37 protein-coding genes (1 of these 37 cut by a window edge) are annotated in these 45357 nt (G+C 72.3%); 18 read left to right on the top strand and 19 right to left on the bottom strand.

Annotated elements, in window-relative coordinates:
- Positions 1-302 precede the first annotated feature (302 nt).
- The 3 genes from KUM38_RS15110 to KUM38_RS15100 all read right to left on the bottom strand — a co-directional run bounded on the left by KUM38_RS15110 (position 303) and on the right by KUM38_RS15100 (position 3952).
- Entirely contained in the window at positions 303-1673 is a 1371-nt protein-coding gene (locus tag KUM38_RS15110) for a phosphomannomutase/phosphoglucomutase (protein ID WP_217129877.1), read from the bottom strand.
- Between the two features lie 100 nt (positions 1674-1773).
- Positions 1774-3390: an L-lactate permease gene (locus KUM38_RS15105; RefSeq protein ID WP_217129876.1), complete on the bottom strand. Its 1617-nt coding sequence runs from the start codon at positions 3388-3390 to the stop codon at positions 1774-1776.
- A 139-nt stretch (positions 3391-3529) separates the two neighbouring features.
- Complete coding sequence (locus tag KUM38_RS15100) at positions 3530-3952, bottom strand: DUF3499 domain-containing protein (protein ID WP_040907000.1); 423 nt, start codon at positions 3950-3952, stop codon at positions 3530-3532.
- Between the two features lie 282 nt (positions 3953-4234).
- Between KUM38_RS15100 and KUM38_RS15095 the strand changes: the two genes are divergently transcribed.
- Positions 4235-4684 carry a metallopeptidase family protein gene (locus KUM38_RS15095; RefSeq protein WP_217129875.1) on the top strand — a complete coding sequence of 150 codons (450 nt, stop codon included), beginning with the start codon at positions 4235-4237 and terminating at the stop codon, positions 4682-4684.
- Between the two features lie 167 nt (positions 4685-4851).
- Here KUM38_RS15095 and KUM38_RS15090 read toward each other — a convergent pair whose 3' ends face one another.
- The 3 genes from KUM38_RS15090 to KUM38_RS15080 form a co-directional block, all read right to left on the bottom strand.
- Complete coding sequence (locus tag KUM38_RS15090; RefSeq protein WP_217129874.1) at positions 4852-6354, bottom strand: DUF5719 family protein; 1503 nt, start codon at positions 6352-6354, stop codon at positions 4852-4854.
- Complete coding sequence (locus tag KUM38_RS15085; RefSeq protein WP_217129873.1) at positions 6351-10010, bottom strand: glycosyltransferase; 3660 nt, start codon at positions 10008-10010, stop codon at positions 6351-6353. Before KUM38_RS15085 ends, KUM38_RS15090 begins: the two co-directional genes overlap by 4 nt.
- Positions 10011-10403: 393 nt before the next feature.
- Entirely contained in the window at positions 10404-10667 is a 264-nt protein-coding gene (locus tag KUM38_RS15080) for a WhiB family transcriptional regulator (RefSeq protein ID WP_003975777.1), read from the bottom strand.
- A gap of 714 nt (positions 10668-11381) precedes the next feature.
- Between KUM38_RS15080 and KUM38_RS15075 the strand changes: the two genes are divergently transcribed.
- The 4 genes from KUM38_RS15075 to KUM38_RS15060 all read left to right on the top strand — a co-directional run bounded on the left by KUM38_RS15075 (position 11382) and on the right by KUM38_RS15060 (position 15259).
- Positions 11382-11888, top strand: coding sequence for a cysteine dioxygenase family protein (locus tag KUM38_RS15075; protein WP_217129872.1), 507 nt, complete (start codon positions 11382-11384; stop codon positions 11886-11888).
- 33 nt (positions 11889-11921) lie between these two features.
- Positions 11922-12881, top strand: a complete 960-nt coding sequence (gene cofD, locus KUM38_RS15070) for a 2-phospho-L-lactate transferase (RefSeq protein WP_217129871.1) — start codon at positions 11922-11924, stop codon at positions 12879-12881.
- Complete coding sequence (locus KUM38_RS15065; RefSeq protein ID WP_217129870.1) at positions 12878-14179, top strand: coenzyme F420-0:L-glutamate ligase; 1302 nt, start codon at positions 12878-12880, stop codon at positions 14177-14179. Before cofD ends, KUM38_RS15065 begins: the two co-directional genes overlap by 4 nt.
- A gap of 78 nt (positions 14180-14257) precedes the next feature.
- Positions 14258-15259, top strand: a complete 1002-nt coding sequence (locus tag KUM38_RS15060; protein ID WP_217129869.1) for a DNA-3-methyladenine glycosylase — start codon at positions 14258-14260, stop codon at positions 15257-15259.
- A 236-nt stretch (positions 15260-15495) separates the two neighbouring features.
- On the opposite strand, the gene KUM38_RS15055 is transcribed toward KUM38_RS15060, so the two are convergent.
- On the bottom strand, positions 15496-16578 hold the full coding sequence (locus tag KUM38_RS15055; protein ID WP_217129868.1) for a sugar phosphate nucleotidyltransferase: 1083 nt from the start codon (positions 16576-16578) through the stop codon (positions 15496-15498).
- A 96-nt stretch (positions 16579-16674) separates the two neighbouring features.
- On the bottom strand, positions 16675-18144 hold the full coding sequence (locus KUM38_RS15050; protein ID WP_217129867.1) for a peptidoglycan recognition protein: 1470 nt from the start codon (positions 18142-18144) through the stop codon (positions 16675-16677).
- A gap of 129 nt (positions 18145-18273) precedes the next feature.
- On the opposite strand from KUM38_RS15050, the gene KUM38_RS15045 reads away from it, so the two are divergent.
- The 5 genes from KUM38_RS15045 to KUM38_RS15025 all read left to right on the top strand — a co-directional run bounded on the left by KUM38_RS15045 (position 18274) and on the right by KUM38_RS15025 (position 25948).
- Positions 18274-19035, top strand: coding sequence for a TIGR03089 family protein (locus KUM38_RS15045; RefSeq protein ID WP_217129866.1), 762 nt, complete (start codon positions 18274-18276; stop codon positions 19033-19035).
- A 224-nt stretch (positions 19036-19259) separates the two neighbouring features.
- On the top strand, positions 19260-20462 hold the full coding sequence (locus tag KUM38_RS15040; protein WP_217129865.1) for an LCP family protein: 1203 nt from the start codon (positions 19260-19262) through the stop codon (positions 20460-20462).
- A 232-nt stretch (positions 20463-20694) separates the two neighbouring features.
- Complete coding sequence (locus KUM38_RS15035) at positions 20695-22476, top strand: LCP family protein (RefSeq protein WP_217129864.1); 1782 nt, start codon at positions 20695-20697, stop codon at positions 22474-22476.
- Positions 22477-22553: 77 nt separating this feature from the next.
- The gene (locus KUM38_RS15030) at positions 22554-24209 is read left to right on the top strand and encodes an LCP family protein (protein ID WP_217129863.1); all 1656 of its coding nucleotides are present in this window, start codon (positions 22554-22556) and stop codon (positions 24207-24209) included.
- A gap of 161 nt (positions 24210-24370) precedes the next feature.
- A complete protein-coding gene (locus KUM38_RS15025; protein WP_217129862.1) occupies positions 24371-25948 on the top strand; it encodes an LCP family protein in 1578 nt (525 codons plus the stop codon).
- Positions 25949-26000: 52 nt separating this feature from the next.
- Here KUM38_RS15025 and KUM38_RS15020 read toward each other — a convergent pair whose 3' ends face one another.
- Complete coding sequence (locus KUM38_RS15020; RefSeq protein WP_217129861.1) at positions 26001-27038, bottom strand: glycosyltransferase family 2 protein; 1038 nt, start codon at positions 27036-27038, stop codon at positions 26001-26003.
- Positions 27039-27260: 222 nt separating this feature from the next.
- On the opposite strand from KUM38_RS15020, the gene KUM38_RS15015 reads away from it, so the two are divergent.
- Entirely contained in the window at positions 27261-28622 is a 1362-nt protein-coding gene (locus KUM38_RS15015; protein ID WP_308408971.1) for an LCP family protein, read from the top strand.
- 19 nt (positions 28623-28641) lie between these two features.
- On the opposite strand, the gene KUM38_RS15010 is transcribed toward KUM38_RS15015, so the two are convergent.
- On the bottom strand, positions 28642-29199 hold the full coding sequence (locus tag KUM38_RS15010; RefSeq protein ID WP_217129859.1) for an acyl-CoA thioesterase: 558 nt from the start codon (positions 29197-29199) through the stop codon (positions 28642-28644).
- A gap of 118 nt (positions 29200-29317) precedes the next feature.
- Here KUM38_RS15010 and KUM38_RS15005 point away from each other — a divergent pair, with 118 nt between their 5' ends.
- Positions 29318-30592, top strand: a complete 1275-nt coding sequence (locus KUM38_RS15005; protein ID WP_217129858.1) for an LCP family protein — start codon at positions 29318-29320, stop codon at positions 30590-30592.
- A gap of 48 nt (positions 30593-30640) precedes the next feature.
- Here the strand turns inward: KUM38_RS15005 and KUM38_RS15000 are convergent, their stop codons facing one another.
- Complete coding sequence (locus tag KUM38_RS15000; RefSeq protein WP_217129857.1) at positions 30641-31009, bottom strand: four-helix bundle copper-binding protein; 369 nt, start codon at positions 31007-31009, stop codon at positions 30641-30643.
- Positions 31010-31218: 209 nt separating this feature from the next.
- Here KUM38_RS15000 and KUM38_RS14995 point away from each other — a divergent pair, with 209 nt between their 5' ends.
- On the top strand, positions 31219-32382 hold the full coding sequence (locus tag KUM38_RS14995) for a phospholipase D-like domain-containing protein (protein WP_217129856.1): 1164 nt from the start codon (positions 31219-31221) through the stop codon (positions 32380-32382).
- A 74-nt stretch (positions 32383-32456) separates the two neighbouring features.
- Here the strand turns inward: KUM38_RS14995 and KUM38_RS14990 are convergent, their stop codons facing one another.
- Positions 32457-33614 carry an acyl-CoA dehydrogenase gene (locus tag KUM38_RS14990; RefSeq protein ID WP_302181218.1) on the bottom strand — a complete coding sequence of 386 codons (1158 nt, stop codon included), beginning with the start codon at positions 33612-33614 and terminating at the stop codon, positions 32457-32459.
- A 181-nt stretch (positions 33615-33795) separates the two neighbouring features.
- Here KUM38_RS14990 and KUM38_RS14985 point away from each other — a divergent pair, with 181 nt between their 5' ends.
- Positions 33796-35139: a UDP-glucose/GDP-mannose dehydrogenase family protein gene (locus KUM38_RS14985; RefSeq protein ID WP_217129855.1), complete on the top strand. Its 1344-nt coding sequence runs from the start codon at positions 33796-33798 to the stop codon at positions 35137-35139.
- Between the two features lie 253 nt (positions 35140-35392).
- Here the strand turns inward: KUM38_RS14985 and KUM38_RS14980 are convergent, their stop codons facing one another.
- On the bottom strand, positions 35393-35899 hold the full coding sequence (locus KUM38_RS14980) for a CGNR zinc finger domain-containing protein (RefSeq protein WP_217129854.1): 507 nt from the start codon (positions 35897-35899) through the stop codon (positions 35393-35395).
- A gap of 127 nt (positions 35900-36026) precedes the next feature.
- Between KUM38_RS14980 and KUM38_RS14975 the strand changes: the two genes are divergently transcribed.
- Together KUM38_RS14975 and KUM38_RS14970 are read left to right on the top strand one after the other, a co-directional pair.
- Positions 36027-36386 (top strand): VOC family protein, encoded by a 360-nt coding sequence (locus tag KUM38_RS14975; protein ID WP_217129853.1) that lies wholly within the window; start codon positions 36027-36029, stop codon positions 36384-36386.
- A 22-nt stretch (positions 36387-36408) separates the two neighbouring features.
- Positions 36409-36801 carry a VOC family protein gene (locus tag KUM38_RS14970; RefSeq protein WP_217129852.1) on the top strand — a complete coding sequence of 131 codons (393 nt, stop codon included), beginning with the start codon at positions 36409-36411 and terminating at the stop codon, positions 36799-36801.
- Between the two features lie 12 nt (positions 36802-36813).
- Here KUM38_RS14970 and KUM38_RS14965 read toward each other — a convergent pair whose 3' ends face one another.
- From KUM38_RS14965 to KUM38_RS14950, 4 genes are all read right to left on the bottom strand, one after another.
- Positions 36814-37941: a dipeptidase gene (locus KUM38_RS14965; RefSeq protein WP_217129851.1), complete on the bottom strand. Its 1128-nt coding sequence runs from the start codon at positions 37939-37941 to the stop codon at positions 36814-36816.
- A gap of 205 nt (positions 37942-38146) precedes the next feature.
- The gene (locus KUM38_RS14960) at positions 38147-39337 is read right to left on the bottom strand and encodes a dipeptidase (protein WP_217129850.1); all 1191 of its coding nucleotides are present in this window, start codon (positions 39335-39337) and stop codon (positions 38147-38149) included.
- Between the two features lie 5 nt (positions 39338-39342).
- Positions 39343-39867 (bottom strand): 5-(carboxyamino)imidazole ribonucleotide mutase, encoded by a 525-nt coding sequence (gene purE, locus KUM38_RS14955; protein ID WP_217129849.1) that lies wholly within the window; start codon positions 39865-39867, stop codon positions 39343-39345.
- Positions 39864-41003 carry a 5-(carboxyamino)imidazole ribonucleotide synthase gene (locus tag KUM38_RS14950; RefSeq protein WP_217129848.1) on the bottom strand — a complete coding sequence of 380 codons (1140 nt, stop codon included), beginning with the start codon at positions 41001-41003 and terminating at the stop codon, positions 39864-39866. Before KUM38_RS14950 ends, purE begins: the two co-directional genes overlap by 4 nt.
- 152 nt (positions 41004-41155) lie before the next feature.
- Between KUM38_RS14950 and KUM38_RS14945 the strand changes: the two genes are divergently transcribed.
- Entirely contained in the window at positions 41156-41695 is a 540-nt protein-coding gene (locus tag KUM38_RS14945) for a GtrA family protein (RefSeq protein ID WP_217129847.1), read from the top strand.
- Positions 41696-41749: 54 nt separating this feature from the next.
- Here KUM38_RS14945 and KUM38_RS14940 read toward each other — a convergent pair whose 3' ends face one another.
- On the bottom strand, positions 41750-43024 hold the full coding sequence (locus KUM38_RS14940; RefSeq protein WP_217129846.1) for an ATP-binding protein: 1275 nt from the start codon (positions 43022-43024) through the stop codon (positions 41750-41752).
- A gap of 39 nt (positions 43025-43063) precedes the next feature.
- Positions 43064-43741: a response regulator transcription factor gene (locus KUM38_RS14935; RefSeq protein ID WP_217129845.1), complete on the bottom strand. Its 678-nt coding sequence runs from the start codon at positions 43739-43741 to the stop codon at positions 43064-43066.
- Between the two features lie 512 nt (positions 43742-44253).
- Here KUM38_RS14935 and KUM38_RS14930 point away from each other — a divergent pair.
- On the top strand, positions 44254-45357 hold the 5' portion of the coding sequence (locus tag KUM38_RS14930) for an oligopeptide:H+ symporter (protein WP_217129844.1). The gene runs 393 nt beyond the window's last position; 1104 of the gene's 1497 nt are visible here — the first part of the coding sequence; it begins with the start codon at positions 44254-44256; the stop codon falls past the right edge of the window.

Below are 45357 nucleotides of genomic sequence, written 5' to 3'. Positions count from 1 at the left end.
GCATGGGGGTCCCTTCGCTGGGTGGATGTGCTGGTCAGGGTACCGCCGGTGGGGGGTGGGTGGCGGGGTGGGCGAGGTTGTGCGGTGCCTTGTGCTGGGGGCGGGGCGGGGGTGGGCCTGCGCTGGTCGGCGCTTGCGGGGTGCTCCGCGTTGGTGTGGGCCGGGGGTGTTCGCGCAGCCCGGCGCTTGCGGGGTGCCGTCGCGCCCACCCGTGCCGCCCCAGCTGCACGACTGCCCACGGAGGCCGGAGGCAGGCGACTGCCCGCGAGGGGGGAGGCAGCGGTCGGCCGTGGGTGGTGTGGTTAGGACGATCTGATGATGGCCAAGGCTTCGTCGCGGATTTTGGTCATCGTTGCCTCGTCCCGGGCCTCCGCGTTCAGGCGGAGGAGGGGTTCCGTGTTGGAGGGGCGGACGTTGAACCACCAGTCGGTGGAGGTGACGGTGAGGCCGTCCAGTTCGTCGAGGGTGATGCCGTCGCGGCCCTCGTACGCGGCCCTGATCGCGGCGAGGCGGGCGGTCTGGTCGTCGACCGTGGAGTTGATCTCGCCGGAGCCCGCGTAGCGGTCGTACTGGGCGACCAGGGCCGACAGCGTGCCCTGCTGGCCGCCGAGGGCGGCGAGGACGTGCAGGGCGGCCAGCATGCCCGTGTCGGCGTTCCAGAAGTCGCGGAAGTAGTAGTGCGCGGAGTGCTCGCCGCCGAAGATCGCTCCGGTCCTGGCCATCTCGGCCTTGATGAAGGAGTGGCCGACGCGGGTGCGTTCGGGGGTGCCGCCGTTCTCCCGTACGACCTCGGGGACCGACCAGGAGGTGATCAGGTTGTGGATGACCGTGCCCCTGCCGCCGTTGCGGGCCAGCTCGCGGGAGGCGACCAGGGCGGTGATCGCGGACGGGGAGACCGGTTCGCCCCGCTCGTCGACGACGAAGCAGCGGTCGGCGTCGCCGTCGAAGGCGAGGCCGAGGTCGGCGCCCTCCTCACGGACCCGCCTCCGCAGGTCGACGAGGTTGGCCGGGTCGAGGGGGTTGGCCTCGTGGTTGGGGAAGGTGCCGTCGAGTTCGAAGTACATCGGGACGAGGGTGAGCGGCAGTCCGGCGAAGACCGTCGGGACCGTGTGCCCGCCCATGCCGTTGCCCGCGTCGACGACGACCTTCAGGGGGCGGAGGGAGGCCAGGTCGACGAGCGAGCGCAGGTGTGCCGCGTAGTCGTCCAACGTGTCGCGCCGGGTGATCGTTCCCCGGGTGCCGGTCATCGGTTCCGGGGCGCCCGACTCGCTCCACCGCTCGACGAGTTCCCGGATCTCCGTCAGGCCCGTGTCCTGGCCGACCGGCGCCGCGCCCGCGCGGCACAGCTTGATGCCGTTGTACCGCGCCGGGTTGTGGGACGCGGTGAACATCGCGCCGGGGAGGTCCAGGGCGCCCGAGGCGTAGTAGAGCTGGTCCGTGGAGCACAGGCCGATCTCGGTGACGTCGGCGCCCTGGGCGGCGGCCCCGCGCGCGAAGGCGCCCGACAGCCCGGGGGACGACGGCCGCATGTCGTGGCCGGTGACGACGGCGGTCGCGCCGGTCACCCGGACGAAGGCGGCGCCGAAGAGTTCGGCCAGGGACTCGTCCCACTGGTCGGGGACGACTCCGCGCACGTCGTACGCCTTGACGATCTGCGACAGATCAGCAGCCACGGCCAACCCTTCCGGAAGTCCTGTCGGTCACCACAAACTACCCGTAGAGGGTGACACTCCGGTCGGGGCCACCGGACGGACTTCCGCACGTCGCGGACGCTCAGGGCAGCATCCAGTCGAGCGCCGCCGTGCTCTGGCCCACCACGAGCAGGCACATCACGAGCAGCAGGCCGAGGCTCCAGGGCAGCACCTTGCGCAGCAGGTCGCCCTCGCGGCCCGCCAGTCCGACGGCCGCGCAGGCGATGGTGAGGTTCTGCGGCGAGATCATCTTGCCGAGGACGCCGCCGGAGCTGTTGGCGGCGGCGAGCAGGTCGGGGGAGAGACCGGACTGCTGGGCGGCGGTCACCTGGAGGGCGCCGAAGAGGGCGTTGGAGGAGGTGTCCGAGCCGGAGACGGCGACCCCGAACCAGCCGAGGACCGGGGACAGGAAGGCGAGGCCGGCCCCGGCCGCGGCCACGGAGTGGCCGATGGTCGCCGCCTGACCCGAGAGGTTCATGACGTAGGCCAGGGCCAGGACGGACGTCACCGTGAGGATCGCGAACCGCAGTTCGTGGACCGTCGCCAGCCACTCCTTGACCGCCACGCGCGCGTGCACCCCGATCACCGCCGTCGTGAGCACCCCCGCGAACAGGACGAGGGTGCCGCCGGTGGAGACGATCGGCCAGGTGAACACGTTGCCGCCGACGGGCTCACCGCCCGGGCCCGCCACGTCCAGGAAGGGCCAGTCGTAGGTCTGGGTGGCACCGGCGAGCCAGTCCTTCACCGCCGGGATCTGGGCGACGGAGAAGACCGCGACGATCAGCGCGTACGGGGCGTAGGCCCGTACCACCTCGCCGCGCGGGTCCTCCTCGTCCAGTTCCTCGCTGCGCGCGCCGGTCAGCACGGAGGCCCGTACGGACTCGGTGGCGGGCACGCGCGCGTGCGGTACGGCGACCAGGGCGCCCGCGCCGGCCAGGGCGGCGCCGATGTCGGCGAGTTGCGCGGAGACGTAGTTGGAGGCGGCGAACTGCGCCACGGCGAAGGCGGCTCCGCAGACCAGTGCGGGGATCCAGGTCTCGCGCAGGCCGCGGCGTCCGTCCACCAGCCAGACCAGCACGAGAGGCACCACCAGGGCCAGCAGCGGGGTCTGGCGGCCGACGACGGACGCCACGGAGTCCAGTGGCAGGCCGGTGACCTGGGCGAGCGTGACGACCGGTGTGCCCATGGCGCCGAACGCCACCGGCGCGGTGTTGGCGACCAGCGCGACCACGGCGGCGCGTACGGGGTCGAAGCCGAGGGCCACCAGCATCACGGCGGAGATCGCGACGGGGGCGCCGAACCCGGCGAGGGCCTCCAGCAGGGCGCCGAAGCAGAACGCGATGACGAGTGCCTGGATGCGGGGGTCGTCGGAGAGGCGGCCGAAGGAACGGCGGAGGATGTCGAAGTGGCGGGTGCGGACGGTCATCCGGTAGACCCACAGGGCGTTGATGACGATCCACATGATGGGGAAGACGCCGAAGACGGCGCCCTGGACGCCGCCGGAGAGCGTCTGGCCCAGCGGCATGCCGTACGCCAGACAGGCCACCAGGACGGCCGCCAGCAGGCCGATCAGGCCCGCGAGGTGCGCCTTCATCCGGACGCCGCCGAGCAGGACCAGGACGATCACGAGTGGCAGGGCCGCCACCAGGGCGGAGAGGCCGAGCGAGCCGGCGACGGGTTCCAGTTCCTGGACGTACACGGGCGCCTCCCGGATTCCGCCATGCGAAAGCGATTTCTCGCCGCGTTCCAGGGAATGGTCGTGTCCGCGACAAGTGGGCGTCAATGGGCGTGCGGGGGTTTATGGGGTGCTCGAGGTGCGGGAAGGGAGGCTCGCCCGGTCAGTTGTCCGGGGAACGGAGTACGCGCAGGTGGCCGCGGCGCGCGACCTCCATGGGGTCCGCGGTGCGGGACCCGCCGCCCGCTCCCGCCGCTCGCTCCTGGGGACGGGCCGCCTCTCGCACCGCGTTCGCAAGCGCTTCCAGGTCGTCCCCGCTGGGCTGGGCCGGGGCCGAACCGTCGAGCAGACGGACGACCTCCCAGCCGCGCGGCGCGGTGAGGCGCTCGGAGTGTTCGGCGCACAGGTCGTAGCAGTGGGGTTCGGCGTAGGTGGCGAGCGGGCCGAGGACCGCGGTCGAGTCGGCGTAGACGTACGTCAGCGTCGCGACGGCGGGACGGCCGCAGGCGGTGCGCGAACAGCGACGTACAGGGCTCACGATGTTGGACGGTACCGCACTCTTGAGCGGGCCGCGACGACTCTCCACCAGGTCACTCCACCGTGTCGCGGTATGAAATGCCTCACATGCCCCTTTGGGGGTACCTTGCTGACCTGGTTCGACGCGGAGGCCCGGGGGTTCGCCGGTACTGATTTCGGTCACCAGTTGGTACAAACACCGTCAATTGCCTTGAGGCTGTCGGTCTCGGAGAGATACGGAATCGATCCCAACCTTGGCTGGAATGGTCATGTTGTGACATGCCGTGCGGGTCGGCCGGAAGGCGTGCGGGGATCGGGCGGGGTGGCGACGTGGCGACTACGCTTCGCAGTGATGGACAGCTCTGTGACGCCCCGTGCCGCCGGACCCGGCCCCGGGCCCCGACGTCGTGATCGCCACGGCCGGGGCATGCGCGGCCCGATCGCACCTCCCCAGGTGCCGCTCGCCGCGAGCCGTGCGGAGACGTTCGCGGATCTCGTGCAGGACTCCGTGGAGCGGCTGGAGCGACGGTGGCCGCAGTTGGCCGACATCGATTTCCTGGTGCTGGACGTGCCGCGGCTGGACGGGAGTGCCTGGAGCGACGAGCCGGTGCCGCTGGGTGGGACCGTGGCTGCTCGTGAGGGGCGGTCGGCGCGGGTGGTGGTGTACCGGCGGCCGGTGGAGATCCGCACCAAGGGGCGGGACGAGCGGGCGGCTCTCGTGCACGAGGTCGTGGTCGAGCAGGTGGCGGAGTTGCTGGGGCTGACGCCGGAGACGGTGGATCCGCGGTACGGGGAGGACTGACCGGGGGTTGTGCGCGGGCGCGGGCGTGCGGGGGGGTCACGCACCCGGTGCCTGCACCGTGCCGCGCGTCGGGGTGGGCCGGGGGGTGACACGCAGCCCGGCGTCCGCGGGAGCGGTGGGAGCGGAAGCGCCGGGAGCGGCGCGTTCGCGCCGCTCCCGGTGTGCGGTCACTTCTGCAGGATCGACAGGTCCTCGGTCGACGTCGGTACCGCGACCGTGCCCCGGTCGTCCGGGAGGGGCTGGACCGTGAAGAACGGGACGTCGTTCTCCGTCGCCGTCAGCGTCCGGGACGCGTAGACCGGTGCGCCCGACTGGGGTTCCACCGTGAGGGCGTACGTGCCCTTCACCCCGGCCGGCACCGGCGCCTCGATGTCCTGCGTCGTGCCCGACTTGATCGTGTACGTCTTCGAGGCCTCCGTACCGCCCTCGGTGCCCGCCGAGGCCGTGACCTTGATCTTCGCCGTGCCCCCGGGAGCCGTCACCGAGAGCGTCGTGCCCTTGGCCGTGTTGTCCACGGACGTGGCACGCGTGCCGACCGGTCGTGCGGCCGGGACGAAGGCCGACTCCTGGTCGTCGCCCTCGCCGCGCAGCACCCGTGCCGCCGCCACGATTGGGACGGAGTCGTCCGCCGCCGTCAGGACCAGGGAGCCCGCCTCACCGCGCATGATGTCGTCCAGGTCGACGGCCGTCGTCATGCCGCCCTTCACGTGGAGGGTTTCGTGGCCGGCCGGGGTGATCAGGCCGGAGGGGGAGGCGAGGCGCACCTTCAGGTCGACGTCGGCGTCACCGGGGGTGAAGGCGACCAGGCGTACGGCGGTGGCGTCCTTCGGGATGCCGGGCAGGACCAGGCTGCCGGACGGGTCGGTCGACGCGGGCAGCCAGTCGCCGCCCCGCTTGGCGTCCAGGGCCTGCACGGCGGCACCGACCCGGCCGCTGCGGACCACCACGTGCACGGTCACATCGGTCTGCTTCTCGTCGGTGAGCGTCGAGAGCAGGACCGGCTCGGCGGAGTGCGGCTGGACCGTGATGTCCTCCCCCACCGTCGTCTTGAGCGCACCGTCCTTGCCGTAGAGCTCGATGTCCACGACCGCCGCCGAGTCGTCGGGGTTGGTCAGATGGACGTAGTCGGTGCGGTCGGCGTCGGTGCTCGCGCCGGGGAACCAGAACTCCGTGTCCGGAGCCGTGCAGGTGACGCCGTGCATGCCCCGGCCCGTGCCCGCGGTGACCGTTGTCGTCTCCTGCACGGTCCAGCCCGGCGCGAAGCGGCCCTCGGCGGTGCCGAGGAGGGCGGGGGACTCGCCGCCGGTCGTCTCCCCGGTGACCGGTTTGCCGGGGTCCTCGGGCTCCAGGAGGGGCTTCTCGGACTTGGCGTCCTTGTCGTCCTCGGTTTTCGACTCGTCCGGCTTCTGCTCCGTGGCGGGCTGGAGTCCGGCCCTGCCTTCGGCCTCCGCGCCCTTCGTGACCGGTGTGAAGGACGTGTACGTCGTCTCGGCCAGGTCGGAGGTGCTGGGCGCGGGGCACACCAGGCTCGTGCGTTCCACGGGGAGGTGGGCCGCCGCCTCCGCCGTCCCGTCCGTGGCCTTGGCGTCCGGTGAGGACACCGCGGCGAAGCCGGTGACGGCGGCGAGCGCGGTCACGCCCGCGATCAGGGACAGGGTGGTGCGGTTCACTGCTGGCTCCCGTCGGGACGCTCACTGCCCGTGCCGTGGGGGTCGTACGACGTGTCGTAGCCCTGGGTGTAGTTCTGGTCGTAGCCCTGTGCGTAGGTCTGGTCGTACGGCGTCTGCTGGGTGCCGTAGGCGTACGGGTCGTACTCGCCGCCCTGGGGGTAGGCCTCCGCCGGGTAGGGCCGGCCGTAGGCGTCCGCCGGGTACTGCTGGTACTGCTCGTCCGGGTAGGCGTTCGGGTACTGCGCCGCCGCGTCCCAGTCGCTGTGGTCGGGCTGTTGCGGGACGGGGGCGGGCGGCTGCTCGGGCGGGGTGGGGAAGTCCTCGTCGGCGCCCGGTCCTCCGGCGGCGGACTCCGCTTCGGCGGCGGACTCCGCCTCGGCCTGGGCGCGCAGGCGGCGGGCGCGGCGGCCCTCGCCGGCCATGGCCTCGGCGGGGACGGCCGGCTCCTCGGGCAGGTCGTCGTCGATGTCGCGGCGGCGGCCCGGCAGGGCCATGACGACGAGGACGACGGCGAGCAGGCCCTGGGCCCACAGCCAGGCGGTGCGGGTGACCGGGTCGTCGTAGGTGACGTTCAGCGTGCCGCCGGAGGCGGGGAGCTGGAAGCCCTGGGCCCAGCCGTCGACCGTGACGCGGGTCAGCGGCTTGCCGTCGAGGGTGGCGGTCCAGCCGTCGGCGGCGGTGTCGGCGAGGCGGAGGACCCGGCCCTCCGCGCCGTTCGGGATCTTGGTGTGGATGTCGACCGGTCCGGCGGCGACGGGCACGGGCTCGGCGTCGCCGTCCTCGGCGGGGACGATGCTCGCGCGGGAGACCTGCCGGTCCACCCGCCACAGCGCGCCGCCCGCCTGCTGGCTGAGCCGGGACAGACCCGGGGTGGCGTCCAGGACACGGGTGACCTCGCGCGGTGCGCCCGGGTGGACGAGGACGTAGCGGACGGCGAAGCCGCCGAGCTGGTCGGCCTGGTCGGCGCCGGAGCCGGCGACGAGGTTGGCGACGACCTTGTCGAGCCCGGTGTTCTCGCCGTCCACCGCGGCGATCTCCGCGTCGCCCATGCGGGCGCCGGAGCCGCGGACCAGGACGTAGCCGACCTGTGCGGTGGAGTCGCTGTCGAGGACGAGGGTGCGCGCCTGGTCCCGGGTGCCGCTCTCCTCGGCGACGAACGCGGGCACCTGGACGGGGTCGCGCCGCTCCACGGGTCCGTCGGCGCCACGGATCATCCAGCCGGCGACGGCGACCAGCGGGCCGACCGCGCAGGCGAGGGCGATCAGCGCGGCGACCGGCTGGCGCCAGCCGAAGCTCTGCTCGGCGACACGCGCGCGTGCCCCGTCGGCGCCGAGCGTGGCGGCGGCCAGGACGGCGAGGCCGTAGACGAGGGTCGCGGGGCCCGCCCAGGTGGAGCTGTTGGACAGGACCGCGAAGACGAGGCCCACCAGGGCGGCCACCCACGCGGTGAGGATCGCCGTCCGGCGTTCGGAGCGGAGCAGGGCCGCGAGTGCGGCGAGCACCAGACCGATGAGCACCAGGCCGCCGACGGTGCCCGGGCCGCCCGGGCTCGCGCCGAGCAGGTCGAGGGCGGAGGCGGCGGAGGGGCCGTACTCCAGGCCCGCTTCCCGGAAGAAGCCGAACGGGAGGAGGGAGAGCGACCACGGGGCGAGGACCAGCAGGGGGGTGCCCAGCTGGGCCAGGAAGCGCAGTCCGTAGGCCGGGATGTCACTCCTGCGCAGGGCCAGTACGCCGACGCCGAGGACGACGGCGATGGGCCACACGATCGGGGTGAACGCCGTGGTGACCGTCAGCAGCAGGGCGTACGCCCAGGTGGCGCGCCAACTGCCGCGGGTGCCCCCGGGTTTCGTGAGGCCGCTCGCGGCGATGCCCGCGCGGGCGATCAGCGGCAGCAGCACGGCGAGTACGGCGGTGCCGATGCGGCCGCCGGCCAGGGCGCCGGTCGCGGCGGGCAGGAAGGCGTAGGCGACGGCCGCCCACGCGCGCAGCAGCCGGGACTCGACGAGCGGGCGGGAGGCGAAGTACGCGGTGAGGCCGGCCAGCGGTACCGAGCAGACCAGGAGGATCGTGACGGCGAGGCCGGTGGAGCCGAGCAGGAGGGAGGCGAAGGCCGCGACGATCGCCAGGTAGGGCGGTGCGGATCCGGTGCCGCCGGCGCCCACGGTGTGCCAGGCGTCGGTGTAGCGGGCCCACAGCTCACCGGCGTCGGCGGGTGCGGGGAGCAGAGCGCCGCCCGCGAGCGCGCCGCCGTCGAAGAGCTGGCGGCAGGCCGCGAGGGAGACGAGCAGCAGCGCCAGGAAGAGCACCGGGCCGGGCTTGCGGGCGATGCGCTTGAGGCGGGCGAACTGCTCGACCTCCAGGAAGTCGGCGTCGTCGCCGCCGGGTCCCGACTCGGCGGTGCCGCCGTGGCGTCCCGCGCCGGAGGCGGCTTCGGGGTCGGAGCGGCCGACGAGGCTGCTCGCGACCTGTTCCACGGTGACGCGGACGGTCGCGCCGGGCGGCGGGAACAGCGGCCGCATCTCGCCCTTGTCGGCCCCCGGGCTGCCGCGGTGACGCCGTCCGGCGAGGATCCGTTCGGGCCTCAGCAGGGTGCCCATGAGGCCGCGGATCTCGTCGACGGCCTGTCCGGGGACCTTGCCGACGAGGTAGGCGAGGGTGCGGAGCAGGGTGCCGAGGACGACGCGCAGCAGCACCCAGGGCAGGGCGGCCGTGCGGACGTTGACGAGCAGGGTGTAGACGGCGCCCGCCTTGTCCACCTTGTGCGGGGAGGCGGCGGTGCGGCCCACGCAGTCGACGGTGCGGCGCTCGCGGGAGGCGGCCTCGGCGTGCCGGACGACCGCGTCGGGGGCGATCAGGACCCGGTGTCCCGCGGAGTGGGCGCGCCAGCACAGGTCGACGTCGTCGCGCATGAGGGGCAGATGCCGGTCGAACCCGCCGAGCCGGTCGAAGACGTCGCGGCGGACGAGCATGCCGGCGGTGGACACCGACAGCACGGGCCGTACGTGGTCGTGCTGGCCCTGGTCCTGTTCGCGGCGGTCCAGGCCGGTCCAGCGGCGCCCGGAGTTGGCGATGGAGACGCCGACCTCGAGGAGCTGCCTGCGGTCGTACCAGCCGCGGAGCTTGGGGCCGACGACGGCGACGTCGTCACGGCCGAGCTCGTACTCGTTCTCCACGACGCGCAGCATCTGGGCCAGCGCGTCGGGTTCGGGCGCGCAGTCGTCGTGCAGCAGCCACAGCCACTGCACCGGCTCCCCGTGCGGGAGGTCCGGCAGGTCGTAGGCGTCGTCGCGCCAGCTGCGGGTGACCGGGTCCCAGCCGCTCGGCCGCTTCAAATACGGCAGGTCGTCCGGCGTGAGGTGCGGGGCGTTGCGGTTGCACTCCTCGACCGCCTGGCCGAAGCCGGTGCGCCGGGCGAGGTGCAGCACGTGTTCGTCACCGAGGGCCTCGGTGACCAGCCGGGCGGAGTCGTCCGCGCTGCCGGTGTCGGCACCCATGGCGAACTGGACGGGGCGCTCCTGGCCGAGCAGCCCGGCGAGCGCGTCGGGCAGCCAGCGGGCGCCGTCGTGGGAGACGAGGACCGCGGTCACCACGTGACGCGGGAACTCAGGTGTGGCAGCGAGGTCTTGCCGGGCTGCCGTGTGGCTGTGCACGGACATCGAGGTACGGGCCCCGGTTCGGTGGTCTGGGGGGAACGCCTGTGCCCGATGGGGGCAGCGGGGCGTCTCGGACGAGCGACCACACTATCGGCTGGGCAACACAACGGCCCGCCCCCTGTGGACAACCCACCTGCGACGGGCCTGGGAAGTGACGTATGTACGCATTGGATCCTCCCCCGGCCGGAACAGGGGGATTCATGGCTCACACCGCCTGCGGATCAGCGCCCCGGCAGGACTTCCGCGGCCGACGACCGACGACCGGCACCGGTCGGATCGGCCCCGGCCCGGTTCGATCCGGCCGGGCACGGAGGCTCGTGCGCCGTCCCGGCCCTCGATCAGCACGGTGTACGCGCACGACGAGAGAAAGCGCGTACAGCGGTGAAGCGCCGTTCGTCAGACGGCGGCCTTCTTGAGCCGGCGGCGTTCGCGCTCGGACAGTCCCCCCCAGATGCCGAAGCGCTCGTCGTTGGCGAGGGCGTACTCGAGGCACTCGGAGCGGACCTCGCACGCGAGGCAGACCTTCTTCGCCTCCCGGGTCGAGCCGCCCTTCTCGGGGAAGAAGGACTCGGGGTCGGTCTGGGCGCACAGCGCGCGCTCCTGCCAGCCGAGCTCCTCGTCCGCGTCGTCGACCAGCAGTTGCTGCACCAGCTCGGTCATGTGCGCCCCTCGTCCGTCCTTCGCGTCCCCGTGATCCAGCCGTTACCGATCCCGGCTGAACGACACGAGTGAAATTACAAGTGTGCTGCTCCGGGCGAGTCAAGCCGAGATCTGCTATTGGGCCCCTTATTCACTCTGCGGAACCAAGGCCGAGCGGAAAGTGTTCAAATCGTCCTAAACCTTGACACGCGTGTGGGTCCCGTGAGGGCTTCCGTCCCCACACGGAGCCTCCATGGGGAGGACGCCCGGGGGATCGATCTCGTTCCGACACCCGCACCGGAGCGAACCGGATCACAGTCGGATCACGGGATCGCAACGGCGTGCGGGCGCCCGGTCGTGGGCACCTTGTGTCCCGGGAAACGATTGAGCAAACCTTTCACCTGCGAGATGAACCGGATGAGGTGAACCATGTCCCACATATCGGGCGTCGAGTTGACAGTGGAGGAGTGAACCGCTGTCCTAGTGGGCATGCTCGCGAATTCGGCACTCACCTCGACCCGCTCCGCCGGGTTCCTCGGTGCTGCCCGCGCTCGCTGTAGCTGTCGCTGTTCCGGCTGTTGAGCCCCCTCCCGTAGCTCCAGCCCCGCCGGGCCACAGATCCGGCTCTGTTTCCTTCGCTCCCACCAGGGCCCCCTCGCCGCCGCCCGCGACCCGGGCGCACGCGACGCGACACCCTCACCCCCACCGCTTCTCCGCCAAGGAACCTCCGCATCCATGAACAGCGACAGCGACCTCCAGATCGCCGGTGACATCCTCGAAGTCCCGCACCTGCTCCAGCCCCCGCGCGAGCACCCGGCCACCGTCGCCGAGTTCGCCGGCCTGGCCCGCTCCATCGCCGCCGACCGCTCCCAGTGGGAGCACCTCGTCGAGTACGACGCCACCAGCCGCTGGTACCACCGGCTGCGCACCGGCCCCGGCTACGAGGTGTGGCTGCTGTCCTGGGTGCCCGGCCAGGGCAGCGGACCGCACGACCACGGCCGCTCCTCCGGCGTGCTCACCGTCCTGGACGGCACCCTGACCGAGCGCACCGAGCGCGGCACGCGCGCGTTGACGGCCGGCGCGCAGCGCGTGTTCGCGCCGGGCTACGTGCACGAGGTCGTCAACGACACGCTGGAACCCGCGGTCAGCCTGCACATCTACTACCCGGGCCTGACCGAGATGCCCATGCACACCACCCCCCACTGCGAGGCGCGCACGGCACCCGGCCCGGTGACTGCCTGACGCGATGTCGTAGCCGCCTGCAAGGATGGCCCCATGCGCATTGTGGTTCTGGCAGGCGGCATCGGCGGTGCCCGTTTCCTGCGCGGTCTGAAGCGGGCCGTGCCGGACGCGGACATCACGGTCATCGGCAACACCGGGGACGACATCCACCTCTTCGGGCTGAAGGTCTGCCCGGACCTCGACACGGTGATGTACACGCTCGGCGGCGGCATCGACGAGGAGCAGGGCTGGGGGCGGGCCGACGAGACCTTCCACCTCAAGGAGGAGCTCGCGGCGTACGGCGTCGGCCCGGAGTGGTTCGGGCTCGGCGACCGGGACTTCGCCACACACATCGTGCGGACGCAGATGCTCGGCGCCGGATTCCCGCTCAGCGCGGTGACCGAGGCGCTCTGCGACCGCTGGAAGCCCGGCGTGCGCCTCATCCCGATGACCGACGACCGCGTGGAGACGCACGTGGCCGTGGAGCTGGACGGCGAGCGCAAGGCGGTCCACTTCCAGGAGTACTGGGTGCGGCTGCGGGCCTCGGTGCCGGCCGAGGCGGTCGTGCCGGTCGGTGCGGAGCAGGCGAAGCCGGCGCCGGGCGTCCTGGAGGCGATCGCCGGGGCCGACGTGATCCTCTTCCCGCCGTCCAACCCCGTGGTCTCCGTCGGCACCATCCTCGCCGTCCCCGGCATCCGGGAGGCGATCGCCGACGCGGGCGTGCCGGTGATCGGCCTGTCGCCGATCGTCGGGGACGCGCCCGTGCGCGGCATGGCCGACAAGGTGCTGGCGGCCGTCGGCGTGGAGTCCACGGCCCCGGCGGTGGCCGAGCACTACGGCTCGGGCCTGCTGGACGGCTGGCTGGTCGACACGGTCGACGCGGCCTGCGTGGAGCGCGTCGAGGCGGCCGGGATCCGCTGCCGGGCCGTGCCGCTGATGATGACCGACGTCGACGCGGCCGCGCGGATGGCGCGGGAGGCGCTGACGCTGGCGGAGGAGGTCCGGGCGGTATGAGCGGCACGGGCTACCGGGTCTGGCCCGTGGCGGGCCTGCCCGAGATCCGCGAGGGCGACGACCTGGCCAAGCTGATCGCGGCCGCCGCACCGGACCTGTCCGACGGCGACGTCCTCCTCGTCACCTCGAAGATCGTCTCCAAGGCGGAGGGCCGGATCGTCGAGGCGGCGGACCGGGAGGCCGCGATCGACGCGGAGACGGTGCGCGTGGTGGCCCGGCGCGGCTCCCTGCGCATCGTCGAGAACCGGCAGGGCCTGGTCATGGCCGCGGCCGGAGTCGACGCCTCCAACACCCCCGCCGGCACGGTCCTGCTGCTGCCCGAGGATCCGGACGCCTCCGCGCGGGCGATCCGCGAGGGTCTGCGCGACGCCCTCGGCGTCGAGGTCGGCGTGATCGTCACCGACACCTTCGGCCGGCCCTGGCGCGCGGGGCTGACCGATGTCGCGATCGGCGCGGCGGGCGTCCGGGTGCTGGACGACCTGCGCGGCGGCACCGACGCGTACGGCAATCCGCTCAGCGCCACGGTCGTCGCCACGGCCGACGAGCTCGCCGCGGCGGGCGATCTGGTCAAGGGCAAGGCGTCCGGCCTGCCGGTGGCCGTGGTCCGCGGGCTGCCGCACGTGGTGGCGGCCGACGACGGCGAGGGCGCGCGGGCGATGGTCCGCGGCGCGCGCGACGACATGTTCCGCCTCGGCACGTCCGAGGCGGTGCGCCAGGCGGTGACCCAGCGCCGTACGGTGCGGGCCTTCACGGACGAGCCGGTCGACCCCGGAGCCGTACGCCGCGCGGTGGCCGCCGCGGTCACGGCACCGGCCCCGCACCACACCACACCGTGGCGTTTCGTGCTGCTGGAGTCCCCCGGATCCCGCACCCGCCTCCTGGACGCCATGCGCGAGGCGTGGATCGCGGACCTGCGCCGCGACGGCAGGACGGAGGAGTCGATCGCCAAGCGCGTCCGCCGCGGCGACGTCCTGCGCAACGCGCCGTACCTGGTCGTCCCCTGCCTGGTCATGGACGGCTCGCACACCTACGGGGACGCGCGGCGGGACGGCGCGGAGCGGGAGATGTTCGTGGTCGCCACGGGCGCCGGCGTGCAGAACTTCCTGGTCGCGCTGGCCGGGGAGCGGCTGGGCTCGGCATGGGTGTCGTCGACGATGTTCTGCCGCGAGGTGGTCCGCGAGGTCCTGGACCTGCCGGCGGACTGGGACCCGATGGGCGCGGTGGCGATCGGCCACCCGGCGGAGGACCCGCGCCCGCGGCCGGAGCGGGACGCGGGCGGTTTCATCGAGGTGCGGTGAGCCTGTTCATCGAGGTGCGGTGAGCCTGCGCCTACCCTCGTAGCGGCCCTCGCTTCACTTCCACCCCCGGGAGCTCTCGTGGCAGGACGTTTCGCTCCCCGCCCGACTCGTACGACCGTGCGCGGCGGGCATGTCGCCGTGCCCGAGGGAACCCCCCGCCGGGCACCGGCTCCGGCCCGCGTACGGACGTGGGTGCCGGAGGGGCCCCTGGACCTCGGGCTGGTCCTCGGGCCGCTGCGGCGGGGACCGGGTGATCCGACGTTCCGGGCGCTGCCGGACGGTTCCGTGTGGCGGGCCAGCCTGACGCCGGCGGGTCCGGGGACGCTCCGGGTGACGGGGCGTTCCGGCGAGATCAGGGGCGAGGCATGGGGGCCGGGCGCCGACTGGCTCCTGGACAAGCTGCCGGAGATGCTCGGTGCCGCCGACGACCCGTCCGCCTTCGTGCCCCGGCACAGGCTGCTGGCGCTGACCCGGCACCGGCGTCCGGGACTGCGGCTGACGCGGACCGGGCTGGTGCTGGAGTCGCTGATTCCGTCGATTCTGGAGCAGAAGGTCACGACGGGGGAGGCGTACCGGGCGTGGCGACTGCTGGTACGGAAGTACGGGGAGCCGGCGCCCGGGCCCGCGCCGGAGCGGATGTCGGTGATGCCGGCGCCGCGGACGTGGGCGCTGATCCCCTCCTGGGAGTGGCACCGGGCCGGGGTCGACGACAAGCGGGCGTCGACGGTCCTGCGGGCCGTGCGGGTCGCTGCGCGGCTGGAGGAGGCGGTGGGGATGGATCCGGAGGCGGCGCAGGCGCGGTTGGAGCTGGTGTCGGGGATCGGGCCGTGGACGTCGGCGGAGACGGTGCAGCGGAGTCACGGGGCGGTGGATGCGGTGACCGTGGGGGATCTGCATCTGCCGGGGATCGTGGGGTGGGCGCTCGCGGGGGACCGGTATGCGGATGACGCGGTGATGTTGTCGCTGCTGGAGCCGTATGCGGGGCAGCGGCACCGGGCCGCGCGGTTGATCCTGTTGAGCGGGAAGGTGCCGGGGCGGCGGGCGCCGCGGATGCCGTACGGGGATATCGGGCGGCTTTGAGGTTCGGCTGGGCCGGTGCCGTACGGGGTGCCCCGCGTCGGGGTGGGCCGGGGGTGGGTCGCGCGGCCCGGCGCTAGCGGGGTGCCTCCCCCAGAGGGGGTACCCCCAGCGCCCACCCGTGCCGCCCTGGGGGCACCTCCCAGGCCCTTGAGGCACTGGGGGAGGCACGACTGCCCACGGAGACGCGGCCCCGACCCACCGCAAGCCCTCACCGGACCGAAAGCCGCCCCGGGCGTCTACTGGTCGGACGAGAAGCGGACCGCGCCCGCCGGGATCGTCGCGTCGCACCAGACGCGGGCGCCCTCGCGGAGTTCGTTGCGGGGGCCGATGATCGCTCCGTCGCCTATGACCGTGCCGGTGAGGACCGACCGTTCGCCCACCCGTGCCCGCGTACCGATCAGCGAGTCCGTGATGACCGCGCCCGGTTCGATCACCGCCCCCGGCAGGATCGTGCTGCCGAAGACGCGCGCGCCCTCCGCCACGAACGCGCCCTCGCCCACCACCGTCCCGCCCGCCAGCTTCGCGTCCGGTGCCACGGTCGCCGTGGGCAGCACCAGCCGGTCCCCGCAGCGCCCGGGCACCGCCGGCGACGGCGCACGGCCCAGCACCAGATCCGCCGAGCCCCGTACGAAGGCCGCCGGGGTCCCCAGGTCCAGCCAGTACGTGGAGTCGACCATCCCCTGCAGATGCGCCCCCGCCGCCAGCAGCCCCGGGAACGTCTCCCGTTCCACCGACACCACCCGCCCCGCCGGGATCGTGTCGATCACCGACCGGCGGAAGACGTACGCCCCCGCGTTGATCTGGTCGGTGACGATCTCCTCCGGCGTCTGCGGCTTCTCCAGGAACGCCCGCACCCGCCCCGACTCGTCCGTCGGCACCAGCCCGTACGCCCGCGGGTCCGTCACCTTCGTCAGGTGCAGCGAGACGTCCGCGCCGGTCGTCTCGTGCGTCCGCACCAGCGCCCGGATGTCCAGCCCCGTCAGGATGTCCCCGTTGAAGATCAGCACCGGCTCGTCCGGCCCCGAGTGCAGCCGGGACGCGGCGTTCCGGATGGCGCCGCCCGTACCGAGCGGCTCCTCCTCCGTCATGTACTCGATGTGCAGCCCGAGGGCCGCCCCGTCGCCGAAGTACGGCTCGAAGACCTCGGCCAGATAGGACGTGGCCAGGACGATGTGCTCGACGCCCGCCGCTCTCGCTCTCGCCAGCTGGTGCGTGAGGAAGGGCACCCCGGCCGCCGGGACCATGGGCTTGGGCGTGTGCACCGTGAGCGGTCGCAGCCGCGTGCCCTTGCCGCCGACCAGGAGGATCGCTTCTGTCACCTGTCGTCTCTGCTTCCTGCCGGGACCGGCCGATCTGTCTTTCGGCCGGCCAGTGTATGCAGACCGCCTCCGGCAGGAAGGAGCGCCCGGCCCGCCTCAGCGGCCCTGGTAACGAGCTGCCGTGGCACGCGCGGTGCCGAGCTTCTTGTACAGCTTCCCCCCTGGGCACGAGGTGTTGAACCCGTCCCGGTGACCGGAGATCACGTTCAGTCGTACCTTCTTACCTTTTCGGTAGAGATTGCCACCGGCGGACTTCAGATATGTCTGGGCGCGCGGATTCATCCCGTACAGTCCGAGTTTCCACGCGGTGAGCCGGGCGACGGCCTTCACGGCGGAGGAGGACGGCTTCTTGGAGCCGTAGGAACCGATCACCGCGATGCCCGTGGTGTCGGTGTTGAAGCCCATGGTGTGGGCCCCCTTGACCGGCTTCGCCACTCCCCCGGCCCGGCCCTCGTAGATCCTGCCGCACTTGTCGACGAGGAAGTTGTAGCCGATGTCCCGCCAGCCCAGGCTCCGCACGTGATAGCGGTAGAACCCGCGGACGAGCGAAGGGGCCTGCGCGCACTCGTAGTTGTTGCCGGAGGCGGTGTGGTGCACGAAGGCCGCCTTGACCTTGCCGGTGTACACGAACCGCTTCTTCCGCAGGCTCTCGTCGGCCCCCCAGCCGCGCCGGGTGACGATGGCGGGGCGCGGCCCGATGTACGGCTCGGCCCGCTGCTGCTCGGTCAGTTCGGCCCCGTGCAGGGTGAGGTACTCCTGCCGGGTCCGCTCGCCGTCCAGCGCGGGGATCTCCAGGGCGCCGAGCGGTGCGAGTGCGGAGTTGGCCGCGGAGGCGGCGGTCGCCTCGGCGCTCATGACGCCGATGCGCGGCCCCTCCAGGGCCTCGTCACCCGGGTCGACGAGCTCGAGCCGCAGCCCGGAGGGCACCACCGAGTGGTCGCCGACTCCGGACTCACCGACCCCGAGCCCCCCGGCCCCGAACTCACCGACCCCGAACCCCTCGGCCCCGGACTCACCAACCCCGAACTCCCCGCCTCCGAACCCATCCGCCCCGGCCCCCTCGCCCCCACCCTCACCGGGCTCCGGCTGAACCCGGATCTCCACCCCGTCCGACTCCCCCACCCACAGCGGCGCCGTGGCGCCGCGCACCCCGTCCGCGGCGCCCTCCGCGCTGCCCGGGTCGGCCACGTGGTCGGCGTAGTGCGTCTCGACGTCCCGCCAGCCGGACCAGGCGCCGGTGCCCGCCGCCCGGGTGCGGACCCGGACGCGGCCGTGGAGTTCGGCGGCGGGGTCGTCCCAGACGACGCCGAGGAGGGAGAAGGGCCGTACGGCCCGCGGGGCGAGGCCGAGGACGGTGGCGCCGGAGGCACGGTCACGGGTGAGGGGTCCCAGGGACAACGACTGGGTACTGCCGGGCACGTCGGGCCGGGCCGTCCCCGCTGCGCGCGTGGCCGCTCCTGCCGTCGGCGCCGGTCTCGCGTCCGCCGCGGTGGAGGGCGGAGCGAGCGGGAGGGCGAGGGCGGCGGCGCAGGTGACACCGATTGAGGAAGCAAGAATTCCACGCATGCCCCTGAGCTTGGACACAGTCAGACAAATCTGTCCATCGGGGATTTGACGGCCCGTCGGAGCCGGTTCCCCCGAACCGGTGCCCCCGGCAGGCGGTGCGCGCGGACGGGTCCGCGTACGCTTGCATGGGTGAACGCCACCGACCGCACCCCTGCCGACCTGCTGGGTTCCGCGCTCGCCGCGGACCCGGGACGCCCCCTGGTGACCTTCTACGACGACGCCACGGGCGAACGCGTCGAATTGTCCGTGGCCACCTTCGCCAATTGGGTGGCCAAGACCGCCAACCTCCTCCAGGACGAGCTGTCCGTGGAACCCGGCGACCGGGTGGCCCTGCTGCTGCCCGCGCACTGGCAGACGGCGGTCTGGCTGCTGGCGTGCGCGTCGGTGGGCGCGGTCGCGGACGTGGCCGGGGACCCGGCGGCGGCGGACGTGACCGTGAGCGGTCCGGAGCCGGAGTCGCTGGAGGCCGCGCGGGCCTGCTCGGGGGCCAGGATCGCGCTGGCGCTCAGGCCGCTCGGCGGGCGCTTCCCGCAGCCGCCGGAGGGCTTCGCCGACTACGCCGTCGAGGTGCCGGGGCAGGGCGACCGCTTCGTGCCGTACGCGCCCGTCGACCCCGAGGCGCCGGCGCTGATCGTGGCGGGCCGGGAGTTCACCGGGGCGGAGGTGGTCGAGCGGGCCCGGGCCGAGGCTCCGGAGCTCGGTCTGACCGGGCCCGGCTCGCGGATCCTGTCGGGGCGGCCGTACGACACGTGGGAGGGCCTGAACACGGGCCTGTACGGGCCGCTGGCGACCGGCGGCTCCGTGGTGCTGTGCCGGAACCTGGACCGTCTGGGGGACGACGCCCTGGACAAGCGGGTGGAGAGCGAACGGGTGACGGTCATCGCCCGGTGACGGCACCGCCGCCCGCCGCGCCGCGAAAGCCCCCCGGAAGGACACCGTCCACCACCCCACCGGAACCAACGCTCCACGCCACCGGAACCGGCCCTCCACACCCCCACCCGTCCGCTCCCTCCCCCGTCCGGCGCACCACCACCCGCCCCGCACCTCCCTCCCGCGTCATCGTCGTACGCAACGGCACCACCAGACGCCGTACGCAGTGAGGGGTGGACCCGGTCATGAGTGACTCCGCAGGCGCGTCCTCCGCGCAACCGGGAGGCAGGCGTGCCCTCGGCCCGGGGGCGGGGTCCTCGGCGAGCGGGCGGGGGCGGGCCCGGCGCCGGCGGCGCTGGGCGTGCGGTACCGGGCTCGCGGTCGCCCTCGTGCTGCTCGCGGCCGCGGGCGCCGGGTGGGCGGTGTACAGGAAGCTGGAGGGGAACATCACCCCGGACGAGGCGGCGGCCGCCGAACTCGCGCGGTACGAGGAGGAGCGGCCCGCCGCGCTCGCCGAGGGCGCCCGGAACATCCTGCTGATCGGCTCGGACTCGCGCTCCGGGGACGAGAACCGCCGCTACGGGCGGGACGCGGGGACCGAGCGTTCGGACACCGTGATCCTGCTGCATCTGTCGGCGGGCCGGCGCGGCGCCACCGCGGTGTCCGTCCCCCGGGACCTGATGGTGGACGTGCCCGGCTGCCGCCGCCCCGACGGATCGCGTTCCGAGCCGATGTTCACGATGTTCAACTCCGCCTTCGCGCTGGGCGGTTCGGCCTGCACCATCCGAACGGTGGAGAAACTCACGGACATCCGGGTCGACCACCACGTCGTCGTCGACTTCGCCGGTTTCAAGGACATGGTCGACGCGGTGGACGGCGTCGAGGTGTGCCTGCGCGAGCCCGTCGACGACGAGGACGCCGAGCTGAAGCTGCCCGCGGGCCGGGTGACACTGAACGGGGAGCAGGCGCTCGGCTATGTCCGCGCCCGCAAGACCCTCGGTGACGGCAGCGACACCAGCCGTATGGAACGGCAGCAACGCTTCCTCGGCGCACTCGTCAACAAGGTGAGCGGCAATGACGTCCTGCTGAATCCGGTGAAGCTGTATCCCGTTCTGGACGCGGCCACCTCGTCCCTCACGACCGACCCGGGGCTGGCCAGTCTGCGGAGTCTGTACGACCTCGCACGCGGGCTGCGGGAGATCCCCACGGAAGGCGTGCGATTCCTGACCGTTCCGCGGGAGCCGTACGCCGGGAACGCCGACCGGGACCAACTCGCACAGCCCGCGGCGGAGAAACTGTTCGAGCGACTGCGCAGGGACGCACCCGTGCAGGTCGATACGGACAGTGACACGAAGGCCACGGAAAGGGAATCCGGAAAGCCGTCCGGCCTCGCCTCTCCCACACCGACGTTCTCGGGCAACACGGCCGCCGAGGACACCTGTGCGTAAAGCCTTCCCCGGGGCCGCGCACCTTTGTCCAGGGAAATGGGCGGATTGCCCACTTGTGAAGGCGTGGAATTCGTCACCGGCGTCGCTTCGACTCGATCAGGACCGTTAGTGTGAGCGCTCCGGTGCGTCCGTTCTTTCAGGCCCGTCCTGAGGTCCCGCACTGTGTGACCGAGACCCGAGCGCCTCGGGAGGAAAAAGGCGCCGCGTGGCCCGACGGAGGATTCAAGCGACCGTGGACTCGCAAGAGCGTGGGCGGGCGGGGAACGTCGATCCCGCAGACCAGTGGGTACTCAACCCGAGCACCGGCGAATACGAACTGCGACTGAGCCCTTCCGCACCGCAGTCACCGGTCCCCGGACCGCGCGGCCCACGCCCCCCGGGCACGGGCACCGCGCGCGGCCGGTCGGCCTCACCGGGCCGTGCGTCCGAGCGGTCCCGCCGCGGGACGCCGGAGCGGGAGGCACCTGACCGTGAGGCGCCCGGCCGGGAGGTGCCGCCGCAGCGCAGACGCCGGGGCGCTCCGGAGGAGCCGCCCCCGGGGCGGCGCGGACGCCGGCCGGCGAAGAAGAAGTCGAAGGCGAAGAAGGTCCTGCTGTGGACCGGCGGCACGATGGCGTTCGTGGTGCTCGCCGCCGGTACGGCCGGTTACCTCTATCTGGAGCATCTGAACGACAACATCCAGTCCGTCTCCGACGACGGCGCCAGCACCGGTGGCTTCAGCAAGGACAAGGCGATCAACATCCTGCTGATCGGCACCGACAAGCGCACCGGCGAGGGCAACGGCAGCTACGGCGACAAGGGCAGTGCCGGTCACGCCGACACCACGCTCCTGCTGCACGTCTCGAAGGACCGTACGAACGCGACCGCGCTCAGCATCCCGCGTGACCTGATAGTCGACATCCCCGACTGCCCGACCGAGCAGGAGGACGGCAGCCAGGAGGTCATCCCGGGCTCCACCGGCGTCCGCTTCAACACCAGCCTCGGCCAGAGCGGCCGCACCCCCAGCTGCACCATGCGTACGGTGACCGAGCTGACCGGGATCAAGCCGGACAACTTCATGGTGGCCGACTTCAACGCGGTGAAGACGCTGACCTCGGCGGTCGGCGGCGTCGAGGTGTGCCTGGCGAAGGACATCGACGACCCGGACTCCCACCTGAAGCTGCCGGCGGGCACGCATACCGTCGAGGGCGAGGAGGCGCTGGCGTTCGTGCGCACCCGGCACTCGGTCGGCACGGGCGGCGACCTGAGCCGGATCGAGCTGCAGCAGCAGTTCCTGAGCTCGCTGATGCGGAAGCTGAAGTCGAACGACACCCTCACCAGCCCGTCGAAGATGATCAAGCTGGCCGAGGCGGGCACCGAGGCGCTCACCGTCGACTCCCAGCTGGACAGCATCAACAAGCTCAAGGACCTCGGCCTGGAGCTGGGCAAGCTCAACGTCAAGAACCTGACCTTCACGACCGTGCCGGTGGTCGACAACCCCGCGGAGACGGTGAAGGCGACCGTCGTCGTCGACGAGGCCCAGGCCCCGGAGATCTTCGACCTGATCAAGAACGACGTGTCGTTCACCGAGGTCAAGCAGCAGAAGAAGAAGGAGAAGGCCGCCGTCGCCGCCCGGCTGAAGGGCGAGAAGGCACCGGCGTCCGAAGTCCGCGTACGGATCCTCAACGGCGGCGCCGAAGACGGCAGCGCCCAGGAGGTCCTCAGCTGGCTCCAGGTCGAAGAGGGCATCGACAAGTCGGAGAACGCCGGCAACGCACCGGAGGAACTGAGCAAGACCACTCTCGAGTACGCCCCTGACCAGGCGGACCAGGCACGCCGCCTGGCCGACGTCATGGGCCTGTCCGGGGCGGCGATGAAGCCCGGCGAGAGCGTCACCAACGCCCAGGGCGTGCCCGCGATGACACTGACCCTCGGCGAGGACTTCAAGGGTGCCGGCGTCTCGCTCACGACCCCGTCCAAGGCGCCCGACGACATCAAGAAGTCCACGGCGGACAAGGTCGAGTGCGCCAAGTGACCTGACGGGCCTGTCCCGCGTCCTCCAGGGCGCGGGACAGGCCCGTTCCATGGTGCGAGGGGTGGGGGGACGCGACGATGGCGCGGAGCGGTGTGCACGAGGGGCCCGTCCGGCCCGGCCGCGCGGGCGGGGGCCGCTCCGACGGGCGGCCGGCCCCGGACGGCGGTGGCGGCCCGGGGAGAGGCGGACCGCGGTCGCCCGGCGGGCGGGGGCGGCGCACGCTGCGCTGGTCGGCGACGACCCTGGCCGTACTGATACTCGGGACGTCCGGCGCCGGTCACCTGTACTACGGGCATCTGAACGGCAACATCGAGAAGGGCGAGCGCAGCAGCGGTGACTCCGAGGCGCACAAGGCCGAGCCGAACGCGGCCGGGCAGACGCCGCTGAACATCCTGCTGATCGGCTCCGACAGCCGTGCCTCCGACGAGAACGTCGAGCTCGGCGGCGGCCGGGACACCCGGGGCAACCCGCCGCTGGGCGACGTGCAGATGCTGATCCACCTCGCCGCCGACCGCGAGAGCGCGGCCGTGGTGAGCGTTCCGCGGGACACCCGGGTCGACATCCCCGAGTGCACCGACCCGGAGACCGGGGACGCCTACCCGGCGACCAACGACATCATCAACACCTCGCTGGCCCGCGGCGGTCCGGGCTGCACGCTGGCCACCTGGCAGAACCTCACCGGCGTCTACATCGACCACTGGATGACGGTCGACTTCGCCGGCGTGGTGAGCATGGCCGACGCCGTCGGCGGTGTCGAGGTCTGCGTCAACCAGAACGTGTGGGACCGTCCGCTGCCCGGCGTGCCCGGCGGCTCGGGTCTGAGGATGAAGGCCGGGTCCGAGAAGGTCGAGGGCGAACGGGCGCTGCAGTGGCTGCGCACCCGGCACGCCTGGGGCAGTGACCTGCTGCGGGCCCGGGCACAGCACATGTACCTGAACTCGATGATCCGCACCCTGCGGGACCAGGACGTCTTCACCGACACCGGCAGGCTGATGGACCTGGCCGAGGCGGCGACCACGTCGCTGAAGGTCTCGGAGGAGATCGGCTCGGTGAAGAAGCTGTACGACCTGGGGATGCAGCTGAAGACGGTGCCGCCGGACCGCATCACGATGACGACGCTGCCCACGGCCGAGGACCCGCAGAACCGCAACCACCTGGTCGCGGCCGGTGCCGGTGCCGAGCGGGTGTGGACCATGCTCCGTGACGACGTGGCCTTCGACGGCAAGGGCGGCAGGACCGGCAAGGAAGGGAAGGACGGGAAGGACGGGAAGAAGGCGTCCGGCGAGGACGGGCCGGCCTCCGGCGACCCGGCCGCACCGGACGGCGAGATCGGTGTCCTGGTGCAGAACGCCACCCGGTCCGCGACCCTCGGCCCGGTCGGCGGCCGGGCGGGCGCGATCGCCCGGTCGCTGGTGACGAAGGGCTTCACGCGGGCCGTGCCGGACACCTCCCGCGCCCTCGCCGAGGAGCGGACCGTCGTGCGCCATCCGGGCGCCGGGTCGCGGGGGGACGCCCGGCGGGTCGCCGAGTCGCTGGGGATTCCCCCGGGCTCGGTCGAGCAGTCCGCCGACGTCTTCGGTGTCACGGTCGTGGTCGGCGCGGACTGGCGGGAGGGCACGGCCTATCCGGAGCAGTCTCCGCCCGGGACCGGGGACCTGCCGGAGGACGCCGACGCCCTCGACGCCGCGGAGACGGGCACGTGCATGGACGTGTACGGGCCCTACCGCTGGTAGCGGACTCCGCCGTCCGCGGGACGGTGCTCCCGGCCGCCGAAACTTGTTGAAGTCGATCGGATTCCCGGGGCAACTGACGGGCCCGTCATGCGTCTAACAGGACGCAGGACGGGCCTGCTTCATGACGCGAGGGGTTGCCAGGGGTGGGGAGGACGGGGGCAGTGACGCAGAACGCCGCACCGGAGACGCTCGGTGACGGCGGCGAGCGTGCGGAAGACCCGGACAAGGGCCCGTCCGACGACGGCGGCGGCCCCCGCCCGCGCCGCATACGCCGGCTGCTCAAGTGGTGCGCGACGGTCCTCGCCCTGCTCATGATCGGCGCGGCCGGGGCGGGCTACCTCTACTACCGGCAGCTGAACGACAACATCAAGAAGGACGTCCTGAACCTGGGCGACAGCAAGGTCGCCGAGCCGACGCCGAACGCGGCCGGGCAGACCCCGCTGAACATCCTGCTCATCGGCAGCGACGCGCGGGACTCCGAGGAGAACCAGCAGCTCGGCGGCGCCCGCGAGACGTTCGGCTCCACCCCGCTCGCCGACGTGCAGATGCTGGTGCACCTGTCCGCCGACCGGTCCAACATGTCCGTGGTCAGCATGCCGCGCGACACCCTGGTCGAGATCCCCAAGTGCACCGACCCGGACGACGGGACGGTGTACCCGGCGAGCAACGGGCGCACGATGACCAACCAGAGCCTCGGGCACGGCGGTCCCGGCTGCACCGTGGCCACCTGGCAGGAGCTCACCGGCATCCACATCGACCACTTCGTCATGGTCGACTTCGCGGGCGTGGTGTCCATGGCGGACGCGGTCGGCGGTGTCCCGGTGTGCGTCGACGCCAACATCCACTCGCGCGACAGCCAGGGCCACGGCTCCGGGCTGAAACTGGAGAAGGGCACCCACCCGGTGAAGGGCGAGCAGGCCCTGCAGTGGCTGCGCACGCGCTACGGATTCGAGGACGGCAGCGACCTCGCCCGCGCCAAGGCGCAGCACATGTACATGAACTCGCTGGTCCGGCAGCTGCGCGAGAACGCCACCCTGAGCAGCCCCAACAAACTGCGCCGGCTGGCCGAGAAGGCCACCGAGGCACTCACCGTCGACCCCGGGCTCGACACCGTGAAGAAGCTGTACGACCTGAGCACCGAGCTGCGCAAGGTGGAGCCGGAGCGCATCACCATGACCACGATGCCCAACCGGTACGTGGGCGCCCGTGTGGAGCCGACCGAGGACGCCGAGAAACTGTTCCGTCTGGTACGTGAGGACATCGCCCTCGACGGCAAGGACGCGAAGCCGGCGAAGGCCGAGCCGAAGGCCCCGGCGGACCCGGCCGCCGACGACGCCGACATCGCCGTACAGGTCCTCAACGGCACCCTCACCGACACCCTCGCCGCCGCCCCGGGGCGGACCAGCACGGTCGCCGGTGCGCTGAAGGAGAAGGGCTTCACCGCAGCGACCGCCGACACCACCGGCGCCCTCAGCGAGAAGCGGACGGTGGTGCGCTACCCGAGCGCCGACCTGGAGGGCGACGCCCGGCGCGTCGCCGACGCCCTCGGCATTCCGGCGAGCTCGGTGAAACGGTCCACCGACGTGACCGGCGTCACGCTCGTGGTGGGCGCCGACTGGCGCGAGGGGACGACGTACAAGGCGCCCGAGGAGGACAACACCACGCCCGATTCGGCGGAGGCGCTCAACGGGGCCGACGACAAGGCCTGCATGCACGTCAGTCCGGGCTTCACCTGGTGAACGCGGTGAGCCCCTTCCCGTCCGGGAAGGGGCTCACGTGTGACGGGGGACGTCAGGCGGTCGGCGCGTCCGCGTGGACGGCGGGCCGCCGCGAGGCGATGACCTTCTTCGCCAGCGCACGCGGGCTGGTCAGGAAGCCCCAGCCCCACGACATGTGCATGGTGGCCAGCGCCACCGGGATCTGCAGCCGCGCCTTCAGCGGCAGTCCCCTGCCGGCCGGTACGGACCCCAGCGCGATCGCCGCGAGGTAACCGCCGGGCACCACGAAGCCCCACGGCGTCAGCACGGCGCCCACCACGATCCCGGCCGCGATCGCGCACACCGCGGTCGGCGGGGCGAGGTACCGCAGGTTGATGGAACCGGAGTGGTAGCGGGCCACGACGTGCCGCCAGCGGCCGTAGTCCTTGTACTGCTTGGCCAGCGCCCGCACGCTCGGCCGGGGCCGGTACGACACCTTCAGCTCCGGCGAGAACCAGATCAGCCCGCCGGCCTCACGGATGCGGAAGTTCAGCTCCCAGTCCTGGGCGCGGATGAACTCCACGTTGTAACCGCCCTGCTGCTCCAGCGCCTCGCGCCGGAACACACCCAGGTACACCGTCTCGGCGGGAGCGGCCTCGCCACCGGTGTGGAAGGCGGCGTTGCCCACGCCTATCCTCGACGTCATCGCGGCCGCGACGGCGTGCTCCCAGTCGTTCTCCCCCTCGGCGTGCATGATGCCGCCGACGTTCTGCGCGCCGGTCTCCTCCAGGAGCCGCACGGCGGTCGCGATGTAGTTCGGGGAGAGCATCCCGTGCCCGTCGACGCGGACCACGATGGGGTGGCGCGAGGCCTGGATCGCGGCGTTGAGGGCGGCCGGGGTGCGGCCGGTCGGATTGGGCACGGTGTGCACCCGCGGGTCCTCGGCCACGAGCTCGGCGGCGATCTCGTCCGTGCGGTCCGTGGACGGACCGAGGGCGATCACGACCTCCATCTCGCCGGCGTACTCCTGGGCGAGGATCGCGCGGACGGCGCCACGCAGATGCCGCTCCTCGTTGAGGACGGGCATGATCACAGAAACGGCGGGGAGCCGCACGTCGGGATTGGCGTTCATAGAAGGCTCACGTTACCGCGAACGGGGGACACCGCCGCGCGCGCCGGGGGCGATGTACCGGGCCGCAGATCGTATCGGCCTACCGTGCTCACGATCCCACGCACGGCCGTCGTCCGGAGGTGTCCCCCCTTGCCCACGCCGCCGCGGTCCCCCCGGCCCCGCACCGCACCGCAGCGTCCGTCGCGGCCCCCCGCGCCGCCGCGCGGGAAGCCGCGCTGGGTCGTGCGCACCGTCACCACGCTGTCGGTCGTGGTGCTCGCCGCCGCGGGGATCGGACACGCGGTGATGAGCGGCCTCGACGAGGACATCGCCCGGGTCGACCCGTTCCACGACATGAAGAACCGGCCCGAGGCCGGACACGGCATGAACATCCTGCTGGTCGGCACCGACGGCCGGGAGAGGATCGGCGCTCAGGAGCGGGAGAAGTACCGGCTCGGCGGGACGCCCTGCCACTGCACCGACACGATCATGATCGTGCACATCTCGGCGGACCGCGACCGTGCCACCGTGGTCAGCCTGCCCCGCGACTCGTACGCCGTGACGCCCCCGCACACCGACCGCGTGAGCGGCGAGCGGCACGAGGGGCACCCGCTCAAGCTGAACGCGGCGTACGCGGAGGGCGGCCCCCGGCTGACCGTGCGCACGGTCGAGAAGATGACCCGGGTGAAGATCGACCACTACCTGGAGGTCGACTTCACCAGCTTCATGAAGACCGTGGACGTGGTCGGCGGCGTCGAGATCTGCACCGGCGAGCCGCTGAAGGACAGCCGCACCGGCCTCGACCTGCCCGCCGGCCGGCACACCCTCGAAGGCGGCCAGGCCCTGCAGTACGTCCGCGCCCGGCACGTCGACGGCACCTCCGACCTCAGCCGGATGAGGCGCCAGCAGCACTTCATGGCGGCCCTGGTGGACCGGGTCACCTCCTCCGGCATCCTGCTGCACCCGATGAGGTTCCGGGACGTGACCCGGGCGGTGCTCGGCTCGGTCCGCGCCGACAAGGGCTTCGGCACCGGCGAACTCCTGGACCTCGGCCGGGCGATGCGGAACTTCTCGCCCTCCTCCTCCGAGTTCACCACCGTGCCGATCGCCGACATGAAGCACTCCGTGAAGGGCGTCGGCTCGACGCTGAAGTGGGACGCCCAGAAGTCCGGGCGCATCTTCGACGCGCTGCGCCGGGACGAGCCGCTCTCCGCGCACCTCACCCCCGACCCGAGGCCCCGCGTCCCGGTGGACCCCCGGCAGGTCCGCGTCCAGGTCGAGAACGGCACCCGCACCGCGGGCCTCGGCCGGCGGGTGGACGCCGCGCTGGCGGCGACCGGCTTCGCCACCACCCGCGCCCCGGTCAACGCGGCGGACCAGGACGTGCGGCGGACGGTCGTCGCCTACGACCCCCGCTGGGACCGCTCCGCGAAGTCCCTCGCGGCGGCCCTTCCCGGCAGCGAGCTGCGCGCGGTGAAGGGCCAGGGCGCCACGCTGAAGGTGATCGCGGGCGCCGACTTCGGGGAGGTCCGCGAGGTGCGGGCGCAGGACCCGGGGCGGGGCGAGTTCGGGGTGGTGCGGGGCGACCAGGTGGGCTGCTCCTGAGCTCCGTCCCGTCCTCGGACTAGTCCTCGAACCCCTCGGCGGCCCGCTTCTCCCGCAGTTCCACGATCGCCCGGCGGCGGGCCAGGCGGTGGGCGCGGCGAATCTGGGCCTCCTGGTAGCGGCGTCTGTCCCGCTCGGTCTCCGGTATCACCGGCGGCACCCGGCGCGGCTTGCCGTCGGCGTCGACGGCCGCGAAGACGAGGTACGCCGAGCCGACCTGGGTGGGCGGCGCGGACTCGTTCCAGCGCTCGGCCAGCACCCGCACCCCGACCTCCATCGAGGTCCGCCCGGTCCAGTTGACCTGGGCCTTCACATGGACCAGATCACCGACGCGGACCGGCTCCAGAAAGGCCATCTCGTCCATGGAGGCGGTGACGGCAGGCCCTCCGGAATGCCGTCCGGCGACGGCGCCCGCGGCGTCGTCGACCAGCTTCATGATCACCCCGCCGTGCACCGTGCCCAGGAGGTTGGTGTCGTTGTGGGTCATGATGTGGCTGAGGGTCGTACGGGACGCCGAGGTGGGCTTGCCCGGGATGTCCGGACTCTCCGTCGCTGCGGCGGGGGCCTGATCTGTCATGGCCTCTACCTTATGCCGAGGTCACATCTGCGGAATTTGTGTCAGCTTCGCAACAGCGGTGCCCTGATTTCCGACGACCCTTGTATGGCGCACAGCCCGGACCTGCACACTGTCTTCCATGACTGATTGGCCCGATGCACGGTCCGGCGACAACCGCGGCGGACGCTACGGACGCGGCAGCGCGAGCGCGCAGCCCGAGGGCGCCCGCGTCATGCGGCAGGTCCGCCGCGGCCCGGCGGCCCCTCCCGGGCAGGGCGCGTACGGCGGCGTCCCGCAGCAGCCGTCGTACGTGGACGGACACGGCAGTGGCGACGGCTACGACAGCGGCTACAACACCGGCCAGGTCTACGGAACGCCCGGCGGCGGTGGCCCCGGCAGACCGGGCGGTGACGGCCACGGCCCGCAGCGCCCCGCACCGGACTGGCGCCGCCGCGCCAAGTGGACGGCGATCACCGTGGTGACGGTGCTGGTCGTGACGACCGTCGGCACGTACTTCTGGGCCGACTCCAAGCTCAACCGCGAGGTCGACCTGTCGAAGGTGATCGAGCGGCCCGAGAAGGGCGAGGGCACCAACTACCTCATCGTCGGCTCCGACAGCCGCGAGGGCATGACCGACGAGGACAAGAAGAAGCTGCACACCGGGTCCGCCGACGGCAAGCGCACGGACTCGATGATGATCCTGCACACCGGCGACAACGGCCCCACCCTGATCTCGCTGCCCCGGGACTCCAACGTCGAGATCCCGTCCTTCGTGGGCTCCGATTCGGGCAAGACCTACCCCGGGACCGGCCGGCAGGTGAAGCTCAACGCCGCCTACGCCGAGGACGGGCCCGAGCTGCTGGTCCGCACGGTCGAGTTCAACACCGGCCTGCACATCGACCACTACGTGGAGATCGGCTTCGCCGGCTTCGCGAACATCGTGGACGCGGTCGGCGGCGTCGAGATGGACATCCCGCAGGACATCAAGGACACCAAGTCCGGCGCCGACCTCAAGAAGGGCAAGCAGACCCTGAACGGCGAGGAGGCCCTCGCCTTCGTCCGCACCCGCTACGCGCTGGCGGGATCCGACCTGGACCGTACGAAGAACCAGCAGAAGTTCCTCTCCGCCCTCGCCAACCAGGTGGCCACGCCGGGCACGGTCCTCAACCCCTTCACGCTCTACCCCACCATGGGCGCCGGCCTGGACTCCCTGATCGTCGACAAGGAGATGGGCCTGTTCGACCTCGCCGACATGTTCTGGTCGATGAAGGGCGTCAGCGGCGGCGAGGGCACGTCCATGAACATGCCGATCGCGGGCTCCACCGGCGGCAACCTGCTCTGGGACAAGGCGAAGGTGAAGCAGCTGGTGACCCAGCTGAACAACGACGAGAAGGTCACCGTCAAGGGCAACTGAACCGGTTGTGGGCACCCCGCGGGGTGCCCACAACCGTGTCCGGCGGCGTCACATCGTGGCGCCCGCCATGGCGCGGCACATCTCGGAGCAGCGGCGACAGGACTCCGCGCAGCGCGTCATCCTCTCGTCGTCCGGCATGGACATGCACGCCTCGGCACACATGTCGCAGGCCTGCGCGCACATCATGCACATCTCGTTCGCCAGCGGCGAGCGGCGCATCATCATGTCCGCGCACATGCGGGTCATCTCCGAGCAGTCCATGAGCGCCCGCATGATCCGCATCTGGGCCTGGCCGCCCATCTGCAGACAGGAGCTCATGGTCTCCTCGCACACACCGTGGCAGGCCATGCACGCCTGGACGCAGTCCTGCATCTCCTTGCTCATCGGTTCCGTGGTGGTCGGCTGCTGCTGGGTCATGGTTCCTCCCAGGGACGGAAGGGGACCGGGATCCGGCCCCGCCCCTCCGTCCTACGCCCCCTCCCCCATGACCACCACAGGACGGCCCACCCGGCACCCACTCCACGTGTCCGCTTGGAAGCGCCGGCAGCGGCAAAAAGAGGTGAGGCGGCCGGGCACACCGGCCGCGCCTCTTGGGGGCCGGACGAGCAGGGCAGGGGAGAGCACACGTGACACCACAGGCGGAGAGACAGCGGCTGCGCAGACGGCTGGAGCGGCTCATCGGCATCGCCGCGACCGAGGGCAACGAGCTCGTGCCGCTGCGCAACGGCGACCGGATCTTCCCCGCGATGCTGGAGGCCATCCGCGCCGCGGACCACACCGTGGACATGATGACGTTCGTGTACTGGCGCGGCGACATAGCGCGGGAGTTCGCCGACGCCCTGGCCGAGCGGGCACGCGCGGGAGTCCGGGTGCGGCTGCTGCTGGACGGCTTCGGCGCCAAGGAGATCGAGCCGGACCTGCTGGACGCCATGGACGACGCCGGTGTCCAGGTGGCCTGGTTCCGCAAGCCCACCCGGCTGTCACCGATGCGGCAGAACCACCGCTGCCACCGCAAGGTCCTGGTGACCGACGAGCACACCGCCTTCACCGGGGGCGTCGGCATCGCCCAGGAGTGGTGCGGTGACGCCCGCGGCCCCGGCGAGTGGCGCGACACCCACGTGCGGGTGCGGGGGCCCGCCGTGGACGGGATCGCCGCGGCCTTCGCCCAGAACTGGGCCGAGTGCCACGACGACCTGTACGACGAGCACGACCGCTTCACCGCGCAGGAGCAGCCGGGGCGGGCCACGGTCCAGGTCGTACGGGGCTCGGCGAGCTTCGGCTGGCAGGACATGCAGACGCTGCTGCGCGTCGTGATCACCTCGGCGCGGGAGCGCTTCCGGCTGGCCACGGCCTACTTCGCCCCGGACGCCTACTTCATCGGCCTGCTGGCCGACGCCGCCCGCCGGGGAGTGCGCGTCGAGATCCTGCTGCCCGGCCCGCACACCGACCAGCGGGCCTGCCTCCTGGCCGGCCGGCAGCACTACCAGACCCTGGTCGACGCGGGCGTGGACGTACGGGAGTACCAGCCGACCATGCTGCACACGAAGGTCATCACCGTGGACGGCGTCTGCTCCCTCATCGGCTCCACCAACTTCAACCGCCGCTCCCTGGAGCACGACGAGGAGGTCATGCTGGCCGTCCTCGACGAGGACTTCACCGCCGAGCTGGACGCCGACTTCGACGCCGACCGCAAGCTGAGCGAGCCCGTCGACCCGGCCCGCTGGCGGCGCCGCCCCCTGGCCGAACGCCTCGCCGAGGCCGCGGTCACCCCGATCCGCCGCTTCCTGTGACGGCGCGCGGCGGCCGGGAAGAGCGAGGGGCGCCCGGTCCGCGGACGCCCTTCAACCCGTCGGCTCGCCGGCCGTTACGGCAGGTTGCGGGCCATGACGATGCGCTGGACCTGGTTGGTGCCCTCGTAGATCTGGGTGATCTTCGCGTCGCGCATCATGCGCTCGACCGGGTAGTCGCGGGTGTAGCCGTAGCCGCCGAGGAGCTGGACGGCGTCGGTGGTGACCTCCATGGCGACGTCGGAGGCGAAGCACTTGGCGGCGGCGCCCTGGAAGGTGAGGTCGCTGTCGCCGCGCTCGGACTTGGCCGCGGCGGCGTAGGTGAGCTGGCGGGCGGCCTCGATCTTCATGGCCATGTCGGCGAGCATGAACTGGACGCCCTGGAAGTCGGCGATCGGCTTGCCGAACTGCTTGCGCTCCTTCACGTAGCCCTTGGCGTAGTCGAGGGCGCCCTGGGCGATGCCGAGGGCCTGGGCGGCGATGGTGATGCGGGTGTGGTCCAGCGTCTTCATCGCGGTGGCGAAGCCGGTGCCCTCCTCGCCGATCATGCGGTCGGCGGGGATGCGGACGTCGTCCAGGTACACCTCGCGGGTCGGCGAGCCCTTGATGCCGAGCTTCTTCTCGGGGGCGCCGAAGGACACGCCCTCGTCGGACTTCTCCACGACGAACGCGGAGATGCCCTTCGAGCGCTTCTCCGGGTCCGTGACGGCCATCACCGTGTAGTACTCGGACTCGCCGGCGTTGGTGATCCAGCGCTTCACGCCGTTGAGGACCCAGGTGTCGCCGTCGCGGACCGCCCTGGTCTTCATGCCGGCCGCGTCGGAGCCGGCGTCGGGCTCGGAGAGGCAGTACGAGAACATCGCGTCGCCCTTGGCGAGCGGGGCCAGGTACTTCTTCTTCAGCGCCTCGGAGCCGGAGAGGATCACCGGCAGCGAGCCCAGCTTGTTGACGGCCGGGATCAGGGAGGAGGACGCGCAGACGCGGGCCACCTCCTCGATCACGATGACCGTGGCGAGGGCGTCCGCGCCGGCGCCGCCGTACTCCTCGGGGACGTGGACGGCGTGCAGGTCGTTCGCGGTCAGGGCGTCGAGGGCCTCCCGCGGGAAGCGTGCCTCCTCGTCGACCGCGGCGGCGTACGGCGCGATCTTCGCCTCGGCCAGCGAGCGGACGGCGTCGCGGAGCATGTCGTGCTCCTCGGACGGGCGGTACAGGTCGAAGTCAGCCGATCCGGCCAAGGTCTCTCACGCTCCAAAACGCTGCGATGCTGGTCACGCTAACTACCGTTAAGTAACTCAAATTTTAGAGCGTCGGCCACGGTCGTGGATAGGTGAGCTGGGCGACAGGCCGTCGCCGGTGTTCCCGGGCCCCCGGTTATGCTCGGGCCCGCACTGCATGCCGTAGACCTCTGGAGCACCCATGGCCCTCAAGATCACCGTGATCGGCACCGGTTATCTCGGCGCGACCCACGCGGCGGCCATGGCGGAGCTGGGGTTCGAGGTGCTGGGCCTCGACGTCGTACCGGAGAAGATCGACAAGCTCCGGCGCGGTGAGGTCCCGATGTACGAGCCGGGGCTCGAGGAGCTGCTGCGCAGGCACGTCGCGGGGATCGAGGGGTCCAGCGGGCGGCTGCGGTTCACGATGGACTGGGCCGAGCTCGGGGAGTTCGGCGACGTCCACTTCGTGTGCGTGAACACCCCGCAGCGGCACGGCGAGTACGCCTGCGACATGTCGTACGTCGACTCCGCGATCGCCTCGCTCGCGCCGCATCTGAAGGGTCCCGCGCTGGTCGTGGGCAAGTCGACGGTGCCCGTCGGCTCGGCCGACCGGCTGGCCGCCTACCTGGCCGAGCACGCCCCGGCCGGGGAGGACGCGGAGCTGGCGTGGAACCCGGAGTTCCTGCGCGAGGGCTTCGCCGTGCGCGACACGCTGCACCCGGACCGGGTCGTGGTGGGCGTGCGCAGTGAGCGGGCGGAGAAGATGCTGCGGGAGGTGTACGCCACGCCGGTCGAGGAGGGCTCGCCGTTCGTGGTGACCGACTTCGCGACCGCGGAGCTGGTGAAGACCTCCGCGAACTCCTTCCTGGCCACCAAGATCTCGTTCATCAACGCGATGGCCGAGGTGTGCGAGGCCGCGGACGGTGACGTCGCCAAGCTGGCGGAGGCGATCGGCTACGACGACCGGATCGGCGCGAAGTTCCTGCGGGCCGGGATCGGTTTCGGCGGCGGCTGTCTGCCGAAGGACATCCGGGCGTTCATGGCGCGCGCCGGTGAGCTGGGCGCGGACCAGGCGCTGACGTTCCTGCGGGAGATCGACTCGATCAACATGCGGCAGCGCGGCCGGATGGTGGAGCTGACCCGGCAGGCGCTGGGCGGCGGGTCGTTCCTGGGCAGGCGGGTGGCGGTGCTGGGCGCGACCTTCAAGCCGGACTCGGACGACGTCCGGGACTCGCCGGCGCTGAACGTGGCCGGGCAGATCCACCTGCAGGGCGGCCAGGTCACGGTGTACGACCCGAAGGGCATGGACAACGCCCGCGGCCTCTTCCCGACCCTGGGGTACGCCGACTCGGCGCTGGAGGCGGTGCGCGGCGCGGACGTCGTGCTGCACCTGACGGAGTGGCGGGAGTTCCGCGAGCTGGACACGGCGGCGCTGGGCGAGGTGGCGGCCCAGCGGCTGGTCCTCGACGGGCGCAACGCGCTCGACCCGGAGGTGTGGCGGCGGGCCGGCTGGCGTTACCGCGCGATGGGACGTCCCACCGCCTGACGGAAAAGGGGACGCCGGTTCGGCCGAGGCTCAGTCGGCCGAACCGGCGTCCTGCTGCATTCTGCCCCACCGGGCGCGGGCGCGGTGGGGCTACGCCCCCTTCCCGGCGGGCCCGGCGAGGTCCGCCGCGGTCCGGCAGCGCCCGAAGGGGCGCGGGACCGTACCGACGTGCGGCTGCCGCCGCGTGGGCGCGACCGGCCACGACGGCGCGGCAGCCGACCGACGACACGGCTGCGCACCTCCGGCGGAGCGTCTAGGCGCCCTTCGCCCGGTACCGGCGCATCTTCGCGCGGGCCCCGCACACCTGCATGGAGCACCAGCGGCCGCGTCCGGCGGGGCTGCGGTCGTAGTACGCCCAGTGGCAGTCGGCGGCCTCGCACGCCTTCAGCCGGTTCCAGGTGCCCGCCGTGACCGCTTCGGCGACGGCGGCGGCCACGCGGGAGAGCAGGGGGCCGTCGTCGACGGGGGCGAGCGCGGCGGAGCCGTCCGCCGGGTCGACCGTGACCACCAGGGGCGCCCGGGCCAGCAGTTCGCCGAGCGGGGTGACCGCGCGGTGCGGCGGGTGACCGGCGTGGGCGAGCAGGGTGGCGCGCAGGGACTCGCGCAGTTCGCGGGCGGAGGCGGCGGTGTCCTCGGTGAGCCCGAAGGGCGCGCGGCCGTCCGCCGTGTCCAGCGCGTCGGCGCCCGACTCGATGTCCAGCGTGTTGACCAGGGCCTGGACCAGGGCCAGCCGCCCGGGCGGGGCCGCTCTCTCACTCATGCCTGGACCGTACCTCCCGCTGTTCCCCTACCTCCCGCTGTCCCCTTGCGACGTTACCTCCAATGCGGCAGCATGCAGTAACGGCTACCGGTTGACCGGCTCTGCCGGTAACAACGAGGAGGAAGTCATGTCCGTTGCCAAGGTGGGCTCCGTCGTCCTGGACTGTCCGGATCCGCGCGCGCTGGCCGGTTTCTACGCCGGGATCGTGGGCGGCACGATGGTGGACGAGGGCGAGTGGGTGGACCTGAAGGTGCCCGGCGGCCCGGTCCTCGCCTTCCAGGCGTCCCCGGAGTACGTACCGCCGCGGTGGCCGTCGGCCGACGGTTCGCAGCAGTTCCACCTGGACCTGACGGTCGAGGACCTGGACGCGGCCGAGAAGGAGGTGCTGGCGCTGGGCGCGAGGCCACTGGACGCGGACGACCGCTCGCGGACCTTCCGGGTTTACGCGGATCCGGCCGGGCACCCGTTCTGCCTCTGCGCCTGCTGACCCACCGATCCCTGGAGGTTCCATGGCCCCCGTGGCCCGTTTCCGTTCCGTCGTTCTCGACTGCCCCGACCCGCGTGAACTGGCCGTCTTCTACGCGGCCGTCGGCGGCGGCACGCCCGTGGAGGAGGACCCGGACTGGGTGGTGCTGCAGATCCCCGCGGGGCCCCGGCTCGCCTTCCAGCGGGCGCCGGGGTACGTCCCGCCGCAGTGGCCGCGCGCCGACCACGACTCCCAGCAGTTCCACCTCGACTTCGACGCCGGCGGGACCTGGGAGGAGATCGACGCGGCCGAGGCGAAGGTGCTGGCGCTGGGGGCCCGGGTGCTGGACCGGGAGGACTACGAGAGCAAGGACTTCCGGGTGTACGCCGATCCGGCGGGGCATCCGTTCTGCCTCTGCCGGATCGAACAGCCCTGACCGCCCCGCCGCTCAGCCGTCCAGGTCGGCGAGGGTCGCCGTCGACGGGGGGCGGCGCTGCTGGGCCACGCGCGCGGTGAAGTGCGCTTCGCGCAGCACCCGCTGGACGTTGCCCCAGGTCAGCAGGGCCACCTCGGACTCGTCCCAGCCGCGCCGCAGCAGCTCGGCGATCAGCCTCGGGTAGCAGGAGGTGTCGGCGAGCTCCTGCGGACGGGTGCCGCCGGTGTCGTAGGTGCCGGACAGGCCGACGCACTCCGGCCCGGCGACCGTGCGGACGTGGCCGAGGTGGTCGGCGACGTCACGGACGGTCGGGCCGGACTGCTCGGCGGTCAGCGGCACCATGCACAGGCCCTTGGCCCTCCCCACGTCGGCGAGCAGTTCGTCGGGGAGGTTGGCCGGGTGGGGGCGCAGGGCGCGGGCGGCGGAGCGGCTGAACAGCACGGGCGCCCTGGAGAGGGTCAGGACGCGGCGGATCGTCGGAGCCGAGGCGTACGAGAGGTCGGCGATCATGCCGACCCGGTTCATCTCGCGGACGACCTCCTCACCGAACCGGGTCAGTCCCGCGGCGCCCGCCCAGGAGGCGCCGGTCAGGGTGAGCACGCGCAGACCGAGGGCGTGCAGCGAGCGCAGGATACCGAGGGAGTCGCCGAGGGCGGCGGCACCGGCGGGGCCGAACAGGACGGCGACCTGGCCGCAGTTGCGGGCGTCGGCGACCTCTCCGGCGGTGCGGGCCGGGCGCAGGCCCCGGTCGTGGGCGGCGACCACCGCCTTCGCCAGGTCCAGCTGCTCCAGGGTGGCGCCGACGGCCCGGTCGCCGTCGTCGGCCCCGGGCAGGTCCAGCGACCAGAACACCGCGCCGACCCGTCCCTGGCGCAGCCGGGGCACGTCCGCGTCGACGGCGCTCTCCCCCAGGTCGAGGTCGTACCAGGGCAGCCGGCGCAGCACCCCCGGCAGTCCGCTGTAACCGTCGGCGACGGGATGGGCGGCGAGGACGGCGCGGGCCCGGGTCAGGGGCTCGGCGTCCGGATCGGAGACGGGCTCGTACGTCTCCGGCGCGACGACGGCCGCCTCCTGAGGGTACGGCTCGTCGATGCGGCCGACCTCGGCGGCGGAGTGCAGATCGTCCTGGAGATCGGCCATCACGGGCTCCGTACGTCGTGACCTCGGCGGTACGGTCACCGTCGCACGGAGCGGCCGTGGGCTTCCTGGTGGACGCGGCGTTCGGGGGTACGGCCCGTCCGGGGCGTACGGTTGTTTGATTCGCCCCCTCCGCCCCTTCCCGTCCCGTCCCGGACCCCGCTCCTCAAACGCCGGAGGGGCCCGGGTTGTGCCGGAGGGGCTGGATTCAGTGGGCGGGTCGGGCGTCCAGGGAGTCCAGGGTGGCGTTGGACGGGGCCCGGGTTTCCTGGAGGTGCCGGGCCACGTCCTCCGCGGCGCCCAGGACCCGTACCGCGTTCTTCCACGTGAGCTTGGCCAGGTCGGCCTTCGACCAGCCGCGGTCGAGGAGCTCGGCGATCAGGTTCGGGTAGCCGGAGACGTCGTTCAGGCCGTCGGGGGTGAAGGCCGTGCCGTCGTAGTCGCCGCCGATGCCGAGGTGGTCGACGCCGGCGACCTCGCGCATGTGGTCGAGGTGGTCGGCCACGGTGGACACGGTGGCGACCGGGCGCGGGTGGGCCTCCTCGAAGGCGCGGTGCACCCTCATCCCCTCGGCGGTGGTGTCGAGGTGGTGGAAGCCGTGGGCGCGCATGTTCTCGTCGGCCGCGGCCGTCCAGTCGACGGCCGCCTGGAGCACGAATTTCGGCACGAACGTCACCATCGCGACACCGCCGTTGGCGGGCAGCCGCTCCAGCACGTCGTCCGGGATGTTGCGCGGGTGGTCGCAGACCGCGCGGGCGGAGGAGTGGGAGAAGATCACCGGCGCCGAGGTGGCGTCCAGCGCGTCCCGCATGGTCGTGGCGGCGACGTGGGAGAGGTCGACCAGCATGCCGAGCCGGTTCATCTCCCGCACCACCTCGCGGCCGAAGGCCGACAGTCCGCCCACGCCGGGCTCGTCGGTCGCCGAGTCCGCCCACGCCACGTTGAAGTTGTGGGTGAGGGTCAGGTAGCGCACGCCCAGGTCGTACAACCCGCGGAGCGTGCCGAGGGAGTCGGCGATGGAGTGGCCGCCCTCCGCCCCCATGAGGGAGGCGATACGGCCCTGACCGCGCGCGGCCTCCATGTCGGCGGCGGTCAGCGCGGGCGCCAGCTCCTGCGGATGACGGGCCAGCAACTGCCGTACGCAGTCGATCTGTTCCAGGGTGGCCGGTACCGGGTCGGGCTGGTCCGCGCGGACGTACACCGACCAGAACTGCGCGCCGACCCCGCCCGCGCGCAGCCGGGGGAGGTCGGTGTGCAGGTGGGCGGACTGGTCACCGGCGATGTCGCGGGCGCCGAGGTCGTAGCGGACCTGTTCGCGCAGCGCCCACGGCAGGTCGTTGTGCCCGTCGACGACGGGGAACTCGCGCAGCAGCTCCCGGGCCTGGTCCAGCGAGGTCATCCGCGTCACTTCCCGAAGCCGAAGCCGGCGCCGGAGCCCTCGGCCTTGGCGCGCAGCCGCTTGCCCTTCTCGGTGGCCTGGTCGTTCAGCTCCTGCTGGAACTCCCGCATCCGGCCGAGGAGTTCCTCGTCGTGGGCGGCGAGGATCCGGGCCGCGAGCAGGCCCGCGTTGCGCGCGCCGGCCACGGAGACGGTGGCGACCGGGACGCCGGCCGGCATCTGCACGATGGACAGCAGGGAGTCCATGCCGTCGAGGTACTTCAGCGGCACGGGCACGCCGATGACGGGCAGCGGGGTCACGGAGGCGAGCATGCCGGGCAGGTGGGCGGCGCCGCCCGCACCCGCGATGATCACCTTCAGCCCCCGGTCCGCGGCCTGCTCGCCGTACGCGATCATCTCGCGGGGCATGCGGTGCGCGGAGACCACGTCGACCTCGTAGGCGATCTCGAACTCGTCGAGGGCCTTGGCCGCCGCCTCCATGACGGGCCAGTCGGAGTCCGACCCCATGACGATGCCGACAACTGGGCTCATTCGGTGATCGTGCCTCTCAGGTAGCCGGCTGCGTGACGGGCGCGCTCCAGCACGTCGTCCAGGTCGTCGCCGTAGGTGTTGACGTGGCCCACCTTGCGGCCGGGCTTCACGTCCTTGCCGTACATGTGGATCTTCAGCTGGGGGTCGCGGGCCATGCAGTGCAGGTACGCGGAGTACATGTCCGGGTAGTCGCCGCCGAGGACGTTGACCATGACCGTCCACTTCGCGCGCGGGCGGGGGTCGCCGAGCGGGAGGTCGAGCACGGCGCGGACGTGGTTGGCGAACTGCGAGGTGATCGCGCCGTCCATGGACCAGTGGCCCGAGTTGTGCGGGCGCATCGCGAGCTCGTTGACGAGGATGCGGCCGTCGCGGGTCTGGAACAGCTCCACCGCGAGGTGGCCGACGACGCCGAGCTCCTTGGCGATGTTCAGCGCCATCTCCTCGGCCTTGAGGGCGAGGGTCTCGTCGAGGTCGGGGGCGGGCGCGATCACCGTGTCGCAGACGCCGTCGACCTGCCGCGACTCGACGACGGGGTAGGCGACGGCCTGCCCGTGCGGGGAGCGGACCACGTTGGCGGCCAGCTCGCGCACGAAGTCGACCTTCTCCTCGGCGAGGACGGGGACACCGGCCTTGAACGGCTCGGCGGCCTCCGCCACGGAGCCGACGACCCACACGCCCTTGCCGTCGTAGCCGCCGCGGACCGTCTTGAGCACGACGGGGAAACCGTCGCCCTCCGCCGCGAACGCCGCCACGTCCTCGGGACCGGCGACGATGCGGTGCCGCGGACACGGCACCCCGATCGCGTCGAGCTTCGCGCGCATCACGCCCTTGTCCTGGGCGTGCACCAGCGCGTCGGGGCCCGGTCGGACGGGGATGCCGTCCGCCTCCAGGGCCCTGAGGTGCTCGGTGGGCACGTGCTCGTGGTCGAAGGTGATCACGTCGCAGCCGCGCGCGAACGCGCGCAGCGTCTCCAGGTCGCGGTAGTCGCCGACGACGACATCGCCGACGACCTGCGCCGCGGAATCCTGCGGAGTGTCACTGAGGAGCTTGAACCTGATGCCGAGCGGGATGCCCGCCTCGTGTGTCATACGAGCGAGCTGGCCACCGCCGACCATGCCGACTACCGGGAACGTCACGCCCCCAGGGTATCGGCCGAGCCACCGTGGCCGGTTTACGGGCCTCTTCCGGACGATCCGCGGCCGCGGTCTCCGTCCGCAGGAAGATCGTGAGGACGGGTGGTTAGCATGGTCTGGTTGACGCCGAACGACGGACGGGGGCCAGCACGACCATGGGACGCGGTTCCTCCGGGCCTCCGGCCACGGCCCCGGCTCCGGCCCCGCGCGGCACCCTGCGGGAGCGGATAGACCGGCTCGTCCGTGAGGCCGTGAAGTTCGGCGCGGTCGGCGGAGTCGGTCTGCTGGTCAATCTCCTCGTGTTCAACCTGGTGCGGCAGGTGACGGACCTCCAGGTGGTGCGGGCGAGCGTCATCGCCACCGTCGTGGCGATCATCTTCAACTACGTCGGCTTCCGCTACTTCACCTACCGGGACCGCGACAAGTCCCGGCGCACCCGGGAGATGACGCTGTTCCTGCTGTTCAGCGCGGTCGGCCTGGTGATCGAGAACGGTGTGCTGTACACGGCCACGTACGGCTTCGGCTGGGACAGCCCGCTGCAGAGCAACATCTTCAAGTTCTTCGGCATCGCCGTGGCGACCCTGTTCCGCTTCTGGTCGTACCGCACCTGGGTGTTCCGCGCGCTGCCGGTCCGGGAGCCGGTGACGCGGGGCGCGCCCTCCGACGGCTCCCGCACGACGCAGCGCGTGCCGTAGCCGTAGTCAGCGCTGTGCCGTAGCCGTAGCCAGCGCGTGCCGTAGCCGTAGCCGTCAGCGCACCGTCCGGCGGGACTCGTCGTCCGGGGACTTCTGCGGTGGCGTCCGGGAGAGGAACAGACCGAAGACGGCCGGGGTGGCCTGGAGCATCTCCAGCCGGCCGCCGTCCGCCTCCGCCAGGTCGCGGGCGACGGCGAGGCCGATGCCGGTGGAGTTGCGGCCGCTGATCGCCCGCTCGAAGATCCGCGCACCCAGGTCGGCGGGGACGCCCGGGCCCTCGTCCGTGACCTCGACGACGACCTGGTTGCCGGTGACCCTGGTGCGCAGGGCGACCGTGCCGCCCCCGTGCATCAGCGAGTTCTCGATCAGCGCCGCCAGCACCTGGGCGACCGCGCCCGGCGTGCCCACCGCCCGCAGCTGCCGCTTGCCCGAGGTGACGATCGCGCGGCCCGCGCTGCGGTAGGCGGGGCGCCACTCGGCGAGCTGCTGCTGGATCACCTCGTCGAGGTCGAAGGTGACCGCGGAGCCGGTGCGCGGGTCGCGGGAGTTGGTCAGCAGCCGCTCCACCACGTCCGTCAGCCGCTCCACCTGCGTCAGCGCGATCGTGGCCTCCTCCTTCACCGTCTCCGGGTCGTCGGTGAGGGTGATCTCCTCCAGCCGCATGGACAGGGCGGTGAGGGGGGTGCGCAGCTGGTGGGAGGCGTCGGCGGCGAGGCGCCGCTCCGCGGTCAGCATGCGGGCGATGCGCTCGGCGGAGCGGTCCAGCACGTCCGCGACCCGGTCCAGCTCGGGAACGCCGTAGCGGCGGTGGCGGGGGCGGGGGTCGCCGGAGCCGAGGCGTTCGGCGGTCTCCGCGAGGTCGGTCAGCGGGGAGGCGAGCCGGTTGGCCTGGCGTACCGCCAGCAGCACCGCCGCGATCACCGCGAGGAGCGCCACCAGGCCGATGATCAGCAGCGTACGGGCGACCTCCCGGGTCACCGAGGAGCGCGGCTCCTGGACGGTGACCGTCTCGCCCTCCTCGCCGGGCGCCGAGGCGCTGATGACGTCGCCGTCCGGCTCGGTGCCGACCTCGATGGGCGGCTTGCCGGGGATCCGGATGACGGCGTACCGGTCCTCGGTGACCTGGTCGCTGAGGATCTCGGCGGTGACCTGGTCCTCGACGAGCAGCCGGCTGTCGACGATGCTGGCCAGCCGTACCGCCTCGGACTCCACCCGCTCCCTGGCGCTCTCGCTGATGGTGCGGGTCTCGACGATCACCAGGGAGACACCGAAGACGGCGATCACGACGAGCACCACGGCGAGCGTGGACTGGATCAGGCGGCGGCGCATGTCCTCTTACCCAAGACGGAAGACCCCACGGGGTTTCGGCTAGCTCTTCTCGAAGCGGAAGCCCACGCCGCGCACGGTCGCGATGTAGCGGGGGTTGGCGGCGTCGTCGCCCAGCTTCTTGCGCAGCCAGGAGATGTGCATGTCGAGGGTCTTGGTGGAGGACCACCAGGTGGTGTCCCAGACCTCGCGCATCAGCTGGTCGCGGGTGACGACCCGGCCCGCGTCCCGCACCAGGACCCGCAGCAGGTCGAACTCCTTCGCGGTGAGCTGGAGCTCCTCGTCGCCCATCCAGGCCCGGTGCGACTCGACGTCGATGCGCACCCCGTGGGTGGCGGGCGGCTGCTGGGGCTCGGCGGAACCGCGCCGCAGCAGGGCCCGGACCCGGGCCAGCAGCTCGGCGAGCCGGAACGGCTTGGTGACGTAGTCGTCGGCGCCCGCGTCCAGGCCGACGACCGTGTCCACCTCGTCGGCGCGCGCGGTCAGGATCAGCAGGGGAACCGTGTGCCCCTCGGCGCGGAGCCGGCGGGCGACCTCAAGGCCGTCCATGCCGGGCAGTCCGAGGTCCAGCACCACCAGGTCGACGCCGCCCTGCATGCCGGCTTCGAGCGCGGTGGGTCCGTCCTCGCGCACCTCGACTTCGTAGCCCTCCCGGCGCAGGGCACGGGCCAGCGGCTCCGAGATGGACGCGTCGTCCTCGGCGAGCAGTACACGGGTCATGCAGTGATGGTAGTCCCGCCGCGACGGGGCCCGGGGTGTGATCGCGAGCGTTGCCTCTTACCTCCGGCATACCCGTTTCTCACCTACGGCGGTCCCGATTCGCGCCTGCGGGTGTGGGGTGCGAACCTGGGAGAGACCTTCGAATGGGTGATCGCGGTTCCAGTAAAACCTGTGATCCGCGTCTCAAGTCCTTCCATATCCGGCACTGTCCTGCCGTATGGTGAATCAACGCCTGTTGCACCACGGGGACCTTTGGCGCAGTCGACGCCGAGGGTCTCTTTTGTGTGCGGGCCGGCCTGTGCGCCGGCTCCGGAAGGAATGACCTGTGGCCGGGCCCCGTCGCGCGCAGACGCACGGCGGGGCGTGGATCCCGGTGGTCGCCGTCCGCCGTTCCGAGATCCGGGGCGGCCCCCCTCGGGCGTGGGGTGGACGGTAGGCCCCGCCGGTGCCGGCCGCCCCCCACCGGGCGCGTACACGCTCGCGCGACGCGTCCCGACCAGCAAGGAACGACCATGGCGTCCAGCCTGACGAAGGACTCGGTCACCCCGGGAACCCCCGGCTCCGAGAAGACCTTCTTCGGCCACCCCCGCGGACTGGCCACTCTCTTCATGACCGAGATGTGGGAGCGTTTCTCCTACTACGGCATGAGGGCTCTGCTCCCGCTGTACCTCGTCGCGCCGGGCGGCCTGGGTCTGAGCGCGGGCACCGCGACCGCGATCTACTCGGTGTACCTCTCGCTGGTGTACCTGCTCACCATGCCGGGCGGCTGGTTCGGCGACCGCGTCTGGGGTCCCCGCAAGACCGTCGCCGTCGCCGGCGGCATCATCATGCTGGGCCACCTGACGCTGGCCCTGCCGTCCTCCGGCACCTTCTACGCGGGGCTCGGCCTGGTCGCCATCGGCTCCGGCCTGCTGAAGGCCAACATCTCCACGATGGTCGGCCAGCTCTACCAGGGCCCGGACGACCCGCGCCGGGACGGTGGCTTCACCGTCTTCTACATGGGTATCAATCTGGGTGCCTTCGCCGCGCCGCTGATCATCGGCACCATCGGTGAGAGCGTCAACTGGCACCTGGGCTTCGCGCTCGCCGCGCTGGGCATGGGTCTGGGCGTCGCGCAGTTCCTGCTGGGCAGCCGCCACCTGGACGCGCGTTCCAGCGTCGTCCCGAAGCCGCTGTCGGCCGAGGAGAAGTCCTCGACGCTGCGCAAGGCCGCGTTCTGGGCGGGCATCGCCGTCGTCGCGTACGCCGTCATCGGCTTCACCGGCAACTACACCCTGAACTGGGTCCTGGTCCCGCTGACGCTGCTCGGTGTGATCGTCCCGGTGATGGTGATCGTCCGCATCAAGCGCGACAAGGACCTGGACCGCGCCGAGCAGTCGAAGATGTCCGCGTACATCTGGTTCTTCGTCGCCGCCGCGATCTTCTGGATGATCTACGACCAGGGCGGCTCGACCCTGTCGATCTTCGCCGACTCGTCGGCCGAGAACAGCGTCCTCGGCTGGGACTTCCCGGTCTCCTGGTACCAGTCGGTCAACCCGGTCCTGATCATGGCGCTGGCCCCGGTCTTCGCCTGGTTCTGGCTGGCGCTGAACCGGCGCGGCAAGGAGCCGAGCACG

The sequence above is a fragment of the Streptomyces sp. AC558_RSS880 genome (genome assembly GCF_019049255.1).
In the GTDB taxonomy this organism is placed as follows: domain Bacteria; phylum Actinomycetota; class Actinomycetes; order Streptomycetales; family Streptomycetaceae; genus Streptomyces.
Note: the sequence above shows the minus strand (reverse complement) of the source record. Positions and strands in the feature narration are given on the sequence as shown.

Excerpts from the sequence above, each read along its gene's own strand:
- KUM38_RS15000 (WP_217129857.1), bottom strand. The coding sequence starts at position 31,009 with ATGACCCAGCAGCAGCCGACCACCACGGAACCGATGAGCAAGGAGATG.
- KUM38_RS15065 (WP_217129870.1), top strand. The coding sequence starts at position 12,878 with ATGAGCGGCACGGGCTACCGGGTCTGGCCCGTGGCGGGCCTGCCCGAG.
- KUM38_RS15040 (WP_217129865.1), top strand. The coding sequence starts at position 19,260 with ATGAGTGACTCCGCAGGCGCGTCCTCCGCGCAACCGGGAGGCAGGCGT.
- KUM38_RS15085 (WP_217129873.1), bottom strand. The coding sequence starts at position 10,010 with ATGTCCGTGCACAGCCACACGGCAGCCCGGCAAGACCTCGCTGCCACA.
- KUM38_RS15075 (WP_217129872.1), top strand. The coding sequence starts at position 11,382 with ATGAACAGCGACAGCGACCTCCAGATCGCCGGTGACATCCTCGAAGTC.
- KUM38_RS14965 (WP_217129851.1), bottom strand. The coding sequence starts at position 37,941 with ATGGCCGATCTCCAGGACGATCTGCACTCCGCCGCCGAGGTCGGCCGC.
- KUM38_RS14940 (WP_217129846.1), bottom strand. The coding sequence starts at position 43,024 with ATGCGCCGCCGCCTGATCCAGTCCACGCTCGCCGTGGTGCTCGTCGTG.
- KUM38_RS15095 (WP_217129875.1), top strand. The coding sequence starts at position 4,235 with ATGGACAGCTCTGTGACGCCCCGTGCCGCCGGACCCGGCCCCGGGCCC.
- KUM38_RS15005 (WP_217129858.1), top strand. The coding sequence starts at position 29,318 with ATGACTGATTGGCCCGATGCACGGTCCGGCGACAACCGCGGCGGACGC.
- KUM38_RS14945 (WP_217129847.1), top strand. The coding sequence starts at position 41,156 with ATGGGACGCGGTTCCTCCGGGCCTCCGGCCACGGCCCCGGCTCCGGCC.
- KUM38_RS14970 (WP_217129852.1), top strand. The coding sequence starts at position 36,409 with ATGGCCCCCGTGGCCCGTTTCCGTTCCGTCGTTCTCGACTGCCCCGAC.
- KUM38_RS14935 (WP_217129845.1), bottom strand. The coding sequence starts at position 43,741 with ATGACCCGTGTACTGCTCGCCGAGGACGACGCGTCCATCTCGGAGCCG.
- cofD (WP_217129871.1), top strand. The coding sequence starts at position 11,922 with ATGCGCATTGTGGTTCTGGCAGGCGGCATCGGCGGTGCCCGTTTCCTG.
- KUM38_RS14985 (WP_217129855.1), top strand. The coding sequence starts at position 33,796 with ATGGCCCTCAAGATCACCGTGATCGGCACCGGTTATCTCGGCGCGACC.
- KUM38_RS15080 (WP_003975777.1), bottom strand. The coding sequence starts at position 10,667 with ATGACCGAGCTGGTGCAGCAACTGCTGGTCGACGACGCGGACGAGGAG.
- KUM38_RS14980 (WP_217129854.1), bottom strand. The coding sequence starts at position 35,899 with ATGAGTGAGAGAGCGGCCCCGCCCGGGCGGCTGGCCCTGGTCCAGGCC.
- KUM38_RS15050 (WP_217129867.1), bottom strand. The coding sequence starts at position 18,144 with ATGCGTGGAATTCTTGCTTCCTCAATCGGTGTCACCTGCGCCGCCGCC.
- purE (WP_217129849.1), bottom strand. The coding sequence starts at position 39,867 with ATGAGCCCAGTTGTCGGCATCGTCATGGGGTCGGACTCCGACTGGCCC.
- KUM38_RS15020 (WP_217129861.1), bottom strand. The coding sequence starts at position 27,038 with ATGAACGCCAATCCCGACGTGCGGCTCCCCGCCGTTTCTGTGATCATG.
- KUM38_RS14975 (WP_217129853.1), top strand. The coding sequence starts at position 36,027 with ATGTCCGTTGCCAAGGTGGGCTCCGTCGTCCTGGACTGTCCGGATCCG.
- KUM38_RS15010 (WP_217129859.1), bottom strand. The coding sequence starts at position 29,199 with ATGACAGATCAGGCCCCCGCCGCAGCGACGGAGAGTCCGGACATCCCG.
- KUM38_RS14960 (WP_217129850.1), bottom strand. The coding sequence starts at position 39,337 with ATGACCTCGCTGGACCAGGCCCGGGAGCTGCTGCGCGAGTTCCCCGTC.
- KUM38_RS15030 (WP_217129863.1), top strand. The coding sequence starts at position 22,554 with ATGGCGCGGAGCGGTGTGCACGAGGGGCCCGTCCGGCCCGGCCGCGCG.